General features: G+C 58.9%; 51 protein-coding genes, 2 tRNA genes and 1 pseudogene (1 of these 54 running past the window's edge). 35 read left to right on the top strand and 19 right to left on the bottom strand.

The annotated features are described in order from the left end of the window. On the top strand, positions 1-11 hold the 3' end of the coding sequence (gene serB / locus AC3WTM_RS15685; RefSeq protein ID WP_102669290.1) for a phosphoserine phosphatase SerB. Its footprint begins 1,204 nt before the window's first position; only the last 11 of its 1,215 coding nucleotides appear in the window; its start codon lies off the left edge, out of view; its stop codon occupies positions 9-11. A 128-nt stretch (positions 12-139) separates the two neighbouring features. Here serB and asd read toward each other — a convergent pair whose 3' ends face one another. From asd to AC3WTM_RS15670, 3 genes are read right to left on the bottom strand one after another with little or no spacing between them, the layout of a single operon-like run. Beyond that, entirely contained in the window at positions 140-1,000 is an 861-nt protein-coding gene (gene asd, locus AC3WTM_RS15680) for an archaetidylserine decarboxylase (RefSeq protein ID WP_102669289.1), read from the bottom strand. A gap of 18 nt (positions 1,001-1,018) precedes the next feature. Further along, complete coding sequence (gene rhdA / locus AC3WTM_RS15675; protein ID WP_102669288.1) at positions 1,019-1,834, bottom strand: thiosulfate sulfurtransferase; 816 nt, start codon at positions 1,832-1,834, stop codon at positions 1,019-1,021. Between the two features lie 41 nt (positions 1,835-1,875). Then, a complete protein-coding gene (locus AC3WTM_RS15670; RefSeq protein ID WP_102669287.1) occupies positions 1,876-3,414 on the bottom strand; it encodes an HDOD domain-containing protein in 1,539 nt (512 codons plus the stop codon). Between the two features lie 167 nt (positions 3,415-3,581). Between AC3WTM_RS15670 and motA the strand changes: the two genes are divergently transcribed. After that, positions 3,582-4,433, top strand: a complete 852-nt coding sequence (motA, locus tag AC3WTM_RS15665) for a flagellar motor stator protein MotA (protein WP_102669286.1) — start codon at positions 3,582-3,584, stop codon at positions 4,431-4,433. Positions 4,434-4,436: 3 nt separating this feature from the next. Next, positions 4,437-5,477 (top strand): flagellar motor protein MotB, encoded by a 1,041-nt coding sequence (gene motB / locus AC3WTM_RS15660; protein WP_102669285.1) that lies wholly within the window; start codon positions 4,437-4,439, stop codon positions 5,475-5,477. Between the two features lie 111 nt (positions 5,478-5,588). On the opposite strand, the gene AC3WTM_RS15655 is transcribed toward motB, so the two are convergent. From AC3WTM_RS15655 to rsgA, 5 genes are all read right to left on the bottom strand, one after another. Then, the gene (locus AC3WTM_RS15655) at positions 5,589-6,026 is read right to left on the bottom strand and encodes a hypothetical protein (RefSeq protein ID WP_102669284.1); all 438 of its coding nucleotides are present in this window, start codon (positions 6,024-6,026) and stop codon (positions 5,589-5,591) included. A gap of 375 nt (positions 6,027-6,401) precedes the next feature. After that, complete coding sequence (locus tag AC3WTM_RS15650) at positions 6,402-6,893, bottom strand: toll/interleukin-1 receptor domain-containing protein (protein WP_102669283.1); 492 nt, start codon at positions 6,891-6,893, stop codon at positions 6,402-6,404. Beyond that, positions 6,893-7,852, bottom strand: coding sequence for a caspase family protein (locus AC3WTM_RS15645; RefSeq protein WP_102669282.1), 960 nt, complete (start codon positions 7,850-7,852; stop codon positions 6,893-6,895). Before AC3WTM_RS15645 ends, AC3WTM_RS15650 begins: the two co-directional genes overlap by 1 nt. Before the next feature lie 2 nt (positions 7,853-7,854). Further along, positions 7,855-8,262 carry a TIR domain-containing protein gene (locus AC3WTM_RS15640; protein WP_102669281.1) on the bottom strand — a complete coding sequence of 136 codons (408 nt, stop codon included), beginning with the start codon at positions 8,260-8,262 and terminating at the stop codon, positions 7,855-7,857. 199 nt (positions 8,263-8,461) lie between these two features. Further along, positions 8,462-9,493, bottom strand: coding sequence for a small ribosomal subunit biogenesis GTPase RsgA (rsgA, locus tag AC3WTM_RS15635; RefSeq protein ID WP_102669280.1), 1,032 nt, complete (start codon positions 9,491-9,493; stop codon positions 8,462-8,464). Between the two features lie 107 nt (positions 9,494-9,600). Between rsgA and orn the strand changes: the two genes are divergently transcribed. Both orn and AC3WTM_RS15625 read left to right on the top strand, forming a co-directional pair. Continuing rightward, positions 9,601-10,143: an oligoribonuclease gene (gene orn, locus AC3WTM_RS15630; protein WP_008035288.1), complete on the top strand. Its 543-nt coding sequence runs from the start codon at positions 9,601-9,603 to the stop codon at positions 10,141-10,143. A gap of 78 nt (positions 10,144-10,221) precedes the next feature. Further along, complete coding sequence (locus AC3WTM_RS15625) at positions 10,222-10,833, top strand: trimeric intracellular cation channel family protein (protein ID WP_090452809.1); 612 nt, start codon at positions 10,222-10,224, stop codon at positions 10,831-10,833. Here AC3WTM_RS15625 and queG read toward each other — a convergent pair. Continuing rightward, the gene (gene queG / locus AC3WTM_RS15620) at positions 10,815-11,894 is read right to left on the bottom strand and encodes a tRNA epoxyqueuosine(34) reductase QueG (RefSeq protein ID WP_102669279.1); all 1,080 of its coding nucleotides are present in this window, start codon (positions 11,892-11,894) and stop codon (positions 10,815-10,817) included. The genes AC3WTM_RS15625 and queG overlap by 19 nt on opposite strands. A 63-nt stretch (positions 11,895-11,957) precedes the next feature. Here queG and AC3WTM_RS15615 point away from each other — a divergent pair, with 63 nt between their 5' ends. The 12 genes from AC3WTM_RS15615 (at position 11,958) to AC3WTM_RS15560 (ending at position 26,962) form a co-directional block, all read left to right on the top strand. Further along, positions 11,958-13,457 (top strand): NAD(P)H-hydrate dehydratase, encoded by a 1,500-nt coding sequence (locus tag AC3WTM_RS15615; RefSeq protein ID WP_102669278.1) that lies wholly within the window; start codon positions 11,958-11,960, stop codon positions 13,455-13,457. After that, complete coding sequence (gene tsaE / locus AC3WTM_RS15610; protein WP_102669277.1) at positions 13,445-13,915, top strand: tRNA (adenosine(37)-N6)-threonylcarbamoyltransferase complex ATPase subunit type 1 TsaE; 471 nt, start codon at positions 13,445-13,447, stop codon at positions 13,913-13,915. The genes AC3WTM_RS15615 and tsaE overlap by 13 nt, the downstream gene beginning before the upstream one ends. Next, on the top strand, positions 13,916-15,346 hold the full coding sequence (locus tag AC3WTM_RS15605; protein WP_102669276.1) for an N-acetylmuramoyl-L-alanine amidase: 1,431 nt from the start codon (positions 13,916-13,918) through the stop codon (positions 15,344-15,346). Continuing rightward, positions 15,343-17,253 (top strand): DNA mismatch repair endonuclease MutL, encoded by a 1,911-nt coding sequence (mutL, locus tag AC3WTM_RS15600; RefSeq protein WP_102669275.1) that lies wholly within the window; start codon positions 15,343-15,345, stop codon positions 17,251-17,253. The genes AC3WTM_RS15605 and mutL overlap by 4 nt, the downstream gene beginning before the upstream one ends. After that, positions 17,253-18,224, top strand: a complete 972-nt coding sequence (gene miaA / locus AC3WTM_RS15595) for a tRNA (adenosine(37)-N6)-dimethylallyltransferase MiaA (RefSeq protein ID WP_102669274.1) — start codon at positions 17,253-17,255, stop codon at positions 18,222-18,224. Before mutL ends, miaA begins: the two co-directional genes overlap by 1 nt. Before the next feature lie 93 nt (positions 18,225-18,317). After that, complete coding sequence (gene hfq / locus AC3WTM_RS15590) at positions 18,318-18,578, top strand: RNA chaperone Hfq (RefSeq protein WP_003221112.1); 261 nt, start codon at positions 18,318-18,320, stop codon at positions 18,576-18,578. 12 nt (positions 18,579-18,590) lie between these two features. Beyond that, complete coding sequence (hflX, locus tag AC3WTM_RS15585) at positions 18,591-19,892, top strand: ribosome rescue GTPase HflX (RefSeq protein WP_102669273.1); 1,302 nt, start codon at positions 18,591-18,593, stop codon at positions 19,890-19,892. Between the two features lie 96 nt (positions 19,893-19,988). Continuing rightward, the gene (gene hflK, locus AC3WTM_RS15580) at positions 19,989-21,164 is read left to right on the top strand and encodes an FtsH protease activity modulator HflK (protein ID WP_102669272.1); all 1,176 of its coding nucleotides are present in this window, start codon (positions 19,989-19,991) and stop codon (positions 21,162-21,164) included. After that, the gene (gene hflC / locus AC3WTM_RS15575; protein ID WP_056725458.1) at positions 21,164-22,033 is read left to right on the top strand and encodes a protease modulator HflC; all 870 of its coding nucleotides are present in this window, start codon (positions 21,164-21,166) and stop codon (positions 22,031-22,033) included. Before hflK ends, hflC begins: the two co-directional genes overlap by 1 nt. Positions 22,034-22,345: 312 nt before the next feature. Further along, positions 22,346-23,533, top strand: coding sequence for an ATP phosphoribosyltransferase regulatory subunit (locus tag AC3WTM_RS15570; RefSeq protein WP_007973265.1), 1,188 nt, complete (start codon positions 22,346-22,348; stop codon positions 23,531-23,533). Positions 23,534-23,587: 54 nt separating this feature from the next. Continuing rightward, the gene (locus tag AC3WTM_RS15565; RefSeq protein WP_007973267.1) at positions 23,588-24,877 is read left to right on the top strand and encodes an adenylosuccinate synthase; all 1,290 of its coding nucleotides are present in this window, start codon (positions 23,588-23,590) and stop codon (positions 24,875-24,877) included. A gap of 150 nt (positions 24,878-25,027) precedes the next feature. Continuing rightward, positions 25,028-26,962: a methyl-accepting chemotaxis protein gene (locus AC3WTM_RS15560; RefSeq protein ID WP_102669271.1), complete on the top strand. Its 1,935-nt coding sequence runs from the start codon at positions 25,028-25,030 to the stop codon at positions 26,960-26,962. Between the two features lie 116 nt (positions 26,963-27,078). Here the strand turns inward: AC3WTM_RS15560 and AC3WTM_RS15555 are convergent, their stop codons facing one another. From AC3WTM_RS15555 to AC3WTM_RS15540, 4 genes are all read right to left on the bottom strand, one after another. Then, entirely contained in the window at positions 27,079-28,644 is a 1,566-nt protein-coding gene (locus tag AC3WTM_RS15555) for an ABC transporter permease (protein ID WP_102669270.1), read from the bottom strand. Continuing rightward, entirely contained in the window at positions 28,644-29,654 is a 1,011-nt protein-coding gene (locus AC3WTM_RS15550) for an extracellular solute-binding protein (RefSeq protein WP_102669269.1), read from the bottom strand. The genes AC3WTM_RS15555 and AC3WTM_RS15550 overlap by 1 nt, the downstream gene beginning before the upstream one ends. A 272-nt stretch (positions 29,655-29,926) precedes the next feature. After that, a tRNA-Leu gene (locus AC3WTM_RS15545) sits at positions 29,927-30,013 on the bottom strand. 167 nt (positions 30,014-30,180) lie between these two features. Beyond that, positions 30,181-30,267: transfer RNA gene (locus AC3WTM_RS15540), tRNA-Leu, on the bottom strand. Positions 30,268-30,492: 225 nt separating this feature from the next. Between AC3WTM_RS15540 and rnr the strand changes: the two genes are divergently transcribed. The 11 genes from rnr (at position 30,493) to AC3WTM_RS15485 (ending at position 47,313) form a co-directional block, all read left to right on the top strand. Next, the gene (gene rnr, locus AC3WTM_RS15535) at positions 30,493-33,120 is read left to right on the top strand and encodes a ribonuclease R (RefSeq protein WP_056725446.1); all 2,628 of its coding nucleotides are present in this window, start codon (positions 30,493-30,495) and stop codon (positions 33,118-33,120) included. Continuing rightward, positions 33,117-33,884, top strand: coding sequence for a 23S rRNA (guanosine(2251)-2'-O)-methyltransferase RlmB (rlmB, locus tag AC3WTM_RS15530; protein WP_007973273.1), 768 nt, complete (start codon positions 33,117-33,119; stop codon positions 33,882-33,884). The genes rnr and rlmB overlap by 4 nt, the downstream gene beginning before the upstream one ends. Before the next feature lie 305 nt (positions 33,885-34,189). Continuing rightward, a complete protein-coding gene (gene rpsF, locus AC3WTM_RS15525; protein WP_008048087.1) occupies positions 34,190-34,612 on the top strand; it encodes a 30S ribosomal protein S6 in 423 nt (140 codons plus the stop codon). Between the two features lie 28 nt (positions 34,613-34,640). Continuing rightward, positions 34,641-34,871, top strand: a complete 231-nt coding sequence (gene rpsR / locus AC3WTM_RS15520) for a 30S ribosomal protein S18 (protein WP_002551829.1) — start codon at positions 34,641-34,643, stop codon at positions 34,869-34,871. A gap of 36 nt (positions 34,872-34,907) precedes the next feature. Further along, positions 34,908-35,801, top strand: a complete 894-nt coding sequence (locus AC3WTM_RS15515; protein WP_102669267.1) for a YybS family protein — start codon at positions 34,908-34,910, stop codon at positions 35,799-35,801. 19 nt (positions 35,802-35,820) lie between these two features. Continuing rightward, positions 35,821-36,267 (top strand): 50S ribosomal protein L9, encoded by a 447-nt coding sequence (gene rplI / locus AC3WTM_RS15510; RefSeq protein WP_007973276.1) that lies wholly within the window; start codon positions 35,821-35,823, stop codon positions 36,265-36,267. A 122-nt stretch (positions 36,268-36,389) separates the two neighbouring features. Further along, complete coding sequence (gene dnaB / locus AC3WTM_RS15505) at positions 36,390-37,787, top strand: replicative DNA helicase (RefSeq protein ID WP_007915846.1); 1,398 nt, start codon at positions 36,390-36,392, stop codon at positions 37,785-37,787. Positions 37,788-37,975: 188 nt separating this feature from the next. Beyond that, positions 37,976-40,279, top strand: a complete 2,304-nt coding sequence (locus tag AC3WTM_RS15500; RefSeq protein WP_102669266.1) for a YgiQ family radical SAM protein — start codon at positions 37,976-37,978, stop codon at positions 40,277-40,279. A gap of 296 nt (positions 40,280-40,575) precedes the next feature. Next, the gene (locus AC3WTM_RS15495; protein ID WP_102669265.1) at positions 40,576-43,848 is read left to right on the top strand and encodes a transglutaminase family protein; all 3,273 of its coding nucleotides are present in this window, start codon (positions 40,576-40,578) and stop codon (positions 43,846-43,848) included. A gap of 88 nt (positions 43,849-43,936) precedes the next feature. After that, positions 43,937-46,423: a circularly permuted type 2 ATP-grasp protein gene (locus tag AC3WTM_RS15490; RefSeq protein WP_102669264.1), complete on the top strand. Its 2,487-nt coding sequence runs from the start codon at positions 43,937-43,939 to the stop codon at positions 46,421-46,423. Further along, complete coding sequence (locus AC3WTM_RS15485) at positions 46,423-47,313, top strand: transglutaminase family protein (protein WP_102669263.1); 891 nt, start codon at positions 46,423-46,425, stop codon at positions 47,311-47,313. Before AC3WTM_RS15490 ends, AC3WTM_RS15485 begins: the two co-directional genes overlap by 1 nt. Positions 47,314-47,473: 160 nt before the next feature. On the opposite strand, the gene AC3WTM_RS15480 is transcribed toward AC3WTM_RS15485, so the two are convergent. After that, positions 47,474-47,653, bottom strand: a complete 180-nt coding sequence (locus AC3WTM_RS15480; protein ID WP_007973286.1) for a hypothetical protein — start codon at positions 47,651-47,653, stop codon at positions 47,474-47,476. A gap of 68 nt (positions 47,654-47,721) precedes the next feature. Continuing rightward, positions 47,722-48,309, bottom strand: coding sequence for a cytokinin riboside 5'-monophosphate phosphoribohydrolase (locus AC3WTM_RS15475; protein WP_102669262.1), 588 nt, complete (start codon positions 48,307-48,309; stop codon positions 47,722-47,724). Between the two features lie 344 nt (positions 48,310-48,653). Between AC3WTM_RS15475 and azu the strand changes: the two genes are divergently transcribed. Further along, positions 48,654-49,100 carry an azurin gene (gene azu / locus AC3WTM_RS15470; protein WP_102669261.1) on the top strand — a complete coding sequence of 149 codons (447 nt, stop codon included), beginning with the start codon at positions 48,654-48,656 and terminating at the stop codon, positions 49,098-49,100. Positions 49,101-49,275: 175 nt separating this feature from the next. Here the strand turns inward: azu and nadE are convergent. Further along, a pseudogene (nadE, locus tag AC3WTM_RS15465) lies at positions 49,276-49,584 on the bottom strand (NAD(+) synthase); the annotation flags it as partial. A 304-nt stretch (positions 49,585-49,888) separates the two neighbouring features. On the opposite strand from nadE, the gene AC3WTM_RS15460 reads away from it, so the two are divergent. After that, positions 49,889-51,544, top strand: a complete 1,656-nt coding sequence (locus AC3WTM_RS15460; protein WP_042955392.1) for an NAD+ synthase — start codon at positions 49,889-49,891, stop codon at positions 51,542-51,544. Between the two features lie 68 nt (positions 51,545-51,612). On the opposite strand, the gene AC3WTM_RS15455 is transcribed toward AC3WTM_RS15460, so the two are convergent. After that, complete coding sequence (locus AC3WTM_RS15455) at positions 51,613-52,092, bottom strand: helix-turn-helix domain-containing protein (protein ID WP_146023687.1); 480 nt, start codon at positions 52,090-52,092, stop codon at positions 51,613-51,615. Positions 52,093-52,321: 229 nt separating this feature from the next. Between AC3WTM_RS15455 and AC3WTM_RS15450 the strand changes: the two genes are divergently transcribed. From AC3WTM_RS15450 to AC3WTM_RS15435, 4 genes are all read left to right on the top strand, one after another. Beyond that, entirely contained in the window at positions 52,322-52,702 is a 381-nt protein-coding gene (locus AC3WTM_RS15450; RefSeq protein WP_020797688.1) for a hypothetical protein, read from the top strand. A gap of 85 nt (positions 52,703-52,787) precedes the next feature. Next, on the top strand, positions 52,788-53,516 hold the full coding sequence (locus tag AC3WTM_RS15445; RefSeq protein WP_042955391.1) for a metallophosphoesterase: 729 nt from the start codon (positions 52,788-52,790) through the stop codon (positions 53,514-53,516). Between the two features lie 108 nt (positions 53,517-53,624). Beyond that, on the top strand, positions 53,625-54,026 hold the full coding sequence (locus AC3WTM_RS15440; RefSeq protein WP_042955390.1) for a DUF6957 family protein: 402 nt from the start codon (positions 53,625-53,627) through the stop codon (positions 54,024-54,026). Positions 54,027-54,078: 52 nt separating this feature from the next. Further along, entirely contained in the window at positions 54,079-54,435 is a 357-nt protein-coding gene (locus tag AC3WTM_RS15435) for a hypothetical protein (RefSeq protein ID WP_020797686.1), read from the top strand. A gap of 651 nt (positions 54,436-55,086) precedes the next feature. Here the strand turns inward: AC3WTM_RS15435 and AC3WTM_RS15430 are convergent. Then, on the bottom strand, positions 55,087-55,263 hold the full coding sequence (locus AC3WTM_RS15430) for a type II toxin-antitoxin system CcdA family antitoxin (protein WP_256228289.1): 177 nt from the start codon (positions 55,261-55,263) through the stop codon (positions 55,087-55,089). 571 nt (positions 55,264-55,834) lie between these two features. Here AC3WTM_RS15430 and AC3WTM_RS15425 point away from each other — a divergent pair. Then, positions 55,835-56,536 carry an RES family NAD+ phosphorylase gene (locus AC3WTM_RS15425; protein WP_042955389.1) on the top strand — a complete coding sequence of 234 codons (702 nt, stop codon included), beginning with the start codon at positions 55,835-55,837 and terminating at the stop codon, positions 56,534-56,536. Positions 56,537-56,583: 47 nt separating this feature from the next. Here AC3WTM_RS15425 and AC3WTM_RS15420 read toward each other — a convergent pair whose 3' ends face one another. Beyond that, positions 56,584-57,231 carry a hypothetical protein gene (locus AC3WTM_RS15420; RefSeq protein WP_020797684.1) on the bottom strand — a complete coding sequence of 216 codons (648 nt, stop codon included), beginning with the start codon at positions 57,229-57,231 and terminating at the stop codon, positions 56,584-56,586. Between the last annotated feature and the right edge of the window lie 52 nt (positions 57,232-57,283).

Here is a 57,283-nt window from a genome sequence, read left to right as displayed (position 1 = left end):
GCCAGCTGTAACACTGCAAAACTACTGTAGGAGCGAGCTTGCTCGCGATGGTGGTCAACGAAGACGCGGGCTTTCTGAATGCCCGCGTCGCTCTATGGTTCATCGCGAGCAGGCTCGCTTCTACAGGTATGTGCGTTGATCAGGCCTTCGGTGCGCCCATGCCCTGACCCATCTGCACCGCTGTACCAGCGGTCATTTCTTCAGCCCACTTCACCTGATCCGGCCCGAACAGCACGACAGCGGTCGAACCCAATTTGAAGCGACCCAGTTCCGCACCTTTTTCCAGGTGGATCGGCGCGCGTGCTGCTTCGTCGTAACGGAAGGTTTTCAGCTCGCGCTTCGGCGGTGTCACCAGACCGGCCCACACGGTTTCAATCGACGCCACAATCATCGCACCCACCAGCACCACGGCCATCGGGCCGCGTTCGGTGTCGAAAATGCACGCCACGCGTTCGTTGCGGGCAAACAATTCCGGAACGTTTTCAGCAGTGGTCTGGTTGACCGAGAACAGGCGGCCCGGAATGTAGACCATCTCGCGCAGGGTGCCGGCCAGTGGCATGTGCACGCGGTGGTAGTCCTTCGGCGACAGGTAGATGGTCGCGAATTCGCCACCCATGAACGGCGCAGCGTTTGCCGCATCGCCACCCAACAGTTCCAGCACGCTGAAGCTGTGGCCCTTGGCCTGGAACACGCGGCCGTGCTCGATCGGGCCGAGCTGGCTGATCGCGCCGTCGGCAGGACTGAGGATCGCGCCCGGGGTCTCGTCCAGCGGACGGGCACCGTCTTTCAGTGCGCGGGTGAAGAACGCATTGAAGTGCTCGTAGGCGGTCAGGTCTTCGACCAGCGCCTGGGACATGTCCACCTGATAACGCTTGGCGAACCAGGCGGTAAAGGCATTCTTGAACCAACGCACGCGGCATTCGGCGATGCAGCCGGCCAGTCGCGAGAGCAGGTTGTGGGGCAGCAGGTACTGGCTGACGATAAACAGACGCTTGTTCATTAACTGTCCTTGAAAAACTTAAATCTCTACGGGCGTATCGGGGTGGTTGCCCCATTCGCCCCAGGAGCCGGCGTAGCCTTTGACCCGCGGATAACCGAGAGCCTTGGCCACCAGATAGGTGAAGCCGGACCTGTGATGGGTCTGGCAGTGGGTAATCACTTCTTTGTCTTTGTTGATCCCGAGTTGATCGAGGATCTGCTGCATGTCGGTGCGGATGCGCAGCTGGCGCGCCTGATCCATACCGGCGGTCCATTCGAAATTGACCGCGCCGGGAATGTGTCCGCCCTTGGCTGCCAGGACTTTCTCGCCCGAGTACTCCAGCGGCCCGCGCGCATCCCAGATTGCCAGGTCGGCGGCACCGAGACGGCTTTGCAGGTATTCGCGGGTGGCGGTGGGTTCATCGTGCAGGGTCAACGCAACCGGACCGCCCACGTGCGGCGGGACCTGGATCGACATGGGCAAGCCTGCTGCCAGCCAGGCTGTCAGGCCACCGTCAATATAGTGGTACTTGCTGTGGCCGATGACATCCAGCAGCCAGATGAAGCGTCCGGCCCAACCGCCGCCTTCGTCGTCATACACTACGTAGACCGCATCGGGATTGTGTCCCAGCTCACCAAACAACGCTTCGAGTGCTGCCTGCGGGGGCATCAGTCCAGGAGCGGGCGCCTGACCCAGTTGCGTGCGTTTAGGATCGACAAAGCGCGCGCCGGGAATGTGCCCTTCGGCGTAGCGGGCGGCACTGGTCAAGTCCACCAGAATCAGTTCGCGGGCGTCGAGGCGAGGGAGCAAGTCGCTCGGCTCGATCACCAGCGGCAAGCCAGAGAAGTCAGACATGTGAGGTCTCCAGAGCACAAAAGGGAGGATTGTAGCGCAGCTTATTGGCCTCGGCTGCTAAAGCTGTGCAGGGCTTTTTCGATGCATTGTGCGGTTTTGCCGAAGGCCTGTACGGAAATTTCTGAAAGCGGCCCACCGCCCTGATCCGCCACGACGATCATGATCACCCGGCCATTGTTGACCAGCGAGCGCAGCAGCAGGTGTTCGCCGCTGAACTGCGAGCGCAGGCTGTTGGGCAGCAGGGCCGAGAATTGCGCATTGTTGGCCGGTGTCAGGCGGACCTGGGCCTGTTGCGCAAGCAGGCGTTGCAACACGTTGCTCTGGCTGACCACGAAGTTCAGCCCGGCCGCCTCTTTCGGCAGGCCGGCCGTCTGGTGCACGCGCAGGTTGGCGTGGGTGCGATCGGCCATCAGGATCATCACCCGGCGCATGCCGCAGGCCACGAGGGCGTCACGGGCGGCGATGGTCAGGTGCATGGCGTTGGTGAAACGGCTCGGCTCGACCAGCAACTCGGTACATTGCTTGCGCCACTTCGCCAGGTCTTCGGCGGTAGGTGCCGCTGCCGGCAGCAAGCCTGCGTGGACACGGTTCATGCCCCACGGCCAGATCAGCGACTCGGCGGGGTGCCAGAGGTCGGGCATGGCGTGTTGGCGTGCGCTGTTGGCGGCTTGCTGGTGCAATTGCTGCTGCACTTCGTCCATCGGCATTTGCAGGTAAAGGCTGGTCAGGTACTGCCAGCGCTCACTATGGGGGCTGTCCCAGGCGTGTTGCGCCGACAGCGCCAGCCCATTGGCCAGCAGCACTGTATTGGCCGGTTGATTGAGCCAGCGGCGCAGGGTCGGATCGTCATCGAGGCGATTCTGCTGGCGCAGTGGATGGTCGCTGTCACGGGCGATGCGCAGGACTTTCACCAGTTCCCGCTGCTCTGTGAGCAGCAATCGATAGCCTTGCTGCACCCAGATCGGCAAGCGCCAGACCTCCACCAGCGCCTGGCCGATTTCCAGCAGGCGTACGCCAAACAGTTGCTGCTCGACTTTGCGTGCCGACTCGCCTTTATGGATGACTCGCAGCTCCCAGTCTTCGAGCAGTTCTGGATGGGTCAGCGCCAGCGGCCACAGCGGCGAAAGAAACAGCAGGCTGCCCCAGTGGATATCCTGCCAAAGGCGCGCCAGGCGACTGGCAAAAAAACCGTTGGCCTGTTGCGTTGCGTGCTGGCTGATCATCTGCAGCTGACGCAAGGCTTTGGGGATGTCGGACTGGGGGGCGGCGGGCAAGCGTGCGAGCAGCTCTTCGGTGCGCTTCAGGCCGAGGCGATTGATTGCAATTTCAAGGTTTTCCGCAGGCTCGGTCATGCTGCCATGGGTGTGCCGGTTGGCTTCGCGAATCACGCTCAAGGCCAGGGCCGGGCTGCCTTGCATGAGGTCGGCGATATCGCGCAGCGAGCTGCGATTGTCGCGGATGGCCTTGCAGACACGGTCATGGCTGGCTTGCGGGATGGGAAGACGTACGCCATCGAGCAGCTTGACCCAGCCTTCGAGGGTCGTTGGTTTTGGTGTTGGAACGTTCGTTTCGTTAACCATGGTGGGAGGCGATCATCGTCAACATTACCTGTGCCCGGATGGGGTCAAATTAGCTTTTCGCCTGAACGGGCTATAGTCTGGCGCAGTTTTGCCGATAAGTAGAAGAAGAGATTTTTTAACTTCCGAATATGACCTTGAACCCGACTCAGTAAGTGCTCTCCTAACCTATGGCTAAAATTATCGGCATCATCGTCGTATTCGCGAGCGTGCTCGGCGGATACGTGCTTTCCCACGGCAAGATCGCCGCCCTGATACAACCTTTCGAGGTCATGATCATTGGCGGTGCGGCCCTCGGCGCCTTCTTGCAGGCCAACCCCGGCTACATGACGATGCACGTGCTCAAGAAGTCTCTGAGCATGTTCAGTTCACGTTTCAACCACGCCTTCTACCTTGAAGTGCTGGGCCTGATCTACGAGATCCTCAACAAGAGCCGCCGCGAAGGCATGATGGCCATCGAAGGCGACATCGAAGATGCCGCTGCGAGTCCGATCTTCGCGAAGTACCCGTCGGTACTCAAGGACGAGCGCATGACCGCGTTCATCTGCGATTACCTGCGCATCATGTCTTCCGGCAATATGGCTCCCCACGAACTGGAAGGCCTGTTCGACATGGAACTGTTCAGCCTCAAGGAAGACCTCGAGCACCCATCCCACGCGGTCAACGGCATCGCCGACGCCATGCCCGGTTTCGGTATCGTCGCGGCGGTACTGGGTATCGTGGTGACCATGGCTTCGCTGGGTGAGGGCGATCAGAAGTCCATCGGCCTGCACGTAGGTGCGGCACTGGTGGGTACCTTCTTCGGTATTCTCGCCGCCTACGGCTTCTTCGGCCCGCTGGCCCATTCCCTGGCCCATGATGCCAAGGAAGAACTGAACGTCTACGAAGCCATCAAGGCCTCGCTGGTGGCTTCGGCTTCCGGCATGCCGCCATCGCTGGCCGTGGAGTTCGGGCGCAAGGTCCTGTATCCGGCGCATCGTCCAAGCTTCGCCGAGCTGGAACAAGCGGTTCGCGGTCGTTAAGTTATGGAAAATAATCAGCCGATAATCATCAAGCGCGTCAAGCGCATCGCCGGTGGGCATCACGGGGGCGCGTGGAAAATCGCCTTCGCCGACTTCGCCACGGCGATGATGGCGTTCTTCCTGGTGTTGTGGCTGCTTTCCACCGCCACGCCGGAACAGAAAATTGCCATCGCCGGTTACTTCAAGGACCCGATCGGCTTTTCCGAAAGTGGCACGCCCTACATCATCGATCTGGGCGGCACGCCGACCCTGGCGCCGGAAAACACTCTCAACCCCGAGGTGAAGTCTCAGCCGCAGCCGGACAAGGTCACCATCGATACCGATCAGGTCGAAGGCATGGCCGAGCAGGTCGAAAAAGAGCGCCTCGAGCTGTTGCTGCAAGAACTGCAGAACAAGGTCGAAGAAAACCCGCAGATGCAGAAGTTCAAGGATCAGATCCTGTTCGAAATCACGGCGGACGGCCTGCGAATCCAGATCATGGACGCGGAAAACCGCCCGATGTTCGATTCAGGTTCAGCGCGTTTGAAACCGTATTTCGAAGACATCCTGCTGGCCATGGCCGACACCATCAAGGCGGTGCCGAACAAGATCAGTATCAGTGGCCACACCGATGCCAAGCCATACACGGGCACCGGTGATTTCGGTAACTGGGAACTGTCGGCCAACCGTGCCAACGCCGCGCGTCGTGCGCTGGTGGCGGGCAGCTATCCGGATGCGCAGGTGGCGCGCGTGGTCGGTTATGCCTCGTCGGCCCTGTTCGATCGCGAACATCCGTTCAACCCGGTGAACCGCCGTATCGACATCGTGGTGCTGACCAAGAAAGCCCAGCGTGCGATCGAAGGTTCGCAAGGTGCTGAGCCTGCTCCTGATGCACCGCAAGGTTCGGCTGCGCCGAGAGCCGCACCGGCTGCACCGGTCGACCCGAACGCGTTGCCGGCGGACAAGGAACCGCTGCCGGCGCACGAGCTTCGTGAACGGTTGAACTTGTTCGATGATCCAGCGCCGAAAACGGGTGACCCCGGTGCTCCGGCCGTGAAGCCGTGATTTCCGAGCGCTGAATGTAACGTAAAAGGAGAATGCCCGTATCTTGCGATACGGGCATTTTTTGAGCAGCGTTCACTGCGTGATGAGTGCGGACTCTGTAAAGAATCGAAGTTATTTATTAGGTGGCGTGAAGTCAATCTTGAAAGTTCCTCCTATTAATGCCGGCTTATCCTCACCATCAATGGGGTTTCCATAACAAGTAAACCTGCCTTCAAAATTCTTATCGCTAATGTCAGTAATGAATACTTCCCCTCGTTGGGCATACCACGACTCTGGATCGTTCGGAAAGCCTAAGCTGGGCTCAAATTTGATAACTTTCGGGTGAGACTTTAAATCATGGGGGCCTAATCCCCAGGTTGCCGGGATTGTAAACACAATGTAGTCGCTATTTTGGGATGAAGCGTTAATGTAACGATGCTCCGGATTACTATCACCATACAAAAAATATGACTCGAATGTGCGTTCTGCGTTTGCCAGTCGCATCACTGCAGCTACCTTCCCGTTCATTGGTTGTTTATCGTGCTTCTGAGCTGGTTTTTTAATATTCATATATAGGTTCTCGGTGTTGAAGGTGTCAGCCAGGCTGGCTGTGATCAGTCAACCTCTGCTCGTAAAACCTCAGAGAAAAAAGCGCGGTGAATTGTCGGGAGTTATCGCTCCATCCGAACTTTTCAAGTGCTCAGCCTCAGGCAACATGGTCAGTGTTTTTTTTGCTTTGATCTACTGTCATATCTGACAGGTTTTTAGAGCTAAGGATAATAAGCAATAGCTTTAGTTTGCTCATTGGCTCTAAGTGATTTTCTTTGACTGAATAAAAGGCTTCGATGTTGCGACAGTTTAATGACTCAAGTAAATAAAAGGTGAAGGATCGTTTTGCAGTGCAAAAAAACCATATCTGGCGATATGGTTTTTTAGGTGGGCAACTCAGAAGCCGCGAATAATCCTGGACTTGAGATCCGTGTGGAATCGATCAGCGTTAGTCCTGTTAACGCTACGCACCGACTCGCTACCGGTCACAGAATCCAGTGACATCGAGCGCTTGAGCATCGACTCGTTGCGATAAGCATCAATAAAGAACTCGATGTCCCGGTCGCTGGTCAGCTTCGGCCATTTGTCGAGGTACAGCGGCAGCTCTGTCGGGCCGGTCTTGAACGAGCAGATGCGTCGGTTGGTGATGGTCGCCTCGCCGATTTCGAACGGCACCCACCAGGACAGTGCGGTTTTCTCCGACACTACCGCCAGCAGGTGTGTGCATTCGCTGATATTGCGGGTGATCACTCCGGTGATGTCGTCGGTGGTCTGGGATTCGGCATCCAGTACGTCGAGGTAGGTCTTGATGTTGGCCTGCATCAGGCGCGTGTTGATGTTGATCGCGTGGGCGCGGTCCATGTGGCGGTAGCTGATAAACACTGGCATCAGAAATGTCCCTTGATCGCGAGTTCGCGGTAATAGGCGCCGAGGGCGGTGAGGCGGCAGCCGGTGGAGTGGATGGCGGCGTAGTACATGTGTTCGGCGTCCACCGGTTCGACCAGGCTGTGGCGGTTGCACTTTTGCAACTGGGCGAAGACCTCGCCCTGTTCCGGGTTGAACTCGGGCTCGGTGGGCTCAAAGCTGGGGGCGAGGGGGTACACCGACTCGGCTTCGGCAAACCATTCGGGGAGTTTGCGCAGGATTTCTTTGGGGATCAGCGGTGACACTTCGCGCAGGGAAATGAACTGCGAGACGTTGGTCTTGAACACCGGACGCTGTTCCCAGGCGTCAAGGGCATTGTCGACAAACGAATAGAGGCTGCCGGGGGTGATTTTGCCCAGGATGTTCGCGGCTCCGCCGTGCAGGGCCTGGAGCAGCAATCCGGTAAACACGCCGTGCTGCATGCCCTCCATCGCCGGTTCTTCCTTTTTACAGGCGGTCAGAATGGTCATGCCTTCGCCGACCACGCTGCCTTCGCTGCGCAAGGCGCGCAGTTCGCCGGCCGAGCCGCTCTGGCAACAATCGAGAATGATCACTTTGTTTTTGATCTTGGTGGCCTTGCTCGCCCAGTTGAGGATGTCGCTGAGGCGAATCCCGTCCTTGGCGCTCTTGTAATCCTGCGGGATCAACATGCCTTCGTCGGTGTCGGTGTCGAAGCTGCCGTGACCGGCGAAGTACAGTAGCGCGACATTGCAGTCACCGGAAAACAGCTCGCGGATCTGGTCTTCGAGTTTTGCCCTGCTCAGGAAGTCCTCGGCGGAAGTCAGCACGATGTTCTTGAAGTTCGGATCGCCATTGGCGTCGGTTTTCAGGACGGAGGCCATGGCCATGGCGTCATTGCTGCAACCGCTCAGGCGCGACACGTGGGTGTAGTCGTTGATGCCGATAAACAGTCCCTTGCGCATGGTTACACCGCCGTATGCTGGCGAATCGCGCTGATGATGCTGTTGGTGTTCCACGCACATTCGGCATGTGCCGCGTCACGTACCACCGTGGAAATGCGCTCGGCACCGAACGGCTTGATCGCAATGATCACCTTGCCCATGCGCTTGGCGATTTCGATTTCCTTGTTGATCCACTTGCTGTAGGTGGAGTACATCCCGGCCATGATCAATACCGCCGAACACGGGCGAATCTTGTTTTCGATGGCCTCCTCAAGTTGTTTGTCGGTTTTCGCGCCGACAATCGGGTTGTCCGGTGGAGCCGAGAAATTCTTGTACGTGAAACCAGGCTTGGCGTTGAGCAGGCGCACGAGATTGTCGTGGGCGTCGGAGTAGTTCCACGAGTGGCTGATGAACAGGTGGTAGGTTTGCATAGGTGTCCCTCGGAGTCGCTGGAGTGCGAAGAGGGCTAGAACTTAGGCGAATACAGGGCGGCTACAAGGAGGCGGTGCGGAAAGAGAAATGCCCTACAAGCGAGCGTGTGCAGGTCTTACAGAAAGGCCTGATGTTTAAGCGGGGGGAAGATCCAGCCGCCGGCCACCCCGCTGAAGGCAGGGTGGTCGACACGTCTGTTTAGTAGCCGTTTTCCGGCAGACTGGCGATGATAGAACGGTAGCTGTTCATCCGCTGTTGCTGCACGCGGCCGTCTTCAAGGGCCTTAAGCAGGGCGCAACCGGGTTCGCGGTCATGCTTGCAATCACGGAAACGGCAGGTGCCAAGCAGGTCGTTGAACTCGATGAAGCCGGCTTCGACGTCGGCACGGCTGACGTGGCCCAGGCCGAATTCGCGGATACCCGGGGAGTCGATCAACTCACCGCCACCGGGGAAGTGGAACAACCGCGCGGTAGTGGTGGTGTGGGTGCCCTGGCCGGACAGTTCGGACAACGGGCCGACGCGGGTTTCGACTTCCGGCAGCAGGCTGTTGACCAGCGAGGACTTGCCGACACCGGACTGGCCGACGAACACACTGATGCGCCCGTCCAGTTGCGCCTGCAATTGCTCCATGCCGTTGCCGTGGTGCGCCGACACTTCCAGCACCGGATAGCCGAGGGTACGGTATACGGCGAGCAAGGCATTCAGCGCGGGAGCGTTGTTTTCGTCGATCAGGTCGAATTTGTTTAGCAGCAACAGTGGCTTGATGCCTGCATGCTCGGCCGCCACCAGGTAGCGGTCGATCAGGTTGGCATGGGGCTCGGGCAGTGGTGCAAACACGATGACGATCATGTCGACGTTGGCCGCAACCGGTTTGAGCTGACCACGGCTGTCCGGGCGACACAGCTCGGTGTTGCGCGGCAGTTGCGCCACGATCACGCCGATACCCTGGTTGCCGGCACGCCAGACCACCTGATCACCGGTCACCAGCGCCGGCAGGTTGGCGCGCAGGTGGCAACGGAATACCTGGCCGGCCAGTTCGCCGTCGCGGGCCTCGACTTCGACCTGCACGCCGAAGTGCGCGATCACCAGGCCGTGCTGTTCCGGGCCCAGATCGCCGCCCTCAAGTGCCTCGACGGCCGAGGACTCGCGTTTGGCGGCGCGGGCAGCGCGTTCGCCCTGAATCTTTTCGATGCGCCAGTTTTGACGACGATTGAGTTGGCGTTTGGCCATGGGTGTTCCGTATCAAGAATGCAGCGATTAGGTAAAACGGCCGCGAGTTTAGCACGCCCGGCCACCGGCCTAGGCTAAACTGCGCAGCATTGCCTAGGAGCCGACACATGCAAAACCCACAGAACCTGATCTGGATCGACCTGGAAATGACCGGTCTGAACCCGGACACCGACGTCATCATCGAAATGGCCACCATCGTCACCGACAGTGACCTGAACACCCTGGCCGAAGGCCCGGTGATCGCCATTCACCACAGCGACGAAATCCTTGCCGGTATGGACGAGTGGAATACTCGTCAGCATGGCGGTTCCGGGCTGACCCAGCGGGTTCGCGACAGCCGCATCAGCATGGCCGAAGCCGAAGCCGAAACCATCGCCTTCCTGGAGAAGTGGGTGCCGAAGGGCAAGTCGCCGATCTGCGGCAACAGCATCTGCCAGGACCGTCGCTTCCTTTATACCCACATGAAATCCCTGGAAAGCTTCTTCCACTACCGCAACCTCGACGTGTCGACCCTCAAAGAGCTGGCCGCGCGTTGGGCACCGGATGTGCGTGACAGCTTCAAGAAGGGCAGCACGCACTTGGCCCTGGACGACATCCGCGAATCGATCGCTGAGTTGCAGCACTACCGCAAGCATTTCATCAAGTTCTGATACAACCCACGGTCCTACAGGGGTTGTGGGCTTTGGTGAACTGAGTAGACTGCGCGCCTTTCTGCAAGGACCGCCACTATGCTGCTGATGCTCTACCTGATCGCCATCACCGCCGAAGCCATGACGGGCGCCCTATCTGCCGGCCGACGGGGCATGGACTGGTTTGGTGTGGTGCTGATCGCTTGCGTCACGGCGTTGGGTGGCGGGTCGGTGCGCGATGTGCTGCTCGGGCATTACCCTCTGACGTGGGTCAAACACCCGGAATATCTGGTGCTGACCACGGCAGCCGCGATGATCACAGTGTTCACGGCCCGCTGGATGCGGCATTTGCGTTCACTGTTCCTGGTGCTCGACGCCATGGGGCTGGTGGCGTTCACCCTGATCGGCTGCATCACTGCCCTGGAAATGGGCCATGGCATGTTGGTCGCCTCCGTTAGCGGGGTGATCACCGGCGTCTTCGGCGGCATCCTGCGGGACATTTTCTGCAACGATATTCCGCTGATCTTCCGGCGTGAGCTTTATGCCAGCGTTTCGTTCGCCGCGGCGTGGTGCTACATGCTCTGCATTTATCTGCAATTACCCGATGAACAATCGATTCTGATCACCTTGTTCGGCGGTTTTCTGCTGCGCTTGCTGGCGATCCGTTTTCATTGGGAAATGCCCAAGTTTGTTTATAACGACGAAGCCTGACGTTCGGCGTGTTGCCGCAACGCCCACGCGACATGTTCACGTACCAGTTCCGAAGGATGTTCCCGTCGCGCCTTCAGCGCTTCCAGCACCGGAATCGTTGAAGGCGCATTGCCCAGGCCTACCGCCAGGTTGCGCAACCAGTTTTCATAGCCCGTCCGGCGCAGCGGCGAGCCTTCGGTGCTGCTCAGGAATTTCTCTTCATCCCACATGAACAGTTCCGCCAGCCCGGCATTGTCCAGATTGTGCCGCGGCTTGAAATCGCTTTCACCTGAAGGGCGGGCGAAGCGGTTCCATGGGCAGACAATCTGGCAGTCATCGCAACCGAACACTCGGTTGCCGATCAGTGGCCGCAGTTCTTCAGGGATCGCGCCTTTGAGTTCGATGGTCAGGTAGGAAATGCAGCGTCGGGCATCCAGCACATAGGGGCCGACGAAGGCGTTGGTCGGGCAGATGTCGAGGCAGGCGCTGCAGCGCCCGCAGTGTTCGGTGGCATGGGGTGGGTCGACCGGCAGCGGCAGGTCGACGAACAGTTCGGCGAGAAAAAAGTAACTGCCGGCCTTGCGGTTCAAGACCAGGGTATTTTTGCCGATCCATCCAAGCCCTGCCTGTTCGGCGATGGCTTTTTCCAGTACCGGGGCACTGTCGACGAAGGCGCGGTAGCCAAACGGGCCGATCTGCGCCTGAATTTTTTCCGCCAGTTGTTGCACGCGTTTGCGGATCAGCTTGTGGTAATCGCGACCCAGGGCATAACGCGAGACGTAGGCTTTTTCCGGTTGGGCGAGCATTTTTGCCATCTGCGTGTCGCCGGACAAGTAATCCATGCGCAAGGACACCACGCGCAAAGTGCCCGGCACCAGCTCTTCGGGGTGCGAGCGTTTGCTGCCGTGGGCGCCCATGTAATCCATTTCGCCGTGGTAGCCGGCTTCGAGCCAGCGCTCCAGGTGCTGCTCATGCTCGGCCAGGTCGAGGCCGCTGATGCCGACTTGCTGAAAGCCCAGCTCGCGGCCCCAGTCCTTGATGGATTGGGCGAGGGCGGGAAGATCTGTGGTAATAGCGGGCATGAGACGAGAGAAACCGGGGCTGAGGTGCGTATAATTCTGCCAGACATCGGAGCTCGAAGACGCATGCCGCACACTAAAGATGAATTACCCGACGCGCTGTATAGCGCCGCCCAGGTGCGAGCACTCGACTCGAGCCTGATCGCCGCCGGCACGGCGGGCTTCGAATTGATGCAGCGCGCGGCGCGGGCGACGTGGCGGGCGCTGGTGAGACAGTGGCCGACGGCAAACGAGCTGAGCGTGCTGGCCGGACATGGCAACAACGCTGGCGACGGGTACCTGGTGGCCGTACTGGCCCAACGTGCCGGTTGGTTGGTGCGGGTGCTGGCGGTGGGCGATCCGCAGCGCTTACAGGGTGATGCGGCGTCGGCCCATGCCGAGGCGGTGTCTGAACAGGTGCTCATTGAGCCCTGGACGGCACAATCCGGATTGCGCGGCATTGTGCTGGATGCTTTGCTTGGCACCGGTCTGAGCGGTGACGTGCGTGAACCCTATGTCAGCGCCATCGCTGCGATCAATGCCAGCGGACTGCCGGTTACGGCGGTGGATATTCCGTCAGGGTTGTGCGCGGATACGGGCCGCATCCTTGGTCATGCCGTGCATGCCGACCTGACGGTCACGTTCATTGGCTTGAAGGTGGGGTTGTTCACCGGTGATGCCGCGGATGTGACGGGTGAGTTGGTGTTCAACGATCTGCAGGCTGATCCGCAGTTGCTGAACGGTACTGCGTTCACGGCTCGGCGCTTGTGTATCGCTAACCTGCCGCGTCTGGTGTCCCGGGCACCGGCATCCCACAAAGGCAAGTTCGGCCATGTGCTGCTCATTGGCGGTGATCGCGGTTACGGTGGGGCAATTTTGCTGAGTGCACAAAGTGCTCTGCGCAGCGGCGCGGGCATGGTTTCGCTGTCCACCCGTCCGGAACACGTTTCGTCAGCGCTTTCTCGAATTCCGGAAGCCATGGTGCTGGGCACGTCGTCGGCCAATCAACTGATGGGGTTGCTTGAGAAGGTATCGGTGTTGGTGGTCGGGCCGGGCCTGGGTCAGGCAGGGTGGGGGCGCAGCCTGCTGTCGGCTGCGGCCAATGCGCCTTTGCCGCAAGTCTGGGATGCCGATGCCTTGAATCTGTTGGCGGGTGGACAGGTCGATCTGCCCAGGGGTTGTGTGATCACCCCGCATCCAGGAGAGGCTGCGCGACTGCTTGGGGTGAGCACTGCCGACGTTCAGTCTGACCGTCCCGCCGCAGCCCATGCATTGAGTAAAAAATATACAGCGGTCGTCGTCCTGAAAGGTGCCGGCAGCCTGATCGCCCATCCCGATGGACGTCTGGCGCTGTGTCATCAGGGGCACCCGGCCATGGCCACCGCCGGTTTGGGCGACGTGCTGGCCGGTTTGCTCGGCGCATTGCTGGCCCAGGGCATGGAACCGTTCGACGCGGCTTGCCTGGCGGTCTGGCTGCACGCCAATGCCGGCGAGCAACAAGGAAAATTGGGCCGTGGGCTGGCGGCCAGTGATCTGATCCCAGCCATTCGTCAGTTGTTGGAGGAGCAAGCACCGTGTCTGAAGTAACCCTGTACCTGGCCGATGAACAGGCCATGAGCGACTTTGGCGCATGCATTGCCCGAATCACCCAAGGCCATGGCCTGATCTTCCTTGAGGGCAACCTGGGGATGGGCAAAACCACGTTGTCCCGAGGCATCATTCGCGGTCTGGGGCATGTCGGGGCAGTCAAAAGCCCGACCTTCACCCTGGTCGAACCTTACGAGATCGGTGACATTCGCGCCTTCCATTTTGATTTGTACCGTCTGGTCGATCCGGAAGAGCTAGAGTTCCTTGGTATCCGCGACTACTTCGAAGACGATGCCCTGTGTCTGATCGAATGGCCCGATAAAGGTGCAGGCTTTTTGCCAAAGCCTGACCTGACCATTACCATTAGCCCGCAAGACAGCGGGCGTTCGCTGAAAATTTTATCCCAGGGCTCGCGTGGCGAGGCCTGGTGTGCCGCTTTGGCATTGGAATCCAAATAGATGATGGGGTTAGGTATGCGCTTTCGCGCGTTGGTGGCTGCCGTAGGGGTGTTGTTCTTGGCGGTGACCGTCGACGCTGTGGCCGATTCGAAGGTCAACAGTGTTCGTCTGTGGCGGGCACCGGACAACACGCGACTGGTGTTTGATCTGACCGGCCCGGTGCAACACAGCGTCTTTACCCTGACGGCTCCGGATCGCCTGGTCATCGACATCAATGGCGCGACCCTCGGTGCGCCGCTCAACGTCAATACCTCGAACACCCCGATTACCGCCATGCGCTCGGCCCAGCGCACGCCAACGGACCTGCGGGTGGTCATCGACCTGAAAAAGGCCGTGACGCCGAAAAGCTTCTCCCTGGCGCCGAACGCTCAGTACGGTAACCGATTGGTGGTCGACCTGTTCGATAACGCCGCAGACGCCGCGCCTGCGCCAGCGCCGACACCGTCGGTCGCCACGGTGCCTGCCGTGCCGGTCACGCCTGCAGAGCCTGCAATCAAGTTACCGCCAGCCCCTGCTGGCAAGCGCGACATCATTGTGGTGATCGACGCCGGTCACGGTGGCGAAGATCCGGGGGCTTCCGGCTCCCGAGGCCAGCGCGAGAAAGACGTGGTACTGCAGATTGCCCGCGAAACCCAACGCCAGGTCAACGGCATGAAAGGTTTCCGTGCGGAACTGACCCGTACCGGCGACTACTTCATTCCATTGCGCGGCCGTACCGAAATCGCCCGCAAGAAAGGCGCCGACTTGTTCGTCTCGATCCACGCCGACGCTGCGCCTTCTGCCGCCGCTTTCGGTGCCTCGGTATTTGCCCTGTCCGATCGCGGCGCGACCTCCGAGACCGCCCGTTGGCTGGCCGACAGCGAAAACCGTTCCGACCTGATCGGTGGTGCCGGCAACGTCAGCCTCGATGACAAAGACCGCATGCTCGCCGGCGTGCTGCTCGACTTGTCGATGACCGCATCCTTGACCTCCAGCCTGAATGTTGGCCAGAAAGTCTTGAGCAACATCGGTCGGGTCACGCCACTGCACAAGCAGCGAGTTGAACAGGCCGGGTTCATGGTACTGAAGTCGCCGGATATTCCGTCGATCCTGGTGGAAACCGGGTTCATCTCCAACGCCAACGAAGCCTCGAAGCTTGCAGCGTCAAGCCATCAACAGGCGCTGGCGCGTTCGATCAGCAGCGGTGTGCGCCAGTTCTTCCAACAGAACCCGCCGCCAGGCACTTACATTGCCTGGCTGCGTGATTCCGGAAAAATCGCCCAAGGTCCACGTGACCATCGGGTAAACCCTGGCGAGACGCTGGCGATGATCGCCGTTCGTTATCAGGTTACGCCGGCCACCCTGCGCAGCGCCAACAACCTGTCGAGCGATGAACTCAAGGTTGGTCAACACTTGACCATTCCGGGCACTGAACTGGCGGCCAAAGAATGAATGAGGCCGTGAATAACAGCGCTCGCATCGAGTTGCTCAGCCCGCGGCTGGCGAACCAGATTGCCGCGGGTGAGGTGGTCGAGCGCCCGGCTTCGGTGATCAAGGAACTGCTGGAAAACAGCCTCGACTCCGGCGCCAAACGCATCGATGTCGATGTGGAGCAGGGCGGCGTCAAGCTGCTGCGGGTACGGGACGATGGCAGTGGCATTTCCGCCGATGACCTGCCGTTGGCCCTGGCCCGTCACGCCACCAGCAAGATCCGCAACCTGGAAGACCTCGAACAGGTCATGAGCCTGGGGTTTCGCGGCGAGGCCCTGGCATCGATCAGCTCCGTTGCGCGCCTGACCTTGACCTCCCGCACCCGCGACGCCGATCAGGCGTGGCAGGTCGAGACCGAGGGCCGTGACATGGCGCCCCGTGTGCAACCAGCGGCCCACCCGGTGGGCACTTCGGTTGAAGTGCGCGACCTGTTCTTCAACACGCCGGCGCGGCGCAAGTTTCTCAAGACCGAAAAAACCGAATTCGATCACCTGCAAGAAGTGATCAGACGCTTGGCCCTGGCGCGCTTCGATGTGGCATTCCACCTGCGCCATAACGGCAAGACCATCCTCAGCCTGCACGAGGCCCATGATGACGCGGCCCGTGCCCGGCGCGTGGCGGCGATCTGCGGGCCGGGTTTCCTGGAGCAGGCACTGCCGATCGAAATCGAGCGCAACGGCCTGCATCTATGGGGCTGGGTTGGCCTGCCGACCTTCAACCGCAGCCAGGCCGATTTGCAGTATTTCTTCGTCAATGGCCGTGCCGTGCGCGACAAACTGGTGGCCCATGCGGTACGCCAGGCCTATCGCGACGTGCTGTTCAATGGTCGGCATCCGACCTTCGTGTTGTTTTTCGAAGTCGATCCGACCGGCGTCGATGTCAACGTGCACCCTACCAAGCACGAAGTGCGTTTCCGTGAAGGGCGCATGGTTCACGACTTCCTCTACGGCACCTTGCATCGCGCCTTGGGCGATGTGCGCCCCGACGATCAACTGGCGGCGCCGGTTGCCACGGCCATCGTCCGGCCTACCGGCCTCGAAGCCGGTGAATTCGGACCCCAGGGCGAAATGCGCCTGGCCGCCAATGCGCTGCTGGAACAGCCTCAGGCTCAGCCGTCGTTCAATACTCCGGCGGGTTCGGGTGCTGGCGCGGGTTATCAATATCAATACACGCCGCGACCGCAGTCCGGTACACCTGTCGCCGAAGCGCAGGCCGCCTATCGCGAGTTTTTTGCACCGCTGCCCGAGGCCAATGCCGTCGCGCTGCCGGCCGGGCAGGACGACATCCCACCGCTCGGTTATGCACTGGCACAACTCAAGGGCATCTACATTCTTTCGGAAAATGCTCAGGGCCTGGTGCTGGTGGACATGCACGCCGCCCACGAGCGGATCATGTATGAGCGTCTGAAGGTGGCGATGGCCAGTGAGGGCCTGAGCGGCCAGCCATTGCTGGTGCCGGAATCCCTGGCCGTCAGTCAGCGTGAAGCCGATTGCGCCGAGGAGCATGTCGCCTGTTTCCAGCGCCTGGGCTTTGAATTGCAGCGTCTGGGCCCGGAAACCCTGGCGATACGGCAGATTCCGGCACTGCTCAAACAGGCCGAAGCCAACCGGCTGGTCGCTGACGTCCTGGCTGACCTGATGGAGTTCGGCACCAGCGACCGCATTCAGGCGCACCTGAACGAATTGCTCGGGACCATGGCCTGCCACGGCGCGGTTCGTGCGAATCGGCGGTTGGCGTTGCCGGAAATGAACGGTCTGCTGCGCGACATGGAAAACACCGAGCGCAGTGGTCAATGCAACCATGGCCGACCGACCTGGACCCAGCTGGGTCTGGACGATCTGGACAAATTGTTCTTGCGCGGTCGTTGATGAGCCAGTTCCCACCTGCGATTTTCCTGATGGGCCCAACCGCCGCCGGCAAGACCGACCTGGCCATCGAGCTCACCAAGGTCCTGCCTTGCGAGTTGATCAGTGTCGATTCGGCGCTGGTCTACCGTGGCATGGACATTGGCACCGCGAAGCCTTCCAAAGAGCTGCTGGCGCAATATCCGCATCGTCTGATCGATATTCTCGACCCTGCCGAGAGCTATTCGGCTGCGGATTTCCGCCGTGACGCCCTGGAAGCCATGGCCGATATCACCGCACGGGGAAAAATTCCGCTGCTGGTGGGCGGCACCATGCTCTATTACAAGGCTTTGGTTGAAGGTCTGGCAGATATGCCGGCTGCCGATCCCGAGGTCCGTGCGCAAATCGAAGAAGAGGCTGCGCGCCTTGGCTGGCAAGCCTTGCACGAACAATTGGCGGTGATCGATCCGGAGTCCGCGGCTCGAATACATCCGAACGATCCCCAGCGATTGAGTCGAGCGCTGGAAGTTTATCGTGTCAGCGGTCAAAGCATGACCGCCCTGCGTTTGCAACAATCTGCGCAAAGTACTGAAGCAGCCGCTTCGGGACTGCAACAATTGCCCTATACTGTCGCGAACTTGGCCATTGCTCCGGCAAATCGTCAGGTACTGCACGAGCGAATTAAACAAAGATTCACTTTAATGTTGGAACAGGGATTCATTGACGAGGTCGTAGCCCTGCGTAATAGAGGTGACCTGCATGCCGGGTTGCCGTCTATACGTGCAGTAGGCTATCGCCAAGTCTGGGACTACCTGGATGGCAAGCTGACGTCAGCCGAGATGCAGGAGCGTGGAATCATTGCCACGCGCCAATTGGCGAAACGCCAGTTCACCTGGCTGCGCAGTTGGACTGATCTGCATTGGCTGGACAGTCTGGATTGCGACAATCTGCCGCGCGCCTTGAAATACCTTGGGACCATCTCCATATTGAGCTGAGTCCTTGCAATTGCCGTCTATCCTTGGGGGTGTGACGGCCAAAGCCATCTGATTACCTATTTTTTATATTGAATCCTTAAAGGAGTGCGGCACATGTCAAAAGGGCATTCGCTACAAGACCCTTACTTGAATACTTTACGTAAAGAGAAAGTTGGGGTGTCCATCTACCTGGTCAACGGTATCAAGCTGCAAGGCACGATCGAGTCTTTCGACCAGTTCGTTATCCTGCTGAAAAACACCGTCAGCCAGATGGTCTACAAACACGCGATCTCTACAGTGGTGCCGGTTCGTCCAATTCGTCTGCCTAGCGCAACCGAATCCGATGCAGGTGACGCTGAGCCAGGTAACGCCTGATAGGAGTCTCCTTTGTTCTTTGAGCGCCACGGTGGTGGTGAACGAGTAATCCTCGTTCACTTGGATGGACAGGACCCTGAGGCGCGCGAAGATCCGCAGGAGTTTCAGGAATTGGCTAATTCGGCGGGTGCCGAGACGGTCGCGTTTTTTAACGTGCCGCGTCATCGGCCAACTGCCAAGACCCTGATTGGCAGTGGCAAGGTCGAGGAACTGCGCGACCTGGTCAAAGCCGAACAGGCCGATCTGGTGATTTTCAATCACATCCTCACACCCAGTCAGGAACGTAACCTCGAACGTGTTTTCGAGTGTCGCGTGATCGACCGTACCGGTCTGATTCTCGATATTTTCGCCCAGCGCGCCCGTACCCATGAAGGCAAGCTCCAGGTCGAACTGGCCCAGCTTGACCACATGAGCACCCGGCTGGTTCGTGGCTGGACTCACCTTGAGCGCCAAGGTGGCGGTATCGGTATGCGTGGCCCGGGTGAAACCCAACTGGAAACCGACCGCCGTTTGCTGCGAATTCGCCTGCGGCAGATCAAGGGTCGGCTGGAGAAAGTGCGCAGCCAGCGAGAACAGTCGCGCCGTGGCCGATCGCGTGCGGATATTCCTACCGTGTCCCTGGTGGGGTACACCAACGCCGGTAAATCCACGCTCTTCAATAACGTGACGAAATCCGACGTCTACGCAGCTGACCAATTGTTTGCCACGCTGGACCCGACCCTGCGTCGTCTGGATATAGACGATCTGGGGCCGATTGTCCTGGCGGACACTGTGGGTTTCATTCGCCACTTGCCCCACAAGCTGGTCGAAGCATTTCGGTCTACCCTCGAAGAGTCGAGCAACTCCGATCTGTTGTTGCACGTGATCGATGCGGCCGAACCGGATCGCATGTTGCAGATCGAGCAGGTAATGGTGGTGCTCGGCGAGATTGGTGCGCAGGACTTGCCGATCCTCGAGGTCTATAACAAACTCGATTTGCTTGAAGGCGTTGAACCACAAATCCAGCGCGACGAAAACGGCAAGCCCCAACGGGTCTGGCTGTCGGCGCGTGATGGCAGTGGTCTGGAATTGCTTGAGCAAGCCATTGCCGAGTTACTGGGCAGTGATTTGTTTGTCGGTACCTTGCGCTTGCCGCAACGATTCGCTCGACTGCGTGCGCAGTTCTTCGAACTCGGAGCGGTGCAGAAAGAAGAACACGACGAAGAAGGCATCAGTTTGCTGGCCGTTCGTTTGCCCCGGGTCGAGTTGAATCGACTGGTAAGCCGCGAGGGATTGCAGCCGATGGAATTCATCGAGCAACACACTTTGCAATAAAAGCCTGAGAAAGCGGTTGTGCCGTGGTGACAGGCATTCTGTAGCATTGGTCGGCGCGCCGTGGGTGCGTCTTTGCTTTATCAGATGGAGAGCGCTATGGCTTGGAATGAGCCGGGTGGCAACTCGAATAATCAGGATCCTTGGGGTGGCAAGCGTCGTAACAACGGCGACCGCAAGGGGCCACCAGATCTCGACGAGGCCTTCCGAAAGCTGCAGGAAAGCCTGAACGGTTTGTTCGGTGGTGGTAAAAAACGTGGTGGCGACGACGGCGGTGGTCCGGGCAAGAGTGGCGGCTTTGGCGGCTTGCTCGGCATCGGTCTGGTCGTGTTGGCGGCCGTTTGGCTGTACAGCGCGGTCTATGTCGTCGACGAGCAGGAGCAAGCTGTGGTGCTGCGCTTCGGCAAGTACTACGAAACCGTGGGGCCAGGCCTGAACATCTACTTCCCGCCGATCGACAAGAAGTACATGGAGAACGTCACGCGTGAGCGTGCCTACACCAAGCAGGGCCAGATGCTGACCGAAGACGAGAACATCGTCGAAGTGCCGCTGACCGTGCAGTACAAGATCAGCAACCTGCAGGATTTCGTGCTGAGCGTCGATCAGCCGGAAATCAGCCTGCAGCACGCGACCGACAGCGCCTTGCGCCATGTGGTGGGTTCCACCGCGATGGATCAGGTGCTGACCGAAGGTCGTGAGTTGATGGCCAGCGAGATCAAGGAGCGTCTGCAACGCTTCATGGACACGTATCGCACCGGTATCACCGTCACCCAGGTCAACGTTCAGAGCGCAGCGGCACCGCGTGAGGTCCAGGAAGCCTTCGATGACGTGATCCGTGCCCGTGAAGACGAGCAGCGTTCGCGCAACCAGGCCGAAACCTATGCCAACGGCGTCGTGCCGGAAGCTCGTGGTCAGGCCCAGCGTATCCTTGAGGATGCCAACGGTTACCGTGACGAGACCGTCTCGCGCGCCAAGGGTGAGGCCGACCGCTTCACCAAGCTGGTCGCCGAGTACCGCAAGGCCCCTGAAGTCACCCGCCAGCGTCTGTACCTGGACACCATGCAGGAAGTCTTCACCAACACCAGCAAGGTTCTCGTGACCGGCAACAAGAACGGCCAGAACAACCTGTTGTACCTGCCTCTGGACAAGATGGTCGAAAGTGGTCGCAACACCAGCACCCAGGTGAGCAGTGCGGCAGCCACCAGCAATGAAGCGAATGCGCGTGCGGCAGCTGATCTGCAGCAACAGCCAGCACGTACCAGGGAGAGTCGCTGATGAGCAATAAATCGCTGATCGCCCTTATTGTCGGCGTCGTCGTGGCTATCGCTGCCTGGAACTGCTTCTACATTGTGGCTCAGACCGAGCGTGCGGTGTTGCTGCAGTTCGGTCGCGTGGTCCAGACCGATGTTCAGCCAGGCCTGCATGTGAAAGTGCCCTACGTTAACCAGGTGCGTAAATTCGACGCACGCCTGATGACGCTGGATGCACCGACGCAGCGCTTCCTGACGCTGGAAAAGAAAGCCGTGATGGTCGATGCCTACGCCAAGTGGCGCGTGAAGGACGCAGAGCGTTACTACACCGCGACTTCCGGCCTCAAGCAAATCGCCGACGAGCGTCTTTCCCGTCGTCTGGAATCGGGCCTGCGTGACCAGTTCGGTAAGCGCACCCTGCACGAAGTGGTGTCGGGTGAGCGTGATGCGCTGATGGCGGATATCACGGCATCGCTGAACAAGATGGCCGAGAAAGAGCTGGGCATTGAAGTGGTCGATGTTCGGGTCAAGACCATCGACCTGCCGAAAGAAGTGAACCGCAGTGTGTTCGAGCGTATGAGCACCGAGCGTGAGCGTGAAGCTCGCGAGCACCGCGCCAAGGGTAACGAGCTGGCCGAAGGCATCCGTGCCGACGCTGATCGTCAACGCCGCGTGCTGTTGGCTGAAGCCTATCGTGAATCCGAAGAGGTTCGCGGTGACGGCGATGCCCAGGCTGCTGCGATCTACTCCAAGGCCTATGGTCAGGATCAGGAGTTCTACGCGTTCTACCGTAGCCTGCGCGCCTACCGTGAAAGCTTCGCGAACAAATCCGACGTTTTGGTCCTCGACCCAAGCAGCGACTTCTTCCATTACCTGGAAAAAGCCAAGCCTTGATACGGCGTTGACCTGATTTATCCCCCGCCGGGCGGCTAAAACCTCTGGCGGGGTGATCCTTTGGGAAAACGTGTGTATGATGCGGCAGCCGGGAAATTCCCGGCTTTTTTGCGTCTGCATGTTTGATTGCTGTTTTCAAGCAGATGCCGGGCCGATTGGCTCGACAGTTTTTCGAGGAAAGTGGTTGGCGAAGCCGGTAGAAGGGCTTTTCGCTCCGTCGCTCATGCGCGTAGTTTGTGCGCAAGCCGACCATTTTCTGCTTCACTCAAGGCTCGCCGACAGGCTGGTCGCCCGGAGATAGGGGAAGGCGTAATGGCAACGGTAGACCGCTGGCTTCTGCCAGATGGCATCGAAGAAGTACTGCCACCGGAAGCTGCGCGTATTGAAGTCGCGCGTCGTCAGGTGTTGGATCTGTTCCAGAGCTGGGGTTACGAGTTTGTCGTAACTCCCCATATCGAGTACCTGGAATCCCTGCTGACCGGCGCGGGCCAGGACCTGGATCTGCGCACCTTCAAGGTCATTGACCCGCAATCGGGCCGTCAGATGGGTTTCCGCGCCGACATCACACCGCAAGTGGCGCGCATCGATGCGCACACCCTGCGTCGTGAAGGCCCAAGCCGCCTGTGCTATGCCGGTAGTGTTCTGCACGCGCAGCCTCGCGCCCTGTCTTCCTCGCGCAGCCCGATTCAACTGGGTGCCGAGTTGTACGGCGACGGCAGTCCGAGCAGTGACGTCGAAGTCATCAGCCTGATGCTGGCCATGCTGCAACTGGCCGATGTGCCGGATGTGCACATGGACCTCGGTCATGTTGGCATCTATCGCGGCCTGGCCCGTGCTGCCGGTTTGTCCGGTGAAGTCGAGCAGCAGTTGTTCGATGCCCTGCAACGTAAGGCCATCGACGAGGTCATTACCTTGACCGAAGGCTTGCCTGCCGATCTGTCGGGCATGCTGCGGGCGTTGGTCGACCTGTGTGGCGGTCGTGAAGTGCTGGCTGCGGCCCGCGAGCGTCTGGCCAAGGCGCCGGCCCCTGTTCTGGCCGCGCTGGACGACTTGCTGGCGATTGCCGAGCGGCTGTCCGTGCGTTTCCCTGAGCTGCCGCTGTATTTCGACCTGGGCGAGCTGCGTGGTTACCACTACCACACTGGTGTGGTGTTCGCTGTGTTCGTACCGGGTGTTGGCCAGTCCATTGCCCAGGGCGGTCGTTACGACGACATCGGCGCCGACTTCGGTCGCGCCCGTCCGGCGACTGGCTTCTCCACCGATTTGAAAACCCTGGTGACCCTGGGGCGTGCTGAGATCGAGCTACCGTCTGGCGGTATCTGGATGCCTGACAGTACGGATGCGGCACTCTGGCAGCAGGTTTGCCAGTTGCGCAGTGAGGGTCAGCGTGTCGTTCAGGCTTTGCCTGGACAACCTTTGGCCGCCGCCCGTGAAGCGGACTGCGACCGGCAATTGATTCAGCAGAACGGGCTTTGGCAAGTATCGCCACTGGCTTCTTGAGTTTTCCTGCCGGCTGCCGCCGGCACCAAGTTTGCGCGAATGAGGACAAGTGTTATGGGTAAGAATGTCGTAGTCCTGGGCACCCAATGGGGTGATGAGGGCAAAGGCAAGATCGTTGATCTGCTGACCGAACATGCTGCCGCCGTAGTGCGCTACCAAGGTGGCCACAACGCTGGCCACACCTTGGTGATCGACGGTGAGAAGACCGTCTTGCACCTGATTCCGTCGGGCGTGCTGCGCGAGGGCGTGCAGTGCCTGATCGGCAACGGCGTGGTGGTTGCACCTGACGCTCTGCTGCGGGAAATCACCAAGCTGGAAGAGAAGGGCGTACCAGTGCGCGAGCGCCTGCGCATCAGCCCGTCCTGCCCGCTGATCTTGTCCTTCCATGTTGCGCTGGACCAGGCTCGTGAAAAGGCCCGTGGCGAGCTGAAGATCGGTACTACCGGTCGTGGCATCGGCCCGGCATACGAAGACAAGGTTGCACGTCGTGGCCTGCGTGTTGGCGACCTGCTCAACATGCCGCGCTTTGAAGACAAGTTGCGTGAACTGGTGGATTACCACAACTTCATGCTGGTTGGTTACTACAAAGAGCCAGCCATCGACTTCGACAAGACCCTGGCCGAGTGCAAAGAATACGCTGAGCTGCTCAAGCCGCTGATGCTGGACGTGACTGCCGAGCTGCACGACCTGCGTCGTGCTGGCAAAGACATCATGTTTGAAGGCGCCCAAGGTTCGTTGCTGGACATCGATCACGGTACCTACCCGTACGTGACCAGTTCCAACACCACCGCTGGCGGCGTTGCTACCGGTTCGGGTGTCGGCCCTATGTTCCTGGACTACATCCTGGGCATCACCAAGGCTTACACCACCCGTGTAGGTTCGGGTCCATTCCCGACGGAGCTGTTCGACGAAGTCGGCGCACACCTGGCCAAACAAGGTCACGAGTTCGGCGCGACTACCGGCCGTGCCCGTCGTTGTGGTTGGTTCGACGCCGTTATCCTGCGTCGCGCTATCGATGTGAACAGCATCTCGGGCATCTGCCTGACCAAGCTGGACGTGCTCGACGGTCTGGAGACCATCAACATCTGCGTCGGCTACAAGGATGCAGAAGGCAAGGCCGTTGCCCCGACTGATGCTGACAGCTATGTGGGCTTGCAGCCTGTGTACGAAGAAGTACCGGGCTGGACCGAATCGACCGTGGGTGCCAAAACCCTGGAAGAGCTGCCAGCTAACGCCCGTGCTTACATCAAGCGCGTCGAAGAGCTGATCGGCGCGCCGATCGACATTATTTCGACGGGCCCGGACCGCAACGAAACCATCGTCCTGCGCCATCCGTTTGCTTGATAAGTCGTTGATGTAAAACACAAAGGCCCCTTCATTGGGGCCTTTGTCGTTTATGCCTGCTGGACGGCATGACCTTTGCTATCAGCTTTGCCTAAAACGTCACTTTTGGCGTGCCATCAATTTAATGGCGCTTTTGCAGAGGGATATCAAGTGTCGGCCGTTCTCTCATTGTTACAGAGCCGTTTGTTGCGGCCCGTGTTCGTTACCCTTGGTATCGCCCTTTTGGTGCAGGTGCTGGTAGCTGTCGCTCTGACCCGGAGCACGGTGACCGCGCTGGAAGCCGAACTGGGCCTGCGCCTGGGCGCGGACAGTCAAAAGCTTTCCGCTGAGCTTGAGCAGGCGGGACGCGAAGTCACGTCGAGCCTCGACAGTCTCTCTACCAGTACGCGTCAGCGCCTGACAGCCGGTTTGTCCTCGCGTCTTGAGCAGGAGCAGGCGCAATTGCGTTCGACCCTGGAAAAGGACCTGAAGGACTCCGCCAGCGACATGGCGCAGCTTCTGGCTTCCGTCGCACCTCGCGCCATGTGGGACAACGACATTCCGACACTTTCCGAGTTCGCCCGCCGGGCCCAGCGCAATCCCAATGTGCTGTTCGTGGTGTATGACGACGCCACCGGCCAGCACCTGACGCGCTACCTCAATCGGGAAAATCCGATCAACAAGGCGCTGCTGGAAAAAGGCCAGGGCGAGCGTGCGCTGGACAAGGTGCTGGATGCGGCGAAGAACGATCCTTCGGTGTTCTACATCGAGGCTCCGATCAATCCTAACGGCGTAGAAATCGGCAAGGTCCTGATGGGGGTCTCGACGGCTTCCGTGGAGACTGATCTGGCGGCCCTCGACAAGCGCTTCTCGGCGTTGATCGCCAGCAGCGATCAACTGGTGGGCGACAGCCTCAAGGGTGCGGCTGCTGACAGCGCAACAGCCATGCGCTCGCGTCTGCAGTCGGCGCAGTCCACGGCGGCGGAAATGAAGGCCAATACCACCAGCACTGTGCAGGAAGCTGCTACGACATTGCGCTGGCGCATCGGCGTGTGTCTGGCGGTGGTGGGCTTCGGTGTCCTGCTGTTGTTGGCGGTGGTGCTCGGTCGCCGAGTGGTCAATCGCCTGAAAATGCTGATCGTTGCCATGGATGACCTGGCGGCGGGCGAGGGTGATCTGACCAAGCGCGTGCAGATCAACAGCAAGGATGAAATCGGCGACATGGCCTCGGCGGTCAATCGCTTTGTGGATAAGTTGCAGCCGATTGTGCGTGAGGCGGGGGATGTCGCCCAGCGTACCGGCGTGGAGATCGGCGCCATGACCTTGCGCAACGCCGGTGCGGACGCAGCGGCTGGCATGCAGCGCGACGAGGTGGCGGAGAGTTTGCGCGCCTTGTCGCAAATGGCTGATGAGGCGCAGTCGGAAAGCCATGCCATGCAGGCGGCGCTGAAGCAGGTGGTGGACATTCGTCAGGCCACCGATGAAAACACCCGGACCTCGGCGAAAGTCGGCAGCCTGATCGAGGAACTGGCGGGTCAGGTCAATACTGGCGCGCAAGTGATCGAGCGCCTGGCGCAGCAAAGTGAGCAAATTGAGGTGGTGCTGACGGTGATTCATGGTATCGCCGAACAGACCAACCTGCTGGCGCTGAACGCGGCGATTGAGGCGGCGCGTGCGGGCGAGACCGGGCGCGGGTTTGCCGTTGTGGCCGATGAGGTGCGGGCGCTGGCGAGCAAGACGCAGAGCTCCACCGGCGATATTCAGGCGCACATCGTGGCCTTGCAGCAAGGTGCACGAGAGGCTGTGGCGGCGATTGGTCAGGCCGGGCGTCAAGCCAATGAGGGTTTACTGGTGCTGCGTGACAGTGCGCGGTTGCAGCAGTCGGTGCAGGCATCCGTCGAGCAGGTCCATGCGGCGATCGGTTTGGCTACCCAGGCTGCAGCGCATCAGGCGCAGGGCGCGCAGGCAGTTCGGGGGCGGGTGCAGACCATTCATGCCCAGGCCGAGAAAGCGGCGCAAGCTGTCGTGGAGACTACGGCGAGCGGCAAAGTGCTCGATGGTCTGGCGGCGCAGTTGAAGGCGAGCCTGGGGCAGTTCAGGGCTTAATACTGTTTCAGGGATGGCCTCATCGCGAGCAAGCTCGCTCCCACACTTGATCCGGGGTGTTCACAAACTTTGTGTCCACCATCGAAACCTGTGGGAGCTTGCTCGCGATGACGGTCTTAGCGACTCAGATACATCCGGGTCGTCAGCAAATAGACCGGCAGGCCCGACACCAATATCAGCAGCGCCGCATAAGGCGCCGCCGCCGCAAACTCCACATTCGCGGTATGCGCCCAGACTTCCGTCGCCAGGGTATTGAGCCCGGTGGGGCTCAGCAGCAAGGTCGCCGTCAGCTCCTTCATCGCATCCAGGAACACCAGGGCAAAAGCAGCCCCCATTGCCGGGAAAATAATCGGCAGTGTCACTCGGCAGAAGGCACTGAATGACGAGGCTCCCAGCGTGCGTGCTGCCTCCTCAAGCTGCGGTGCCGCCTTGTTCAGGGCGGTGCGGATCGGCGCCTGGGCCAGCGGCAGAAACAGCAGGGCATAGGCGATCAGCAGCAATGCCGAAGTCTGGTAGAGCATCGGCACGTAGTGCAGGGCGAAATACACCAGGGTCAGGGCAATGACCAGCCCCGGCAGCGCATGCAGCAGATAGGGCAGGCGCTCGGCCCAGATCGCCAGTTGGCCTTTGTAGCGCACGACCAGCAGGCCGACCGGCACCGCCAGCACCAGGCACAGAGCCGCGCCACCCAGCGACAGTGCGAGGGACGACAGCAATGCTTCGCCGATTGCCGCTACAGGAAAGGCTGCTGATGTTCCCACCGCCAACCAGTAGACCAGCATCCCCAGCGGAATCCCGCTGCCAATGATTGCCAGCAACAGGCAGTAAAGCTGTCCCGCCACAGCCCAGGATCCCAGTTGAACCTGTTCCGCGCGTCGCGCTGCACCCTGTCCGGTGCGCATGTGTCGACCCTTGCCCCGCACGCGCAGCTCCAGCCACAGCAGCGCCAGGCACAACGTCAGCAGTACGGCGGAGAGCATCGCCGCGTTGGCATTGCTGAACTCCAACTCGAACTGCTGATAGATCGCCGTGGTGAAGGTTTGCAGGCCGATGATCGACAAGGCGCCGAACTCCACCAGCATGTGCAGGGCAATCAGCAACGAACCCGCCAGCAGCGAAGGCCAGAGCAGGGGCAGGGTGACGCGAAAGAACACGCCCCAGCGATTTTGCCCCAATGTGCGAGCCGACTCTTCCAGGGATGGATCGAGATTGCGCAAGGTTGCCGCCACGGGCAGAAAGATCAACGGATACTTGGACAGGCTCATCACCAGGATCGCCCCGCCGAGCCCTTCGAAATGAGCGCTGAGGGAAACCCATGTGAAGCTGCTGACAAAGGCCGGTACGGCAAACGGCAGGCAGAGAATCACGCCCCACAATCGTCGCCCCGGCAGATTGCTGCGCTCGAGCAGCCAGGCCAGCGACATACCGATCACCCCGCAAACAATGGTGACGCCAATCATCAGTGCGAGTGTGTTGCGCAGCAAGCCGAACACATAAGGTCGCCATAGCAAATGCAGTGCTTCTGCCCAGCCTGCTTGCCAGGCTTTGAGTCCGACATAGGCCAGCGGCAGGAGGCTGAGGACGACCAAAAGCAAGACCGGCAACACCAACCCTATGGGAGGACGCTTGCGGCGGGGCACGTTGTTACTGCGCAGGCTGGTGGCAGATAGCGATGCGCTCATCAGTTCAAGCCAACGTCACGTTCCAGGTCCAGGGCTTCTTCGGCATTGCCGAGGTCGGCTGGCGTGACTTTCGGCGCTTGCAACTCGCTGAATGACTTGAGTCCGCGATCAGACTCCATGCCTTTGTGCAGCGGGTATTCGGCGGTGGTCTGGGTGATCACGCGCTGGCCTTCCTCGCTGGCCATGTAGGCGAGCAACTGCTGTGCTTCCTTGGGGTGTTTGCTGGATTTGAGCACCGCAGCACTGGAAACCGTGATCAGTCCGCCGACATCGCCACCGCTGAAGTAATGCAGTTTCGAGTCGAGTTGGCCTTTTTCACGCAGCAGGGCGAACCAGTAGTAATTGTTCACCAGCACGGTGGCGACTTCGCCATTTTCCACCGCTTTCAGCGCAACCATGTTGTTGCTGTAGGTCTTGCCGAATGCTCGCAGACCGGTCAGCCACTCTTCGGCTGCGTCCATGCCGTGCACCTTGATGATCGCCACCGCTTGCTCCTGGAACGCGCCGCTGGTGGGCACGAAGCCGACCTTTCCTTGCCATTTCGGATCGGAGAATTCCATCACCGAGGTCGGCAGGTCTTTTTCATCGATTAGCTTGGGGTTGAACGCAACGACGCGCACCCGGGCGGTCACGCCAATCCAGGTGCCGTTGCCGGCGACGTATTCCTTGGGCAAAACGGCCAATGTGGCGTCATCAGTCTTGGCCAGCAGGCCTTGTTCGCCGAGTTTGTTCAGGGGTGGCGATTCTTCGGTGTAGATCACGTCGGCGGGGGAGCGATCGCCTTCTTCGACGATCTGGCTGGCGAGCTGGTTGCTGCTGCCTTTGCGCACATTGACGTGGATCCCGGTCTTGGCTTCGAAGGCCTTGGCGACCGCATCGCCGACTTCTTTGTGCTGGCCGTTGTAGAGGGTCAGGGCAACCGGATCGGCGGCTTGAGTGAGGGGAGTGGCGAGTGCCAGGCCGAGGAGGGTGGTGATCAGGCCGCGGCGCAGGGTATTTCGAAACATCATTCGCAGGGTTCCTCACTGTCACATTGCAATAACTTGCAACAATGATAAACGATATTGCTTCTCAAATGCGTCGATAAATCCTGTAGGAGCGAGCTTGCTCGCGATGGGCGTGAACGAAAACGAGGGGCGTCTGGAGAAATGCGTTGCCTGCGAATCCATCACGAGCAAGCTCGCTCCTACAAGGGAGAGGGGATGTTTTCAAATGCCAGAAACGCAAAAACCCGCGTTCGCGGGTTTTTGTGAAATCCAAGGTTACGACCTTGAATTTGAATTGGTGCCCAGAAGAAGACTCGAACTTCCACGACCGTAAGGTCACCAGCACCTGAAGCTGGCGTGTCTACCAATTTCACCATCTGGGCATTCATCTTCAGCGTCGCCGCTGTTGATGTGGCGCACTATACGGAGAGCGTTTTGATCTGTAAACCCCTGATTTTAAAATTAATAAACCAGCGGTCAAAAATGCAAAAACCCGCTTTCGCGGGTTTTTGTGTGAGCCTTGAAATTGAACTAATCTCAAGCTCGAAATTGGTGCCCAGAAGAAGACTCGAACTTCCACGACCTTGCGGTCACCAGCACCTGAAGCTGGCGTGTCTACCAATTTCACCATCTGGGCAGTATCGGCAACGTTGTCCGTCGTCGATGGCGCGCACTATACGGAGCGTCTTTTTAACTGTAAACCCCCGGCTTCAAAAAAACCTGAAAAAATTCACCAGCGGTCTGCAATTCAGCTTTGATGTGTCGATACAGGGCTTTAGATGGGTCGTCTTAGCTTGAAATTTCCCGTTTCATTACGCCTATGCCAAACTAACCCGCATATAGACAAGGTGAAAACTCTCTAATGGCCGATTGGCAGTCCCTCGATCCCGAGGCCGCTCGTGAAGCGGAAAAATATGAAAACCCCATTCCTAGCCGCGAACTGATCCTTCAGCACCTTGCTGATCGAGGTTCGCCTGCTAACCGCGAGCAACTGGTCGAAGAGTTTGGTCTGACCACAGAAGACCAGATCGAAGCCCTGCGCCGCCGTCTGCGCGCCATGGAGCGCGATGCTCAACTGATCTATACCCGTCGTGGCACTTATGCGCCGGTGGACAAGCTTGACCTGATCCTGGGTCGCATCAGCGGTCACCGCGACGGCTTCGGCTTCCTGGTGCCGGACGACGGCAGTGACGACCTGTTCATGAGCCCGGCGCAGATGCGTCTGGTGTTCGATGGTGACCGTGCCCTGGCCCGGGTATCCGGCCTGGACCGTCGTGGTCGCCGCGAAGGCATGATCGTCGAAGTGGTGTCCCGCGCTCACGAAACCATCGTCGGCCGCTACTTCGAAGAGGGCGGCATCGGTTTCGTGGTTGCGGACAATCCGAAGATCCAGCAGGAAGTGCTGGTGACGCCGGGTCGTAACGCCAACGCGCAGATCGGTCAGTTCGTCGAAGTGAAGATCACTCACTGGCCGACGCCACGCTTCCAGCCGCAAGGCGACGTGGTTGAAGTCGTGGGCAACTACATGGCGCCGGGCATGGAAATCGATGTTGCCCTGCGTACCTACGACATTCCTCACGTCTGGCCTGACGCCGTGCTCAAGGAAGCCGGCAAGCTCAAGCCGGAAGTCGAAGAGAAAGACAAAGAGAAGCGCATCGACCTGCGTCATCTGCCGTTCGTCACCATTGACGGCGAAGATGCCCGCGACTTCGACGATGCGGTCTATTGCGAAGCCCGTCCGGGCAAGCTGCGCCTGTTCTCCGGTGGCTGGAAGTTGTACGTGGCGATTGCCGACGTATCCAGCTACGTGAAACTCGGCTCGGCGCTGGATGCCGAGGCTCAGGTTCGCGGCAACTCGGTGTACTTCCCCGAGCGCGTGATTCCGATGCTGCCTGAGCAACTGTCCAACGGTTTGTGCTCGCTGAACCCGCAAGTCGATCGCTTGGCCATGGTTTGCGAGATGACCATCTCCAAGTCCGGCGAAATGACCGACTACTGCTTCTACGAGGCGGTGATCCACTCCCATGCCCGTCTGACCTACAACAAGGTCAGCGCGATGCTGGAAACGCCGAAAGCCACCGAAGGGCGCAAGCTGCGCGGTGAATACACTGACGTGGTGCCGCACCTCAAGCAGCTGTACTCGCTGTACAAGGTGTTGCTGGCGGCCCGTCATGTACGTGGCGCGATCGATTTCGAAACCCAGGAAACCCGGATCATTTTCGGTTCCGAGCGCAAGATCGCCGAAATTCGTCCGACCGTGCGCAACGATGCGCACAAGCTGATCGAGGAATGCATGCTGGCGGCCAACGTGGCCACCGCCGAATTCTTGAAGAAACACGAAATTCCGGCGTTGTATCGCGTTCACGATGGTCCGCCACCGGAGCGCCTGGAAAAGCTGCGCGCGTTCCTCGGCGAGCTCGGCCTGTCCCTGCACAAAGGCAAGGACGGTCCGTCGCCGAAGGATTACCAGGCACTGCTGGCCGGCATCAAGGATCGTCCGGATTTCCACCTGATCCAGACTGTCATGCTGCGTTCGTTGAGCCAGGCGGTGTACAGCGCCGACAACCAGGGCCACTTCGGCCTGAATTACGAGGCGTACACCCACTTCACTTCGCCGATTCGCCGCTACCCGGACTTGCTCACGCACCGGGCGATCCGCAGCGTGATCCATTCGAAGCAGAACACCCCGCACGTTCGCCGTGCCGGTGCGATGACCATTCCGAAAGCGCGCATCTATCCGTACGACGAAGCGGCCCTGGAGCAACTCGGCGAGCAGTGCTCGATGAGCGAGCGCCGTGCCGACGAAGCGACCCGCGATGTAGTGAACTGGCTCAAGTGCGAGTTCATGAAAGATCGCGTTGGCGAGTCGTTCCCGGGTGTGATCACCGCCGTGACCGGTTTTGGTCTGTTCGTCGAACTGACCGATATCTACGTCGAAGGCCTGGTGCACGTCACCGCGCTGCCGGGCGATTACTACCACTTCGATCCTGTGCACCACCGCCTGGCCGGTGAGCGTACCGGTCGCAGCTTCCGCTTGGGCGATACCGTGGAAGTGCGTGTCATGCGCGTCGACCTCGACGAACGCAAGATCGACTTCGAGATGGCCGAGAAAACCATCAGCGCGCCGATCGGCCGCAAGAAGCGTGGTACCGAAAGTACAGCACCCGCTGCGAAGGTCGAAGCAGAACCGGCCCCGGCGAAAACCGGTCGTCGTCCTGCCAAGGAAAAGGCTGTAGAGGCCTATCGCCCGAGCGATGCGGCGGCGAAAAACGCCGAAGTGCGCAAAAGTCGTGAAATGAAACAGGCGTTGCTCGCCGGTGCGAAAAGCGGCGGTAAAGCGGCGTCTGGGGGAAAGACCAGTCGGTCGACGCCTGACAAGGCTGTCGGCGGCAAGCCAGCCAAACCGAGCAAACATCGTAAAGGTCCGCCAAAAGCGGGCTCGGCTCCAGCCAAGAGTGGCGGGGCGCGTAAACCTAAGGCCAAGCCATGAGTCAGTTGGAAAAGATCTACGGCGTACATGCTGTAGAAGCGTTGTTGCGTCACCACCCGAAACGCGTGAAGCAGATCTGGTTGGCCGAAGGTCGCAATGACCCTCGGGTCCAGACACTGATCGAACTGGCCAACGAAAACCGGGTCCAGGTCGGCCAGGCCGAGCGCCGTGAAATGGACGCCTGGGTTGAAGGTGTGCACCAGGGTGTGGTCGCGGACGTGAGTCCGAGCCAGGTCTGGGGCGAGGCGATGCTCGACGAGCTGCTCGATCGCACCGACGGCGCACCGTTGTTGCTGGTGCTCGACGGCGTGACTGATCCGCACAACCTCGGCGCCTGCCTGCGCTCCGCCGATGCGGCGGGCGCGCTGGCCGTGATCGTGCCGAAGGACAAGTCGGCGACTCTGACTCCGGTTGTACGAAAAATCGCCTGCGGTGCGGCGGAAGTGATTCCGCTGGTTGCCGTGACCAACCTGGCGCGCACCCTGGAAAAGCTCCAGCAGCGCGGCTTGTGGGTTGTCGGCACGGCCGGTGAAGCTGAGGTCAGCCTGTATGACCAGGATCTGACCGGCCCGACCATCCTGATCATGGGTGCCGAAGGCAAGGGCATGCGTCGCCTGACCCGCGAACATTGCGACTACCTGGTGAACCTGCCGATGGCCGGCAGCGTCAGCAGTCTCAACGTTTCCGTGGCGACCGGCGTTTGCCTGTTCGAAGCGCAGCGTCAGCGTAGCGTCAAAGCCAAGGCTGCTGCCAAGAAGTCCTGATCCAGTTGCAGTCCCTGTGGGAGCGAGCTTGCTCGCGATAGCGGTGTAACATTCAGCATTAATGTCGAATGTTGCGACCCCATCGCGAGCAAGCTCGCTCCCACAGTGTTTTTGTAGTGAGGGAAAGATTGGGGTTGTTCAAATAATCACCAATTACCTTGCGCCTCCCTCGCCCCTTCTCTACAATTGCGCCCCTTGCTGTGATGGCAGGCACCAACGTGTCTAGCGTCCGCAAGTCCATAAGTGTCATTCACTCCTTGTCTGACCGCTTTTGAGCGGCAGGCTACAACCCGTAAGGAGCATTCATGCGTCATTACGAAATCATCTTTTTGGTCCACCCGGATCAAAGCGAGCAAGTCGGCGGCATGGTTGAGCGTTACACCAAGCTGATCGAAGAAGACGGCGGCAAAATCCACCGTCTGGAAGATTGGGGCCGTCGTCAACTGGCCTACGCAATCAACAATGTTCACAAGGCTCACTACGTGATGCTGAACGTTGAGTGCACTGGCAAGGCCCTGGCCGAGCTGGAAGACAACTTCCGCTACAACGATGCAGTGATCCGTAACCTGGTCATCCGTCGCGACGAAGCCGTTACCGGCCAGTCCGAGATGCTCAAGGCTGAAGAAAACCGCAGTGAGCGCCGTGAGCGTCGCGACCGTCCTGAGCACGAAGGCGCTGAAAGCGCTGATAGTGATGACAGCGACAACAGCGATAACGCTGACGAGTAATCCACGGACCTTTTAAGGAGCCAATTACATGGCACGTTTCTTCCGTCGTCGTAAATTCTGCCGCTTCACCGCTGAAGACGTGAAAGAGATCGATTACAAAGATCTCAACACTCTGAAAGCCTACGTATCCGAGACCGGCAAAATCGTTCCAAGCCGCATCACCGGTACCAAAGCTCGTTATCAGCGTCAGCTGGCCACCGCTATCAAGCGCGCCCGCTTCCTGGCCCTGCTGGCCTACACCGACAGCCACGGCCGCTGAGACCGGGCAGTCGACACGTAGCAAAGGATTGAATGCATGCGGGCCATAGCTGAGTTCATCATGCGCGGCCGTGTGCAGGCCACTCTGGTAGTGGCTGGATGCGCGGCATTGCCGTTGTTGTATTGGTTGGGTGCTGCCGCCGGATGCCTTGTGCTCCTGCGGCGCGGATTGAGGGACGCCCTGGGCGTTCTTGCTCTGGGACTGCTGCCGGCATTGGCCTGGTGGCTTTACTCCGACGACCCACGGGCACTTCTGGTGCTGCTGGGGTCTGCGAGCCTTGCGTTGGTTTTGCGCGCAAGCGAGTCCTGGAACCGCGTGCTGCTGGTCAGCATAGCGATGGGAGTGGTGTTTTCAGTGGTGTTGGGGACAGCTTTTGCTCCCCAGATCGAGATGCTGGCGCAGGCTTTGATCAAAGTCATGCCGTCGCTACTCGGTGATGTCTACCAGAAGTTGTCGGTAGACGAACAAGCGCGTTTCGCGTCCCTGATTGCACCGGTCCTGACCGGCCTGATAGCGGCTTTGTTGCAAATCGTCAGCTTGCTGAGCCTGCTTGTCGGGCGTTACTGGCAGGCGTTGTTGTACAACCCGGGCGGTTTTGGTCGCGAGTTTCGCGCCATCCGCATCCCGCTGTTGCCGGCGATGTTGCTGCTGGCGTGCATGCTTCTGGGGCCGAATCTCGGTTCACAGATGGCCATGTTGACGCCGTTGTGCAGCGTACCGCTGGTGTTCGCCGGGCTGGCCCTGATTCACGGGCTGGTGGCGCAGAAGCGACTGGCCAGGTTCTGGCTGGTGGGGTTGTACGTGACGCTGTTGCTGTTCATGCAGCTGATCTATCCGTTGCTGGTGGTCCTGGCCATCGTCGACAGCCTGATTGATTTTCGCGGTCGTTCGGCACCGAAAGATGCCGATAGCGCGAACGGTGAAGGTTAAAAGTTAAGAGGATTTTCACATGCAACTGATCCTTCTGGAAAAAGTCACCAACCTGGGCAACCTGGGTGACAAAGTGAACGTTAAGGCTGGTTACGGTCGTAACTACCTGCTGCCTTACGGCAAAGCTACCGCTGCGACCCCAGCCAACCTGGCTGCGTTCGAAGAGCGTCGCGCTGAGCTGGAAAAAGCTGCAGCAGATCGCAAAGCATCGGCTGAAAGCCGCGCTGCCCAACTGGCCGAGCTGGAAGTGACCATCACTGCCACCGCTGGCGACGAAGGCAAGCTGTTCGGTTCGATCGGTACTCACGACATCGCTGACGCACTGACCGCCTCCGGCGTTGAAGTGCAGAAGAGCGAAGTTCGTCTGCCGAACGGCACCATCCGCAACGTAGGCGAATTCGACGTAGCCGTGCACCTGCACGCCGAAGTTGAAGCCACCGTACGCGTTGTCGTGGTAGCAGCTTAAGCAGCACTTGTCGGCTGGCACCCTCGGGTGCTTGCCGGTAACATCGGGCACGATCCTGTTTACAGGTCGTGCCCTTTGTCTTTCTGAAACTACTGCTTTTTATCACCAAGAACCAAGTGGCCATGAACGATATCTCCGCTCCTGAGCAATACGATCTGCAAACCGCCGCGCTGAAAGTGCCGCCGCATTCCATCGAAGCCGAACAGGCTGTACTCGGTGGTCTGATGCTGGACAACAACGCTTGGGAGCGTGTGCTCGATCAAGTCTCCGACGGCGACTTCTATCGACATGACCACCGCCTGATTTTCCGTGCGATCGCCAAGCTGGCCGATCAGAACATGCCGATCGACGTCGTGACCCTGTCCGAGCAACTGGACAAGGAAGGTCAGACTTCGCAAGTCGGTGGCCTTGGTTACCTCGGTGAACTGGCGAAAAACACCCCGTCCGTCGCCAACATCAAGGCCTATGCGCAGATCGTTCGCGAACGGGCGACGTTGCGCCAGTTGATCGGTATCAGTACCGAAATCGCCGACAGCGCGTTCAACCCTGAGGGTCGCACTGCCGCCGAGATTCTCGACGAGGCTGAACGGCAGATCTTCCAGATCGCCGAGGCCCGACCGAAAACCGGTGGCCCGGTGGGCGTCAACGACCTGCTGACCAAGGCCATCGACCGCATCGACACCCTGTTCAACACCGACAACGCCATCACTGGCCTGTCTACCGGTTACACGGACCTCGACGAGAAAACCAGCGGCCTGCAACCGTCCGACCTGATCATCGTCGCTGGCCGTCCATCCATGGGTAAAACCACCTTTGCGATGAACCTGGTGGAAAACGCCGTGTTGCGCAGCGAGAAGGCCGTCCTGGTTTACTCCCTCGAGATGCCAGGTGAATCGCTGATCATGCGTATGTTGTCTTCCCTGGGGCGAATCGACCAGACCAAGGTCCGTTCCGGCCAGCTGGAAGATGACGACTGGCCGCGCCTGACCTCGGCGGTCAACCTGCTCAACGACCGCAAGCTGTTCATCGACGATACCGCCGGCATCAGCCCGTCGGAAATGCGCGCCCGGACCCGCCGTCTGGTGCGCGAACACGGCGATGTCGGCCTGATCATGATCGACTACCTGCAACTGATGCAGATCCCGGGCTCCAGCGGTGACAACCGGACCAACGAGATTTCCGAGATCTCCCGATCCCTGAAAGCCCTGGCCAAGGAATTCAACTGCCCGGTGGTCGCGCTCTCACAGCTCAACCGTTCCCTGGAGCAGCGGCCGAACAAGCGTCCAGTGAACTCCGACTTGCGGGAATCCGGAGCGATCGAGCAGGACGCCGACGTGATCATGTTCGTTTATCGCGACGAGGTGTATCACCCGGAAACCGAGCACAAAGGCATTGCCGAGATCATCATCGGCAAGCAGCGGAACGGCCCGATCGGCTTTATCCGCCTGGCGTTCATCGGCAAGTACACCCGTTTCGAGAACCTGGCGCCGGGTAGCTACAATTTCGATGATGACGAATAATTTGTAGCGTCTGATCGGTCCTCATCGCGAGCAAGCTCGCTCCCACAAGAATCACACCGAACTTGTGGGAGCGAGCTTGCTCGCGATGGGGTCGCCGCAATTTCCGACCATGGCCGTCGGAATTGGTCAAAATTTGTGCTATATTCCGCGCCCGCGAAATTCAATGAAAGCCAACACCGGTTATCGACATGCAAGCAGCCAAGCCGTTATTTGACTATCCCAAGTACTGGGCCGAATGTTTCGGGCCAGCGCCGTTCCTGCCCATGAGCAGGGAGGAGATGGATCAGCTCGGCTGGGATTCCTGCGACATCATCATCGTCACCGGTGATGCCTATGTCGACCACCCGTCGTTCGGCATGGCGATCATCGGCCGGCTGCTGGAGTCCCAGGGCTTCCGCGTCGGGATCATTGCCCAGCCGAACTGGCAGTCCAAAGACGATTTCATGAAGCTCGGCGAGCCGAACCTGTTCTTCGGTGTCGCGGCCGGCAACATGGACTCCATGATCAACCGCTACACCGCAGACAAGAAAATCCGTTCCGACGATGCCTACACGCCGGGTGGCCTGGCCGGCAAGCGTCCGGACCGCGCCAGCCTGGTCTACAGCCAGCGCTGCAGGGAAGCCTACAAGCACGTGCCGATCGTGCTCGGCGGCATCGAAGCGTCCCTGCGCCGCATCGCCCACTACGACTACTGGCAGGACCGTGTACGCAACTCGATCCTGATCGACGCCAGCGCCGACATCCTGCTGTACGGCAACGCCGAGCGGGCCATCGTCGAGGTCGCCCAGCGCCTGTCCTACGGTCACAAGATCGAGGACATCACCGACGTGCGCGGCACCGCGTTCATCCGTCGTGACACGCCGCAAGGCTGGTACGAAGTCGACTCCACGCGTATCGACCGTCCGGGCAAGATCGACAAGATCATCAACCCGTACGTCAACACCCAGGACACCCAGGCCTGCGCCATCGAGCAGGAAAAAGGTCCGGTTGAAGATCCGCAGGAAGCCAAGGTCGTGCAGATCCTGGCCAGCCCGCGCATGACCCGCGACAAGACCGTTATCCGTTTGCCGTCGGTGGAAAAGGTCCGCAACGATGCGGTGCTCTACGCCCACGCCAACCGCGTGTTGCACCTGGAAACCAACCCGGGCAACGCCCGTGCACTGGTGCAGAAGCACGGCGAAGTGGACGTCTGGTTCAACCCTCCACCGATTCCGATGACCACCGAAGAAATGGACTACGTGTTCGGCATGCCTTATGCGCGCATTCCGCACCCGGCGTATGGCAAGGAGAAGATCCCGGCCTACGATATGATCCGTTTCTCGGTGAACATCATGCGTGGCTGCTTCGGCGGCTGCACCTTCTGCTCGATCACCGAGCACGAAGGCCGGATCATCCAGAACCGTTCCCACGAGTCGATCATTCGCGAAATCGAAGAAATTCGTGACAAGGTTCCGGGCTTTACCGGCGTGATCTCCGACCTCGGCGGCCCGACCGCGAACATGTACCGCATTGCCTGCAAGAGCCCGGAAATCGAGTCCGCGTGCCGCAAGCCATCGTGCGTGTTCCCTGGCATCTGCCCGAACCTGAACACCGACCACTCGGCGCTGATCCAGTTGTACCGCAGTGCCCGTGAATTGCCGGGTGTGAAGAAGATCCTGATCGCTTCCGGCCTGCGCTATGACCTGGCGGTCGAGTCGCCGGAGTACGTCAAGGAGTTGGTGACCCACCACGTCGGTGGCTACCTGAAGATCGCCCCGGAACACACCGAGGAAGGTCCGCTCAACCAAATGATGAAACCGGGCATCGGCAGCTATGACAAGTTCAAGCGCATGTTCGAGAAGTACTCCAAGGAAGCGGGCAAGGAGCAGTACCTGATTCCGTACTTCATCGCTGCCCACCCGGGCACCACCGATGAAGACATGATGAACCTGGCCCTGTGGCTCAAGGGCAACGGCTTCCGTGCCGACCAGGTGCAGGCGTTCTACCCGTCGCCGATGGCCACCGCCACCGCCATGTATCACTCGGGCAAGAACCCGCTGCGCAAGGTCACCTACAAGAGTGACGCGGTGACCATCGTCAAGAGCGAGGAACAGCGCCGACTGCACAAGGCGTTCTTGCGTTATCACGACCCGAAAGGTTGGCCGATGCTGCGTGAGGCACTGACCCGCATGGGCCGCGCCGACCTGATCGGGCCGGGCAAGAACCAGTTGATTCCTTTGCATCAGCCGTCGACCGACAGCTACCAGAGCGCCCGTCGCAAGAACTCGACGCCGGCGGGCAGCCATAAGGTTGCAGGGGAAAAGACCACCAAGATCCTGACCCAGCACACCGGCCTGCCACCGCGTGCCAGCGATGGCGGCAACCCGTGGGACAAGCGCGAACAGGCCAAGGCGGCGGCGTTCGCCCGCAACCAGCAGGCGGCCAAGGAACGCAAGGATGCGGCCAAAGGCAAAGGGCCAAAGCCGACCCGCAAGCCGGTCGTGCCGCGCTAAGCCTCGCTTGAACTGAACAGAACGCCAACCTTCGGGTTGGCGTTTTGCGTTTCAGGGTTCAACCATTTGTGCTGGAACCAATGGCCTCTTCGCGAGCAAGCCCGCGAAGAGGCCGGAACTGCCAACCAATTTCTGGCTGGTTGCCACATTTACGTGCACCTGTGCCAAACCATTTTCCCGCATCGCCCGATTTTGGTGCTGTACTGCCTCAGGCAACCGAAGAAAGCGCCAGCATTGCTGGATGGCATAAGTCTTGCGCGCTTTCCCATACGCTCAAGGCTCGCAGGAGGCACGCCGTGTCGATTCATGTCGCATTGCACCACGTCACGCATTACCGCTATGACCGCGCTGTCGAACTCGGCCCGCAGATCGTTCGCCTGCGTCCCGCCGCCCACAGCCGCACGCGGATTCTGTCCTATGCGTTGAAAGTCTCCCCCGAACAGCACTTCATCAACTGGCAGCAGGACCCTCAGGGCAATTACCTGGCGCGGCTGGTGTTCCCGGAAAAAACCGAAGAATTGCGAATTGAAGTCGATCTGCTGGCCGAAATGGCGATCTTCAATCCGTTCGACTTCTTCCTCGAACCCTACGCGGAAAAAATCCCCTTCACCTATGCCGCGGATGAGCGCAAGGAGCTGGCGCCGTACCTGGAAACCCTGCCCGTGACGCCGAAGTTCAAGGCCTACCTGGACGGCATCGACCGCACACCGTTACCCGCCGTGGACTTTCTCGTCGCGCTCAACCAGCGTTTGAGCGAAGACATCGACTACCTGATCCGCATGGAGCCCGGCGTACAAACACCTGAGCACACCCTCGACCAGGCCTCCGGTTCGTGTCGCGACTCCGCCTGGTTGCTGGTGCAACTGCTGCGCAACCTGGGGCTGGCGGCGCGTTTTGTGTCGGGCTACCTGATCCAGCTGACCGCCGACGTCAAAAGTCTCGACGGTCCGTCCGGTACCGACGTGGATTTCACCGACCTGCACGCCTGGTGCGAGGTGTACTTGCCCGGTGCCGGCTGGATCGGCCTGGATGCGACCTCCGGACTGTTTGCCGGTGAAGGACATATTCCATTGGCCTGTAGTCCCGATCCGTCCTCTGCGGCGCCGATCAGTGGTTTGGTGGAACCCTGCGAGTGCGAATTCAGCCACGAAATGTCCGTGGAGCGGATTTGGGAAGCACCGCGGGTCACCAAGCCCTACAGCGACGATCAGTGGCTGGCGATCCAGGCCCTGGGCCGACGGATCGATGCTGACTTGCTGGAAGGCGATGTACGCCTGACCATGGGCGGCGAGCCGACCTTTGTGTCCATCGATGACCCGGACGGCGCCGAGTGGAATACCGCGGCACTGGGGCCGGATAAACGACGGTTGTCCGCCGAACTGTTCCAGCGCATGCGCAAGCACTACGCGCCCCAGGGGCTGGTGCATTTCGGGCAGGGCAAGTGGTATCCCGGCGAGCAACTGCCGCGCTGGTCGCTCAATTGCTACTGGCGCCGTGACGGCGTGCCGATCTGGCACAACAGCGCGCTGATCGCCGACGAGCAGGAGGATTATGGCGCCGACGGTGCGCTGGCCGGGCGTTTTCTGGCGAGTGTCGCCGAACGCTTGAAGATTCCGACACGCTTTGTGTTCCCAGCCTACGAAGACAATTTCTATTACCTCTGGCGCGAAGGAATGTTGCCGCAAAACGTCAGCGCCGAAGACTCACGCCTGGAAGAGCCTTTGGAGCGTAAGCGCCTGCGCAAGGTCTTCAGTCAAGGCCTGGACAAGGTCATCGGCCAGGTTCTGCCGCTGGCGCGCACCGCCAAGGGCGACCAGTGGCAGAGCGGGCGCTGGTATCTGCGCGACGAGCACTGCCGTCTGGTGCCGGGGGATTCTCCACTCGGTTATCGCTTGCCGCTGGGTTCGCAGCCTTGGGTGAAGGCGGCGGAGTATCCGTTCATTTATCCGCAGGACCCGAATCAGGACTTCCCGCCGCTGCCCGACACAGGGCAGCTTCAGAGCCAAGGCGCAGCCGTCGCAGAAGACCGTGCACCGAAGATCGACGAATCCGCCGATTGGCTGACCCGCACGGCGTTCTGTGCCGAGGCGCGGGAAGGCCGTTTGTACCTGTTCATGCCGCCGCTGGAGCGGGTCGAGGATTACCTCGAACTGGTCGCTGCCATCGAAGCCACCGCCGAAGAGCTGATGTGCCCGGTGTTGCTGGAGGGGTATGAGCCGCCGAGCGATCCTCGCCTGAGCAACTTGCGCATCACCCCGGACCCGGGGGTGATCGAGGTCAACGTGCAGCCGTCTGCGACCTGGGATGAGTTGGTTGAGCGCACCGAATTCCTCTATGAACAAGCGCGCCAGACTCGGCTGACTACCGAAAAATTCATGATCGATGGCCGCCATACCGGCACGGGCGGTGGTAACCATTTCGTGCTCGGTGGCGCGACACCGGGGGACTCGCCGTTTCTGCGTCGCCCGGATCTGCTGCGCAGCCTGATCAGCTACTGGCATAACCATCCGTCGTTGTCCTACCTGTTTTCCGGATTGTTCATCGGCCCGACGTCCCAGGCGCCGCGGGTCGATGAGGCGCGCAACGATGCCTTGTACGAGCTGGAAATCGCCTTCGCGCAGATGCCTGAAGCGGGTGAGGAGTGCCCGCCATGGCTGGTGGATCGACTGCTGCGCAACCTGCTGATCGATGTAACCGGCAACACCCACCGCGCCGAGTTCTGCATCGACAAACTCTATTCGCCGGACGGTGCCACCGGGCGCCTCGGATTGCTGGAGCTACGTGCGTTCGAGATGCCGCCCCATGCGCGCATGAGCCTGGCGCAACAATTGTTGCTGCGGGCGCTGGTTGCGCGGTTCTGGCGCAAGCCCTATGCACCGCCGAAGCTCGCGCGCTGGGGCACGGAACTGCACGATCGCTTCCTGTTGCCGCACTTTATCGAACAAGACTTCGCCGATGTCATCGTCGATCTCAACGCCGCCGGTTATCCGGTGCGGGCCGAATGGTTCGCCGCGCATCTCGAATTCCGTTTCCCCAAGGTTGGCGACTACGCCGTCAGCGGCATTGCGCTGGAACTGCGCCAGGCGCTCGAGCCCTGGCACGTGCTGGGTGAAGAGGGCGCCATGGGCGGTACGGTGCGTTACGTGGATTCGTCACTGGAGCGTTTGCAGGTCAAGCTCAGCGGCTTGCCGCCCCAGCGATATCTGCTGACCTGCAACGGCATTCCGGTGCCATTGCAGCCCACCGGGCGTGTAGGCGAATTCGTCGCGGGCGTGAGATTCCGTGCCTGGCAACCGGCTAACTGCCTGCAACCGACCATTGCGGTCCACGCGCCCCTGGTGTTCGACCTGCTCGACACCTGGATGCAGCGCTCGCTGGGCGGTTGCCAGTACCACGTCGCCCATCCGGGCGGGCGCAACTACGACAGTTTGCCGGTGAATGCCAACGAAGCGGAGAGCCGGCGAATGGCGCGCTTTTTCCGCATCGGACACACGCCGGGAAAATTTCCTGTACCCAATCTGGAAATCAGCGACGAGTTGCCGATGACACTCGATTTGCGACGTTTCTAAACCGTACGCGACGCTCGGATTTTTCGTATATCCGGGCGTCACGAGCCTGCGTTAGTCTGACCGTTCATTGCTGTCTGCCGAGCTTTCCATGCCTGACCTGCTAGACCGCTACCCGCTGACGGCGGGCACCTATCACGAACTGTTCGACGACAGTGGCGCCGTGCGCCCGCACTGGCGCCGGCTGTTCGAACAGTTGCAACGCAGCACGCCGGCACAACTGGTGCAGCGTCAGGCCCTGCTGACCCGGCAGATTCAGGAAAACGGCGTTACCTATAACGTCTATGCCGACCCCAAGGGCGCGGACCGGCCGTGGGAGCTGGACCTGCTGCCCCATGTCATCGCGGCTGACGAGTGGCAACAGTTGTCGGCCGGCATCGCTCAGAGGGCGCGGTTGCTCAATGCCGTGCTGGCTGACCTTTACGGTCCGCAACGGCTGATCGCCGAAGGTCTGCTGCCCGCCGAGCTGGTGTTCGGTCACAACAACTTCCTTTGGCCCTGTCAGGGCATCAGTCCGCCTGACGGAGCCTTTCTGCATCTGTATGCCGTGGATCTGGCGCGCACACCCGATGGCCGTTGGTGGGTGACGGCGGATCGTACCCAGGCGCCTTCGGGAGCCGGGTATGCGCTGGAAAACCGCACGATTGTGTCCCGGGCCTTTCCCGAGCTGTACCGTGATCTGAAAGTGCAGCACCTGGCCGGGTTCTTCCGCACCTTGCAGGAAACCCTGGTCCGTCAGGCCCCGAGTGACGGAGACGCACCGTTGGTGGTGCTGCTGACACCGGGGCGTTTCAACGAAAGCTATTTTGAACATCTGTATCTGGCTCGTCAGCTCGGTTATCCGCTGGTGGAGGGCGGCGACCTGACCGTGCGCGATGCCACGGTTTACCTGAAGACCCTGAGTGGCCTGCGGCGGGTCCACGCGATCATGCGCCGGCTCGACGATGACTTCTGCGATCCGCTGGAGCTGCGAACCGACTCCGCCCTCGGCGTGCCTGGCCTGCTTGAGGCTGTGCGGCAGGGGCGGGTGCTGGTGGCCAACGCCCTCGGCAGCGGTGTGCTGGAATCGCCGGGTTTGTTGGGTTTTCTGCCGAAGATCAATCAATTCCTGTTTGGCGAAGAACTGATCCTGCCGTCCATCGCCACTTGGTGGTGCGGTGAAGCGCCGGTTCTGGCCCAGGCCCTGGAGAAACTTCCAGAGTTGCTGATCAAGCCGGCGTTTCCGTCCCAGAGCTTTGCACCGGTATTTGGCCGTGATCTGAGTGATAAACAGCGCAACGAGCTCGCAGAGCGCATGCAGGCACGTCCTTATGCCTATGTGGCGCAAGAACTTGCGCAATTGTCCCAGGCGCCGATCTGGCAAGCCGAAGACGGTCAACTGCAACCCCGTGCCATCGGCATGCGCGTGTATGCAGTGGCCAGCCGCGAGGGATATCGGGTGCTGCCCGGTGGCTTGACCCGGGTTGCCGCCCAAGCCGATGCCGAAGTGGTGTCGATGCAGCGCGGCGGCGCCAGTAAAGACACCTGGGTGTTGGGCGAGCGTGCGCCTAGCGGCGAACAATGGAAGGCCCAACGCAACATCGGTGTGCATGACCTGGTGCGGCGCGATCCATACTTGCCGTCGCGGGTGGTGGAAAACCTGTTCTGGTTTGGTCGTTACTGCGAGCGTTGCGACGACAGTGCCCGTTTGCTGCGCATCATGCTGGCGCGCTATGTCGACGGCGACGACCCGCAAGCCCTGCAGGCAGCGGTGGACCTCGGTGAGCGGCTGATGCTGCTGCCCGAAGAGGGCGAGTTGCCGGAGCGCCTGTTGACGGCGTTGCTCGGCGATGACTGGCCGTTCAGCCTGCGTTCCAACCTGCAACGCTTGCAGTGGGCTGCTTCGCAGGTGCGCGGCAAGCTCTCGCGGGAAAACTGGCAGGCGCTGGTGGAGTTGCAGCGCGAAGCCATGGAGTTGGAAACCGAAGAGCCGGATTTCGGTGAGTTGCTGGATTTTCTCAATCGTCTGGTGATGTCCCTGGCGGCGCTGTCCGGCTTTGCCCTGGACGACATGACCCGGGATGAAGGCTGGCGTTTCCTGATGATTGGTCGGCGAATCGAACGCCTGCAATTTCTCAGCGGCAGCCTAGCGGCGTTCCTGCGGGGCGTCGGGGCTTTCGATCAGGCCGGGCTGGAGTGGTTGCTGGAACTGGGCAACAGCAGCATCACTTACCGTTCTCGATACCTGGCGGTGGCGCAGCTGATCCCGGTGCTCGACCTGCTATTGCTCGACGAGCAGAACCCTCACGCCGTGTTGTTCCAATTGAAACTGGTGACCCGCACACTCAAACGCCTCAACGATGACTTTGGCGTGCCGCGTGAAGCAGCGCTGCCGCAATTGGTCGAGCGTCTGGCGCGATTCGATCTGGGCTGCCTGGAAAACCCACTGTTCGGCGACGCGAGTGTTCGCGCTGCCATCGAGGGGCTGGCCGCGCTGCTGCAAGAGATCGCTGACGCCAGCGGGCAAGTTTCCGATCGCCTGGCGCTGCGGCATTTCGCCCATGTCGACGATGTCAGCCAGCGCACGGTGTCTGTCTGATGAGCGCCCACTATCAGATTTTCCACGACACTCATTATCACTACGACAGCCCGGTGTCCCTGGCCCAGCAACTGGCGCATTTGTGGCCGCGGCCTTGTGCCTGGCAGCGCTGCACCGACCGGCAATTGCAGATCAGTCCGCAGCCGACCTCGCGACGCGATGAACTGGATGTATTCGGCAATCCGCTGACCCGGCTGGCGTTTGAACGTCCTCATGATGAGCTGCTGGTCAATGCCAGCCTCACGATCGAGGTACTTCCCCGGCCCGTGCTGGACTTCAATCTTTCACCCGCATGGGAAGACACCCGTAGCGCGCTGACTTACAGCAGTCAGCCACTGTCGCCCGAATTGCTTGAAGCCTGTCGTTACCGCTTCGAATCACCTTACGTGCATCTAAAGCGCAACTTCGTCGAGTTTTCCGAGAGCTGCTTCCCGACGGGGCGGCCGCTGTTGCTCGGCGTTCAGGCGTTGATGGAGAAAATCTTCAGCGAATTTACCTTCGACGCCGAAGCGACCCAAGTCGCGACGCCGCTGGTAGAAGTGTTGGAGCGTCGGCGCGGGGTCTGTCAGGACTTTGCCCACCTGATGCTCGCCTGCGTACGCTCCCGTGGATTGGCCGCGCGCTACATCAGCGGCTACCTGCTGACCCAACCGCCACCTGGCCAGCCACGACTGATCGGCGCCGACGCCTCCCATGCCTGGGTATCAGTGTTTTGCCCGGTGCTGGGGTGGGTGGATTTCGATCCGACCAACAATGTGCAACCGGCACTGGAGCACATCACCCTGGCCTGGGGCCGGGATTTTTCCGATGTGTCGCCGTTGCGGGGGGTGATTCTTGGGGGGGGGAACCACGACCCGGAAGTTCGGGTAACGGTGATGCCGCTGGATTAACAACAATCCACTGTAGGAGCGAGTTTGCTCGCGATGGACGTCAACGATGACGCGTCCTGTCTGGAAAAACGCGCTGTCTTCGATATCTTCGCGAGCAAGCTCGCTCCTACACGGGACACAGATCCGGTGGGCCGGATCAGATCAACCGGCCCGGAGGTTCTCAGGCGTCGGGCGCCGAGTCTTTCGGTGCATCAACATCGTCTTCTGCCGCCACTTCACCCTCAGGGTTCAGTGCCGCTTCTTCAGCTGTAGCTTTCTTGCGCTGAAGCTTTTCCTCTTTCTTCTGCTCCTTGGCCAAGTCTCTCTGACGTTTGGCGAAGGAATAATTAGGTTTAGCCATGGGCGATCCTCTGGGGTCGAAGGTGAGGTTGAGCGGCGCATATTCTGCCCTGTATCGGAGCCGAGCCGTTAGCTGGGTTTTTGCTCGGCCCATTTTGGCGCTATGGACGGTTGCCAGGCATCCAGAGCATCGAGCAGGGTTTGCGGCGATTCGCTCACTTGCAGCATGTCACGGTGCTGCTCGCGAACGAAGCCTTCGCCGACGATGTGATCAAGAAAAGACGTCAATTTGCTGTAGAAACCATTCACTTCCAGCAAACCCAGCGGTTTGCCGTGGTAGCCGAGTTGGCCCCAGGTCCAGACTTCGAACAGCTCTTCGAGGGTGCCAAGGCCGCCGGGCAGTGCGATAAAGGCATCGCTGAGCTCGGCCATCCGCGCCTTGCGCGCGTGCATGCCATCGACGACTTCCAGGCGTGTCAGGCCACTGTGGCCGATTTCCTTGTCCTTGAGGCTTTGCGGGATGATGCCGATCACTTCACCGCCGGCCGCCAGGGCCGCATCGGCGACGATGCCCATCAAGCCCACGGCGCCACCACCATACACCAGGGTCAGCTTGCGCTCGGCCAACGCCCGGCCAAGGGTCACGGCTGCTTCGCGGTAAGCCGGGTTGGTGCCGGTGCTGGCACCACAAAATACACAAACGGATGTTAAAGACATGCCTTGCTCCTTGGTCGATCAGGGTCACAGAGTAAAGGCAGGCGCACGGCACTCCAAGGGCTAGACTTGGTGTTCCGGGGTTTCGTACGTGCCGCTGGCGCCGCAGGCGTAGGCGGCCAGCAAACTGCACAACAAGCTGTTGATCGACATGACAGACATTCCATTTGAAGGGGGACGGCCTGATGATAGGCCCGGGCCAGACACTTGGCCGGTAGATATTTCGCATCGGTGCCATAGCGCGAAAGTTGTATACAATTTTTGATTCAAGTCATATGAACTTGCGAAGTTTTCAGGCAGTCTTCTGTTTATTCGCGATTTCCTTAACCCTGCCTTGGAGATTCACCATGTTTGCCAAACTTGTTGCGGTATCCCTGTTGACACTGGCCAGCAGCCAATTGATGGCTGCAGAGTGCAAAGTCACCGTCGACTCCACCGACCAGATGTCTTTCGACACGAAGGCCATTGAAATCGACAAGAGCTGCAAGACGTTTACCGTGGAACTCAAGCATTCCGGCAGCTTGCCGAAGAACGTCATGGGCCATAACCTGGTGATCAGCAAAGAGGCCGACATGCAGCCGATCGCCACCGACGGCCTGAGCGCTGGCATCGACAAGAACTACCTGAAGGAAGGCGATGCCCGCGTGATCGCCCACACCAAGATCATCGGCGCCAAGGAAACCGACTCGGTGACCTTCGATGTGTCCAAGCTCGACGCTGCTGAAAAATACGGTTTCTTCTGCTCGTTCCCGGGCCACATCTCGATGATGAAAGGAACTGTGACCCTGAAGTAAGTCTGACCACCGCGTTATCGTTCATCGCGGGCAAGCCACGCTCCCACAGGGACACCACCGTCCCTGTGGGAGCGTGGCTTGCCCGCGAAGGGGCCAGAAGCATCAACGCATGTTTTGGCCAAAGAAAAGCCCGCTGAGGATCACTCCCCAGCGGGCTTTCTCATTCACTCACGCCTCAAGGCGCAAACGGCATCACTCGCTTGTGATAGGTCTTGTTGTAGGTATCAACAATGATCTTGAACGCCTCTTCACGTACCGGGTTGCCGTGCAGGAACGCATCGATCTCGGCATAGGTCACGCCGTGTGACGCTTCGTCCGGTTTGCCGGGCGACAGATCCTCCAGATCGGCGGTCGGGACTTTCTCCACCAGCGACTCCGGCGCGCCGAAGCTGCGGGCGATGGCGCGGACCTGGTTTTTCACCAGACCACTCAGTGGCGCCAGGTCGCAGGCGCCGTCACCGAACTTGGTGAAGAAACCCAAGACATTCCACCCCCCGAAAAAGTGCCCAAACAATTGTAGATGCTAGCGTACAGCCTATCTTGTGTATTGTGCAAAAAGGAAAACTGCACAGCTGGAAAAAAGTGTAAGAGTTTTTCAATCCCTCCTCACCCGCTTACCACTCAGGCCATAGGCTCGAGGAATGGATGAGGCATAATGAACGACAATCGCGAGAGGTGGCTCTACCTGTTGTAGTTTCACGTTGGAGCCTGGCAAGGCAAAACGATCTGATGATGAGGCGGCGAGAGAGCCACATTTTGCGGTACCGCACAAAGGCATAGGAGGAACCATGGCGCAGAGTTTGAGGGTGGTAATGGCCCAGTTGAATATCCGTGTGGGGGATATTCAAGGCAATGTTGAAATGATCATCGAAGCGGCGAAGAAAGCTCGTGACGAACTCCATGCCCAGATCATCGTTTTCCCTGAACTTACTTTGTGCGGTTATCCGCCAGAGGATCTTCTGCTGCGCACTAGTATGCAGCGCCGAATTGAAAAGGCTCTAAATGAAGTTCGTGAAGCCGCACAGGGTATAGCTATAGTAGTTGGCTTCCCTTGGGTAGAGAGTGGTTCTGGTCACGAGGAACTACAAAGTAATCGCTACAACAGTTGCGCTATCTTTGCTGATGGACTGGAAGTCGGACGTTACAACAAGCAAAAACTCCCGAACTATCGCGTATTCGATGAGAAACGATACTTCGTGCCTGGTAAGGGGCCATGCATTGTTGAACTCTTCGGGGTGAAGATCGCTCTCGGTATTTGCGAGGATATCTGGTTCCCAGAACCCTTGAATGAAGCCTGTGCCGCAGGTGCGCAAATCATGCTCACTTTGAATGCCTCACCTTTCCATCGCGGCAAACAAGCGGAGCGCGAAGAGCTTCTTGCGCAGAGAGCAAATGAGTGCTCGATTCCGATGATTTATGTAAACCAAGTTGGCGGTCAAGACGAACTGGTCTTCGATGGCAACAGCTTCGTTGTTGATGGAAACGGAAAAGTTACTCAACGAGCCCCGGCCTTTGAAGAAGGGCTCTTCCATGCTGACTTTGCCATAAAAGAAAATTCCCTCGTACCAGTTGAGGCAGGGAAGGCTGAACTTCTGAGCTTAGAGGCGAGCGTTTACCAAGCATTGGTTATTGGTGTGCGTGATTACGTTCAGCGCAACGGCTTTAAGGGCGTTGTACTGGGTCTATCTGGCGGTATCGACTCGGCCTTAACGCTTGCCGTGGCGGTCGATGCCTTGGGAGCTGAAAACGTGGAAGCGGTAATGATGCCTTACCACTACACGGCCAAGATGAGCCAGGACGACGCGAAGGAAGAGGCCGAACTGCTTAACGTCAAGTACAGCGTGATGCCGATTCAGCCGATGGTTGAGGCTTTCCTAAGTACACTTACACCCGCTTTCGAAGGGCTGCCCAAAGACACCACCGAAGAAAACCTGCAGGCCCGTTGTCGTGGGGTAATTCTCATGGCTATCTCCAATAAAAAACGCTACTTGGTTTTAACCACTGGCAACAAAAGCGAAATGGCAGTCGGATATGCAACCCTCTATGGCGACATGGCGGGCGGCTTCGATGTTTTGAAAGATGTTCCTAAGACCTTGGTGTTCCGCTTGTGTGAATACCGTAACACCCTTGGGTATGTCATTCCTCAGCGAGTTATAGATCGACCGCCGTCAGCAGAACTTGCGCCGGATCAGAAGGATGAAGATTCGCTTCCTCCATATCCTGTCCTCGATGAAATCTTGCGATTGTACGTTGAACATGACTACTCAGCAGACGCCATTATTGATGCCGGTTTCGACAAAGAAGTGGTGCGCAAGGTAATTAGACTCGTTGATATTAACGAGTATAAGCGCCGCCAGGCTGCAGTTGGCCCGCGAGTAACTGAGCGAGGTTTTGGAAGGGATCGCCGTTACCCGATTACCTCGGGGTGGCGCATTGGCGATTAAATAGTCGATATAAGATAGCCAGCTCCAGCAATGGGGCTGGTACTAACAGGCCCAGCCTAAAATCGCATTCAACTATTCCCACTGTGCCAAATCTTATGCACCGTGGACACCGGCATACCCAATTTCACTGAAATCTCTTTTTGAGTCAGTCCATCAGCTTTAAAGCTTAGTACGGCTTTAATTTTGTCTGAAGCAATTGGTGGCTTGCCCGCTTTCGCAGCAACTAATTCTCCGTTATCAAACTTCGCTGGGACGTTTTCCAATACTCGCAAATCACGCAGCTTTTCAATTTCTGACTGAAGATAGGACATGTAGTCCTCAAGCGTCTCTTGTCGGTCGTAGCTGGAGGCGACAGCTAGCAAAGCTACAACATCAACGTCCAAGCGTTCGCTAATGCTTTCCAGCATCTTCAAGGTCACGTTGGACGTACCATGCTCTACGTTGTGCAGATGGCGAGCTTCCAATGCGCTTCCGAGCTGCTCTTGGGAGAGGCCGCGTGCGGCGCGAACGGTGCGGAGTACTGCTGCCAGAGTGTATCGCGATGGCATGAGGCGTCTTCCCGCAAAGGGAAGGATAAGGCCATATCGCAAAATTCACATCCATGAAATATAGTATGCGAATGTGAATCGATGATATGGTGTATCTATCCGTTCCAGCAGGTGGAAGGTGGTGTAGCAGGACAATCGCTGGCAGACGCAGAGTTGTCAATTTACATGCATTGTTGTCAGGGCTCGTCAGTACCGATTGAGCCCGTAAGAGATAGGCGGGAAGTAAGTCGTGTTGGTCACTAATCAGGCAAAACTTCAGGGACAGTTTCTTGCTCAGGACAGCCTTCGCTTGCTGTGGAAATCAGCAAGTCTCAATCCGGACAGTTACTACTTCGTAGTCGAAGGTTGCGGGCTGGTGGATGGTTCCTTTGGGCCTTGGGTACGTCTAGTGTCGAGCGTCGATGAAGTCGATTCCCTGTGTAGGGGAGGACAGGTCGACACGTTGAGCGTGAACAAGATTCAGCTGATGGCGCCGCCCGCCATGACGAAGCAGTCGGGATTTTCTATGCAGCCCTTGTCGGAGATCCGGATCAAGGAAGGTAGTGAAGCCAGTCCTGTCTACGAGTTTGTTACCAAAAGCGGGCAGATCTACTCAAGCGCTAGAGGGTGATGACTGGCGAGGCTGGCTGCAGTTACGAAAACTGCTCATTCAGCAATTCTGGAATGTGCTCAACACTGAACAACACGGCGACGCAATGAAGCTTCAAGTCTACTCAGATCTGCACCTCGAGTTCGCTCGGTTCGAGCCGGCCTCAAGCAATGCTGATGTGGTCATCCTGGCCGGCGACATTGATATCAAATCGCGTGGAGTCTCATGGGCGAACGACACATTCCACTGCCCGGTGATTTACGTCTGCGGAAATCATGAGTACTACGGCGGCCACACCGGGCGCACGCTTCGCAAAATGAAAGAGGCGGCAGCTCCTCATGTCCACGTCCTGGAAAACGAAGCTTTGATCCTGAACCAAACTAGGTTTTTGGCCACTACAGCTTGGACAGATTACTCCTCGACCGGAGATGTCGTTGCCGCGAAACGCGTCGCCTGGGAATGGATGAACGACTTCACCGTTATCAGAACAGATGAGAGTTACCGACGCCTTCGTCCCGATGATCTGATCGCTAAATCTAAAGCAGCTTATGCTTGGCTCACACAGGAACTGGGCAAACCATTTGATGGCAAAACCGTTGTAGTTACGCACCATGCGCCGGCATTGGATCACGTGGCTGATGATCTTCCCGCACACCTGATCGCAGCCTACGCCAACGATTGGCCGGAGCTTCTGGGCAAGGCGGATCTTTGGGTTTACGGACATACACACATTGCAGCGGATTTCTTAAGGTGTGGATGCCGAGTCGTTTCCAATGCTCGCGGATATCCAAATCAACAGACTGGTTTCGATCCGGATTTTTTGATCGAGCTTTGATATGCAGTCGTTCAGTCATGACACTCCGCGGACAGAGTTTCACTGCATGTAGGCGTCGGGCTCCACTATCGGTGTCAGCTGCACCTGAATCGAATTCGAGAAATTTACATGGTTACATTGGAAGAAATTTCCCAGCTCCTTTACGGCGCAGGGGAGGTGATGGCTGGCTGGCAGGGTACCCAGGATGAGCTGATTGCGTTGGCTGCAAAAGCGTTCCCAGGGAAACCATTTTGCGTAGTACGGCAATGGATTTTGATCGACCTTACGGTTAATTCGGGTGAGAAAGAAAGGCTCACCGGACTCGGTCTGCTTCCCGCAACGATGTATGCGCACGAAGTCGTTTTCGATAGTCGAAATCGATTTCAGCCCAGCATGTGGGTACGCAGCAACTTTGGCGTGTCTTTTAGCCAGGGTTGCATGTTTGAAACCAAAAGTACCGTGTATCTCCTCTGGGGGGCGGGCCTGAGAAAAGAGGCCTCCGTCGGTGCAGCTTTTTCGATGTCGGCCTGACGAGTGAAACGCGCCGGCAAATCATCTGGATTCGTTTTGGAGTATTTTCGGGATGTCTGAAATCATCGAAGTCGAATTTCATAGCAAAGAGTTGACCGACTTTCAGCTTTGCCGCCTCGGGCAAGCGAGCATCCGAAAGTATTCGGTGCCGGTCACTGCATTCGTCAGTGACGCCTTCATCGCAGATGACACATGCCTGGGCGTGTCCTTCGATCATGTTGGGCAAGGTGACGCTTTTCGCCCAGCAGATGGCGGCCTTCTTCGTACAGGAAAAATTCAGAGGGCATGGAAAGAGGGGCGTTACTGGCTTCTTGAATCTCAAACCGGCAACTACGTCCTCTGCAGCTTCCTGCGAGATTTTGGACGGCGCAGTTTTCGCGAATTGCTTCGCTCAGGTGAGCGTTGTTGAGGGGTTAAATCAGCAACGTTTCAGTGGCGCAACAGGACGCTGATACTGGTGCACCGGACACATCAGCTGTAAGCCATTTTCAATCTGTAGCTGCGTTTAATATCCGTAGTCAGCCAGCAATTTCTGTAGAAACTCACGTCGGCGCTGGACAACAGCCACACAGCCGAGAGATGAAACGCTCGATATTCGTTTAAGCCAGGCAATCCGACCCGCTCTAGCCGGTGAGAGATGAAAACCTTGATATTCCTCCGAGGCCCGGAGTTGCGTGCCTCAGCAACCCTGGAGTTGAGAGACAGAGCTCTCGATATTCGTATCCGCCAGCTTATTCGCCCGCGCCTTCAGATGGGAGATGAAACTCCTGATATTCGTCTCAGGCCCGCGTTGTCTGCCGCAAACGGCGATGGAGTGTCGAGAGATGAAACGCTCGATATTCGTATCGGTCAGCTGATTTATCCCGCTCCAGCCGGTGGGAGATGAAACTCCTGATATTCGTCTGATGCCCGCGTTTTAAGGCTCAAACGGGGATGGAGAGCCGAAAGATGAAACGCTCGATATTCGTATCGGCAAGCTATTCGGCTCGCGCCACCGGGTGAGAGATGAAGCACCGGATATTCATCTGAGGCTCGTTGTTGCAGGCCGAAAAACAACCAATTAGCGAGAGATAGACATCAGAAGCTCCGTACGTCGTCGCTGAACGCCAGGGGCTTCTACGTCTTCGTTATGGGCATTTACGGCTTCGCTGTTCTCTGTCAGCCATTGTTCGCGCTGTTTCGTCCTCAAGACCTCGGCTAAAGCCGGCCCCAATTGAGATTCTTCCTGAGTTTGCATGGTCTTGTCCTCTCAGCCGCGATACCCAGGCTTACCCTTATCTGTCGCGCTATTTCCTCGAGGGCGATGAACTGGTCATCTGGGCTGTGGTGACGTTCAGCGTGTGAGCGCGTATTCCGACCTGACCTGGCCAAGACACCTATCGCGGTGCTATCGAACAACGATCTGAGTAGGGCGTGATCGCCCGCAGTGCCTGGAGGGGATGGGTAGCAAGACAGCCTGGGATCTTTCCAAAACGAATCCCTGAACGTTGCGCAAGAAATTCAGTGTGGTGATCGAGAAGACAGCTCGTGAACTGGCGGGTAAGCCGAAAGCAAATGCACGCGCCAGATCATCACGTGGTAGTTGGGAGGAGCGAGAAAACATTATCGGAAGGGGAAGAGTCATCTATAGGAAGCCAACTTCCCTCTGGGCGATGGCAGCCAAATAGTAATGCCCACTACTTGAAATGGAAGGGTAGAATTCGCGTGCGCTCGGCGGGTGTCGACGCCGCTGGGTTTCCAGCGTCCTTTTCGTAAGAAACCTTTGAATGGTGAACTTATGACACTACTTTTCTTTAACGAGGTGATTAATGGCTACAGGCGACGACGATATTAAACAAACCGAGCAACTGGTTCAAAAGCTGCACTCTGGAGGTAAGCTGAGCGTAAAACTGCTCCCGGGCGGCTCAACTTCCTACAGGGCTCAGGATTCCGGGCATGAGAATGCGGAGTACTACGGATGCCCTCAAGAGCCTGAAGAACTGGGTAGGTTTAACGATCCCAAAAAAGAAATCGGGATCTGGTATGGGGCTGAACACCCTAGCGGAGCGCTGGCCGAGACGTTCGGAAGGCTTCGGCCCAAGGAGTCGAGAGGGCTGGGTATCGTAATCAACGCCACAGATCTCGAAACAAGGGATATGTGTGTAGTTGAGACGACCCGAGATTTGAAGCTGCTGAATCTGAGGCTATGTCTGTCCAAAATGAACCGGACGGTGGACGAAGTGACCGGCCCTGACTATACGCTTACGCAAGAAATTGTGGCAGCGGTGGCCAGGTTGCCAGGCAACCCTTTCGATGGTATCGCTTACGAGTCACGGCATCACCCGGACGGCCACAGTTGTTATGCACTGTGGACGGCACCAGGTGAGGCCACAACGGTTAAGACCGTTAAGATGACGAAGCTTTCGGAGTTCGAGTACAAAGGAGAACTTCCGGAAGGCTTTGAAGAAGACAGCATTGATGCAGAGGAAATCATGACCGAAATCCTCGGCTATAAGGTGCTTGGCTCTTAAGCTCCGCTACCCTTCACACAGCGCCCCACCTTTGGGTGCGCTGTTTTTTAAGCAGGAGTTGAGCTCATGAAAAGAGCAGCTTCACGCTTGATCGCACTCAACTGTTCCTCATTAGCTCCGCCTTTTAGTACTACATACGGTAACTCTACCTGCCCATCACCGAAGGCAATAGGGTTTAGGAAAAATGTACACTGAGCCTCAGCGCTGACATTTTTTTTCATTAGACCCAAAATTTCTTCGAGGTGAGGCAACTTCACGTCCCCCACAAATTGGAATGCAGGGTAGAGGTAATCGTTTCCTTCCTGGATCGCGATTAAAGTACCTTTCTTCACGTGGTTATTAATGGTTTGCCTCGTCGTACCCAAGGCGCTCGCTACAGCCTGACTTTTCAGTACACCGCCAAACTCTTTGAGTCGTTCGAAGAACTCAATCTTTGCGGCTACGCGTCGAGCTTGCTTTCGCGTCTCCCGAGTACTCAGGGCCCCGGCAATAGATCCGCTGGTTGCAAGCTTTTGGAGAAGCTCTGCATCAGTCAAGGATCCGAGATTTTCCTTGGTTTTTTCCTCAGACCACTGCTGGAACACATTGGTTAGGAGCTTCAGCACGCGCACCGATCCACCTGCTACATCTGGAACCTTTTCCAGGGTAGCGGCCAGGGTATCGACTATTGCATGAATTGATCTGTGCGAGTCCATAAAGCACCTCAGTGTTCTTGGTTGACGATTCACTATAACAATAACTGTAAAA

The sequence above is a fragment of the Pseudomonas sp. EU05-FHT14B02 genome (assembly GCF_058791055.1).
This window is presented reverse-complemented; position numbering and strand designations above follow the sequence as displayed.

Excerpts from the sequence above, each read along its gene's own strand:
- hflC (WP_056725458.1), top strand. The coding sequence starts at position 21,164 with ATGAGCAATAAATCGCTGATCGCCCTTATTGTCGGCGTCGTCGTGGCT.
- AC3WTM_RS15550 (WP_102669269.1), bottom strand. The coding sequence starts at position 29,654 with ATGATGTTTCGAAATACCCTGCGCCGCGGCCTGATCACCACCCTCCTC.
- AC3WTM_RS15650 (WP_102669283.1), bottom strand. The coding sequence starts at position 6,893 with ATGCCAGTGTTTATCAGCTACCGCCACATGGACCGCGCCCACGCGATC.
- miaA (WP_102669274.1), top strand. The coding sequence starts at position 17,253 with ATGAGCCAGTTCCCACCTGCGATTTTCCTGATGGGCCCAACCGCCGCC.
- AC3WTM_RS15485 (WP_102669263.1), top strand. The coding sequence starts at position 46,423 with ATGAGCGCCCACTATCAGATTTTCCACGACACTCATTATCACTACGAC.
- AC3WTM_RS15640 (WP_102669281.1), bottom strand. The coding sequence starts at position 8,262 with ATGCAAACCTACCACCTGTTCATCAGCCACTCGTGGAACTACTCCGAC.
- AC3WTM_RS15475 (WP_102669262.1), bottom strand. The coding sequence starts at position 48,309 with ATGTCTTTAACATCCGTTTGTGTATTTTGTGGTGCCAGCACCGGCACC.
- rplI (WP_007973276.1), top strand. The coding sequence starts at position 35,821 with ATGCAACTGATCCTTCTGGAAAAAGTCACCAACCTGGGCAACCTGGGT.
- AC3WTM_RS15435 (WP_020797686.1), top strand. The coding sequence starts at position 54,079 with ATGTCTGAAATCATCGAAGTCGAATTTCATAGCAAAGAGTTGACCGAC.
- AC3WTM_RS15555 (WP_102669270.1), bottom strand. The coding sequence starts at position 28,644 with ATGAGCGCATCGCTATCTGCCACCAGCCTGCGCAGTAACAACGTGCCC.
- AC3WTM_RS15615 (WP_102669278.1), top strand. The coding sequence starts at position 11,958 with ATGCCGCACACTAAAGATGAATTACCCGACGCGCTGTATAGCGCCGCC.
- AC3WTM_RS15445 (WP_042955391.1), top strand. The coding sequence starts at position 52,788 with ATGAAGCTTCAAGTCTACTCAGATCTGCACCTCGAGTTCGCTCGGTTC.
- AC3WTM_RS15500 (WP_102669266.1), top strand. The coding sequence starts at position 37,976 with ATGCAAGCAGCCAAGCCGTTATTTGACTATCCCAAGTACTGGGCCGAA.
- mutL (WP_102669275.1), top strand. The coding sequence starts at position 15,343 with ATGAATGAGGCCGTGAATAACAGCGCTCGCATCGAGTTGCTCAGCCCG.
- hflK (WP_102669272.1), top strand. The coding sequence starts at position 19,989 with ATGGCTTGGAATGAGCCGGGTGGCAACTCGAATAATCAGGATCCTTGG.
- dnaB (WP_007915846.1), top strand. The coding sequence starts at position 36,390 with ATGAACGATATCTCCGCTCCTGAGCAATACGATCTGCAAACCGCCGCG.
- AC3WTM_RS15430 (WP_256228289.1), bottom strand. The coding sequence starts at position 55,263 with ATGCAAACTCAGGAAGAATCTCAATTGGGGCCGGCTTTAGCCGAGGTC.
- AC3WTM_RS15460 (WP_042955392.1), top strand. The coding sequence starts at position 49,889 with ATGGCGCAGAGTTTGAGGGTGGTAATGGCCCAGTTGAATATCCGTGTG.
- AC3WTM_RS15605 (WP_102669276.1), top strand. The coding sequence starts at position 13,916 with ATGATGGGGTTAGGTATGCGCTTTCGCGCGTTGGTGGCTGCCGTAGGG.
- rhdA (WP_102669288.1), bottom strand. The coding sequence starts at position 1,834 with ATGTCTGACTTCTCTGGCTTGCCGCTGGTGATCGAGCCGAGCGACTTG.
- hfq (WP_003221112.1), top strand. The coding sequence starts at position 18,318 with ATGTCAAAAGGGCATTCGCTACAAGACCCTTACTTGAATACTTTACGT.
- AC3WTM_RS15440 (WP_042955390.1), top strand. The coding sequence starts at position 53,625 with ATGGTTACATTGGAAGAAATTTCCCAGCTCCTTTACGGCGCAGGGGAG.
- azu (WP_102669261.1), top strand. The coding sequence starts at position 48,654 with ATGTTTGCCAAACTTGTTGCGGTATCCCTGTTGACACTGGCCAGCAGC.
- rpsF (WP_008048087.1), top strand. The coding sequence starts at position 34,190 with ATGCGTCATTACGAAATCATCTTTTTGGTCCACCCGGATCAAAGCGAG.
- queG (WP_102669279.1), bottom strand. The coding sequence starts at position 11,894 with ATGCCCGCTATTACCACAGATCTTCCCGCCCTCGCCCAATCCATCAAG.
- rsgA (WP_102669280.1), bottom strand. The coding sequence starts at position 9,493 with ATGGCCAAACGCCAACTCAATCGTCGTCAAAACTGGCGCATCGAAAAG.
- AC3WTM_RS15570 (WP_007973265.1), top strand. The coding sequence starts at position 22,346 with ATGGCAACGGTAGACCGCTGGCTTCTGCCAGATGGCATCGAAGAAGTA.
- AC3WTM_RS15625 (WP_090452809.1), top strand. The coding sequence starts at position 10,222 with ATGCTGCTGATGCTCTACCTGATCGCCATCACCGCCGAAGCCATGACG.
- orn (WP_008035288.1), top strand. The coding sequence starts at position 9,601 with ATGCAAAACCCACAGAACCTGATCTGGATCGACCTGGAAATGACCGGT.
- AC3WTM_RS15455 (WP_146023687.1), bottom strand. The coding sequence starts at position 52,092 with ATGCCATCGCGATACACTCTGGCAGCAGTACTCCGCACCGTTCGCGCC.
- rnr (WP_056725446.1), top strand. The coding sequence starts at position 30,493 with ATGGCCGATTGGCAGTCCCTCGATCCCGAGGCCGCTCGTGAAGCGGAA.
- rlmB (WP_007973273.1), top strand. The coding sequence starts at position 33,117 with ATGAGTCAGTTGGAAAAGATCTACGGCGTACATGCTGTAGAAGCGTTG.
- motA (WP_102669286.1), top strand. The coding sequence starts at position 3,582 with ATGGCTAAAATTATCGGCATCATCGTCGTATTCGCGAGCGTGCTCGGC.
- asd (WP_102669289.1), bottom strand. The coding sequence starts at position 1,000 with ATGAACAAGCGTCTGTTTATCGTCAGCCAGTACCTGCTGCCCCACAAC.
- AC3WTM_RS15670 (WP_102669287.1), bottom strand. The coding sequence starts at position 3,414 with ATGGTTAACGAAACGAACGTTCCAACACCAAAACCAACGACCCTCGAA.
- AC3WTM_RS15645 (WP_102669282.1), bottom strand. The coding sequence starts at position 7,852 with ATGCGCAAGGGACTGTTTATCGGCATCAACGACTACACCCACGTGTCG.
- AC3WTM_RS15655 (WP_102669284.1), bottom strand. The coding sequence starts at position 6,026 with ATGAATATTAAAAAACCAGCTCAGAAGCACGATAAACAACCAATGAAC.
- AC3WTM_RS15480 (WP_007973286.1), bottom strand. The coding sequence starts at position 47,653 with ATGGCTAAACCTAATTATTCCTTCGCCAAACGTCAGAGAGACTTGGCC.
- AC3WTM_RS15515 (WP_102669267.1), top strand. The coding sequence starts at position 34,908 with ATGCGGGCCATAGCTGAGTTCATCATGCGCGGCCGTGTGCAGGCCACT.
- AC3WTM_RS15420 (WP_020797684.1), bottom strand. The coding sequence starts at position 57,231 with ATGGACTCGCACAGATCAATTCATGCAATAGTCGATACCCTGGCCGCT.
- AC3WTM_RS15425 (WP_042955389.1), top strand. The coding sequence starts at position 55,835 with ATGGCTACAGGCGACGACGATATTAAACAAACCGAGCAACTGGTTCAA.
- motB (WP_102669285.1), top strand. The coding sequence starts at position 4,437 with ATGGAAAATAATCAGCCGATAATCATCAAGCGCGTCAAGCGCATCGCC.
- AC3WTM_RS15565 (WP_007973267.1), top strand. The coding sequence starts at position 23,588 with ATGGGTAAGAATGTCGTAGTCCTGGGCACCCAATGGGGTGATGAGGGC.
- AC3WTM_RS15490 (WP_102669264.1), top strand. The coding sequence starts at position 43,937 with ATGCCTGACCTGCTAGACCGCTACCCGCTGACGGCGGGCACCTATCAC.
- rpsR (WP_002551829.1), top strand. The coding sequence starts at position 34,641 with ATGGCACGTTTCTTCCGTCGTCGTAAATTCTGCCGCTTCACCGCTGAA.